This is a genomic window from Streptomyces sp. NPDC001153, from assembly GCF_053598315.1.
Genome location: NZ_JBSFJZ010000049.1, coordinates 1 through 57301, shown reverse-complemented (window position 1 = coordinate 57301; position 57301 = coordinate 1). Strand labels below are relative to the sequence as shown.

At 72.2% G+C, this 57301-nt stretch carries 49 protein-coding genes, 1 rRNA gene and 2 pseudogenes (1 of these 52 cut by a window edge); 14 read left to right on the top strand and 38 right to left on the bottom strand.

Annotated features, from left to right (window positions below; translation table 11 throughout):
* The 5 genes from ACWDEN_RS39555 to ACWDEN_RS39535 all read right to left on the bottom strand — a co-directional run.
* A protein-coding gene (locus ACWDEN_RS39555) for a DNA polymerase III subunit alpha (protein WP_450862765.1) crosses the window boundary here: on the bottom strand, nt 1–115 show its 5' portion. The gene continues 3329 nt to the left of window position 1, outside the view; only the first 115 of its 3444 coding nucleotides appear in the window; its start codon is at nt 113–115; the stop codon falls past the left edge of the window.
* 218 nt (nt 116–333) lie between these two features.
* The gene (locus ACWDEN_RS39550) at nt 334–1416 is read right to left on the bottom strand and encodes a S1 family peptidase (RefSeq protein WP_351610669.1); all 1083 of its coding nucleotides are present in this window, start codon (nt 1414–1416) and stop codon (nt 334–336) included.
* Between the two features lie 307 nt (nt 1417–1723).
* Complete coding sequence (locus ACWDEN_RS39545) at nt 1724–2623, bottom strand: S1 family peptidase (RefSeq protein WP_351610672.1); 900 nt, start codon at nt 2621–2623, stop codon at nt 1724–1726.
* Between the two features lie 322 nt (nt 2624–2945).
* Nucleotides 2946–4718 (bottom strand): FAD/NAD(P)-binding protein, encoded by a 1773-nt coding sequence (locus ACWDEN_RS39540; protein ID WP_351610674.1) that lies wholly within the window; start codon nt 4716–4718, stop codon nt 2946–2948.
* A gap of 508 nt (nt 4719–5226) precedes the next feature.
* Nucleotides 5227–6408 carry a DUF5685 family protein gene (locus ACWDEN_RS39535; protein WP_351610677.1) on the bottom strand — a complete coding sequence of 394 codons (1182 nt, stop codon included), beginning with the start codon at nt 6406–6408 and terminating at the stop codon, nt 5227–5229.
* A 268-nt stretch (nt 6409–6676) separates the two neighbouring features.
* Between ACWDEN_RS39535 and ACWDEN_RS39530 the strand changes: the two genes are divergently transcribed.
* Nucleotides 6677–7114: a cell division protein SepF gene (locus ACWDEN_RS39530; protein WP_351610679.1), complete on the top strand. Its 438-nt coding sequence runs from the start codon at nt 6677–6679 to the stop codon at nt 7112–7114.
* Between the two features lie 37 nt (nt 7115–7151).
* Here ACWDEN_RS39530 and ACWDEN_RS39525 read toward each other — a convergent pair whose 3' ends face one another.
* Entirely contained in the window at nt 7152–8342 is a 1191-nt protein-coding gene (locus ACWDEN_RS39525; RefSeq protein ID WP_351610681.1) for an acyl-CoA dehydrogenase family protein, read from the bottom strand.
* A gap of 98 nt (nt 8343–8440) precedes the next feature.
* The gene (locus ACWDEN_RS39520) at nt 8441–10057 is read right to left on the bottom strand and encodes an MFS transporter (RefSeq protein WP_351610684.1); all 1617 of its coding nucleotides are present in this window, start codon (nt 10055–10057) and stop codon (nt 8441–8443) included.
* 259 nt (nt 10058–10316) lie between these two features.
* On the opposite strand from ACWDEN_RS39520, the gene ACWDEN_RS39515 reads away from it, so the two are divergent.
* Nucleotides 10317–11633, top strand: a complete 1317-nt coding sequence (locus ACWDEN_RS39515) for a mannosyltransferase family protein (protein WP_450862761.1) — start codon at nt 10317–10319, stop codon at nt 11631–11633.
* A 237-nt stretch (nt 11634–11870) separates the two neighbouring features.
* Complete coding sequence (locus ACWDEN_RS39510; protein WP_351610688.1) at nt 11871–12884, top strand: phosphatase PAP2 family protein; 1014 nt, start codon at nt 11871–11873, stop codon at nt 12882–12884.
* Nucleotides 12885–13001: 117 nt separating this feature from the next.
* Here ACWDEN_RS39510 and ACWDEN_RS39505 read toward each other — a convergent pair whose 3' ends face one another.
* Nucleotides 13002–13217 (bottom strand): I78 family peptidase inhibitor, encoded by a 216-nt coding sequence (locus tag ACWDEN_RS39505; protein ID WP_450862758.1) that lies wholly within the window; start codon nt 13215–13217, stop codon nt 13002–13004.
* A 411-nt stretch (nt 13218–13628) separates the two neighbouring features.
* Here ACWDEN_RS39505 and ctaD point away from each other — a divergent pair.
* Nucleotides 13629–15314, top strand: a pseudogene (ctaD, locus tag ACWDEN_RS39500) (aa3-type cytochrome oxidase subunit I); the annotation flags it as partial.
* On the opposite strand, the gene ACWDEN_RS39495 reads toward ctaD, so the two are convergent.
* Together ACWDEN_RS39495 and ACWDEN_RS39490 are read right to left on the bottom strand one after the other, a co-directional pair.
* Nucleotides 15202–16251 carry a helix-turn-helix transcriptional regulator gene (locus ACWDEN_RS39495; RefSeq protein WP_450862756.1) on the bottom strand — a complete coding sequence of 350 codons (1050 nt, stop codon included), beginning with the start codon at nt 16249–16251 and terminating at the stop codon, nt 15202–15204. The pseudogene ctaD and the gene ACWDEN_RS39495 overlap by 113 nt on opposite strands.
* A gap of 77 nt (nt 16252–16328) precedes the next feature.
* A complete protein-coding gene (locus tag ACWDEN_RS39490; protein ID WP_450862754.1) occupies nt 16329–17006 on the bottom strand; it encodes a LysM peptidoglycan-binding domain-containing protein in 678 nt (225 codons plus the stop codon).
* A 539-nt stretch (nt 17007–17545) separates the two neighbouring features.
* Between ACWDEN_RS39490 and ACWDEN_RS39485 the strand changes: the two genes are divergently transcribed.
* Together ACWDEN_RS39485 and ACWDEN_RS39480 are read left to right on the top strand one after the other, a co-directional pair.
* Entirely contained in the window at nt 17546–18331 is a 786-nt protein-coding gene (locus ACWDEN_RS39485; RefSeq protein ID WP_351610699.1) for a hypothetical protein, read from the top strand.
* 104 nt (nt 18332–18435) lie between these two features.
* Nucleotides 18436–18852: a hypothetical protein gene (locus tag ACWDEN_RS39480; RefSeq protein WP_351610702.1), complete on the top strand. Its 417-nt coding sequence runs from the start codon at nt 18436–18438 to the stop codon at nt 18850–18852.
* Between the two features lie 62 nt (nt 18853–18914).
* On the opposite strand, the gene der is transcribed toward ACWDEN_RS39480, so the two are convergent.
* From der to aroH, 5 genes are all read right to left on the bottom strand, one after another.
* The gene (gene der, locus ACWDEN_RS39475) at nt 18915–20399 is read right to left on the bottom strand and encodes a ribosome biogenesis GTPase Der (protein WP_351610705.1); all 1485 of its coding nucleotides are present in this window, start codon (nt 20397–20399) and stop codon (nt 18915–18917) included.
* A 77-nt stretch (nt 20400–20476) separates the two neighbouring features.
* Nucleotides 20477–21199 (bottom strand): lysophospholipid acyltransferase family protein, encoded by a 723-nt coding sequence (locus ACWDEN_RS39470; RefSeq protein ID WP_450862751.1) that lies wholly within the window; start codon nt 21197–21199, stop codon nt 20477–20479.
* Entirely contained in the window at nt 21157–21852 is a 696-nt protein-coding gene (cmk, locus tag ACWDEN_RS39465; protein ID WP_351610711.1) for a (d)CMP kinase, read from the bottom strand. The genes ACWDEN_RS39470 and cmk overlap by 43 nt, the downstream gene beginning before the upstream one ends.
* A 103-nt stretch (nt 21853–21955) precedes the next feature.
* A complete protein-coding gene (locus tag ACWDEN_RS39460; protein ID WP_450862748.1) occupies nt 21956–23041 on the bottom strand; it encodes a prephenate dehydrogenase in 1086 nt (361 codons plus the stop codon).
* Nucleotides 23038–23400 (bottom strand): chorismate mutase, encoded by a 363-nt coding sequence (gene aroH / locus ACWDEN_RS39455; RefSeq protein ID WP_351610752.1) that lies wholly within the window; start codon nt 23398–23400, stop codon nt 23038–23040. The genes ACWDEN_RS39460 and aroH overlap by 4 nt, the downstream gene beginning before the upstream one ends.
* Before the next feature lie 147 nt (nt 23401–23547).
* On the opposite strand from aroH, the gene ACWDEN_RS39450 reads away from it, so the two are divergent.
* Together ACWDEN_RS39450 and ACWDEN_RS39445 are read left to right on the top strand one after the other, a co-directional pair.
* A complete protein-coding gene (locus tag ACWDEN_RS39450) occupies nt 23548–23934 on the top strand; it encodes a Rieske (2Fe-2S) protein (RefSeq protein WP_351610716.1) in 387 nt (128 codons plus the stop codon).
* 22 nt (nt 23935–23956) lie between these two features.
* Nucleotides 23957–24670, top strand: a complete 714-nt coding sequence (locus ACWDEN_RS39445; protein ID WP_450862746.1) for a nucleotidyltransferase domain-containing protein — start codon at nt 23957–23959, stop codon at nt 24668–24670.
* Nucleotides 24671–24754: 84 nt separating this feature from the next.
* On the opposite strand, the gene ACWDEN_RS39440 is transcribed toward ACWDEN_RS39445, so the two are convergent.
* The 11 genes from ACWDEN_RS39440 to ACWDEN_RS39390 all read right to left on the bottom strand — a co-directional run bounded on the left by ACWDEN_RS39440 (nt 24755) and on the right by ACWDEN_RS39390 (nt 38306).
* Nucleotides 24755–25504 (bottom strand): nucleotidyltransferase domain-containing protein, encoded by a 750-nt coding sequence (locus ACWDEN_RS39440; protein ID WP_450862744.1) that lies wholly within the window; start codon nt 25502–25504, stop codon nt 24755–24757.
* 4 nt (nt 25505–25508) lie between these two features.
* Entirely contained in the window at nt 25509–26516 is a 1008-nt protein-coding gene (locus ACWDEN_RS39435) for an ADP-ribosylglycohydrolase family protein (RefSeq protein ID WP_450862742.1), read from the bottom strand.
* 101 nt (nt 26517–26617) lie between these two features.
* Nucleotides 26618–27691: a pseudouridine synthase gene (locus ACWDEN_RS39430; RefSeq protein WP_351610726.1), complete on the bottom strand. Its 1074-nt coding sequence runs from the start codon at nt 27689–27691 to the stop codon at nt 26618–26620.
* Between the two features lie 13 nt (nt 27692–27704).
* On the bottom strand, nt 27705–28352 hold the full coding sequence (scpB, locus tag ACWDEN_RS39425) for an SMC-Scp complex subunit ScpB (RefSeq protein ID WP_351610729.1): 648 nt from the start codon (nt 28350–28352) through the stop codon (nt 27705–27707).
* Nucleotides 28349–29392: a segregation and condensation protein A gene (locus tag ACWDEN_RS39420; RefSeq protein ID WP_450862784.1), complete on the bottom strand. Its 1044-nt coding sequence runs from the start codon at nt 29390–29392 to the stop codon at nt 28349–28351. The genes scpB and ACWDEN_RS39420 overlap by 4 nt, the downstream gene beginning before the upstream one ends.
* 990 nt (nt 29393–30382) lie before the next feature.
* Nucleotides 30383–30940, bottom strand: a complete 558-nt coding sequence (locus tag ACWDEN_RS39415) for a hypothetical protein (protein ID WP_351610734.1) — start codon at nt 30938–30940, stop codon at nt 30383–30385.
* Entirely contained in the window at nt 30925–32058 is a 1134-nt protein-coding gene (locus ACWDEN_RS39410; protein WP_351610737.1) for a ParA family protein, read from the bottom strand. Before ACWDEN_RS39410 ends, ACWDEN_RS39415 begins: the two co-directional genes overlap by 16 nt.
* Before the next feature lie 379 nt (nt 32059–32437).
* On the bottom strand, nt 32438–33553 hold the full coding sequence (gene ald / locus ACWDEN_RS39405) for an alanine dehydrogenase (RefSeq protein WP_351610755.1): 1116 nt from the start codon (nt 33551–33553) through the stop codon (nt 32438–32440).
* Between the two features lie 147 nt (nt 33554–33700).
* Complete coding sequence (locus ACWDEN_RS39400; protein WP_450862739.1) at nt 33701–35767, bottom strand: tetratricopeptide repeat protein; 2067 nt, start codon at nt 35765–35767, stop codon at nt 33701–33703.
* A gap of 181 nt (nt 35768–35948) precedes the next feature.
* Nucleotides 35949–36575 (bottom strand): NUDIX hydrolase, encoded by a 627-nt coding sequence (locus tag ACWDEN_RS39395; RefSeq protein WP_351610743.1) that lies wholly within the window; start codon nt 36573–36575, stop codon nt 35949–35951.
* Between the two features lie 81 nt (nt 36576–36656).
* A complete protein-coding gene (locus ACWDEN_RS39390) occupies nt 36657–38306 on the bottom strand; it encodes a CTP synthase (protein ID WP_351610745.1) in 1650 nt (549 codons plus the stop codon).
* A 593-nt stretch (nt 38307–38899) separates the two neighbouring features.
* Between ACWDEN_RS39390 and ACWDEN_RS39385 the strand changes: the two genes are divergently transcribed.
* The 3 genes from ACWDEN_RS39385 to ACWDEN_RS39375 are packed head-to-tail and all read left to right on the top strand — an operon-like array spanning nt 38900 to nt 43797.
* A complete protein-coding gene (locus ACWDEN_RS39385) occupies nt 38900–40702 on the top strand; it encodes a glycoside hydrolase family 15 protein (protein ID WP_351610758.1) in 1803 nt (600 codons plus the stop codon).
* Between the two features lie 45 nt (nt 40703–40747).
* Nucleotides 40748–42106: an FAD-binding oxidoreductase gene (locus ACWDEN_RS39380; RefSeq protein ID WP_450862736.1), complete on the top strand. Its 1359-nt coding sequence runs from the start codon at nt 40748–40750 to the stop codon at nt 42104–42106.
* Nucleotides 42107–42150: 44 nt separating this feature from the next.
* Nucleotides 42151–43797, top strand: a complete 1647-nt coding sequence (locus ACWDEN_RS39375) for a PucR family transcriptional regulator (protein ID WP_351610749.1) — start codon at nt 42151–42153, stop codon at nt 43795–43797.
* Here the strand turns inward: ACWDEN_RS39375 and ACWDEN_RS39370 are convergent.
* From ACWDEN_RS39370 to ACWDEN_RS39345, 6 genes and pseudogenes are all read right to left on the bottom strand, one after another.
* Nucleotides 43794–44930: a glycosyltransferase family 4 protein gene (locus ACWDEN_RS39370; RefSeq protein WP_450862734.1), complete on the bottom strand. Its 1137-nt coding sequence runs from the start codon at nt 44928–44930 to the stop codon at nt 43794–43796. The genes ACWDEN_RS39375 and ACWDEN_RS39370 overlap by 4 nt on opposite strands.
* A 268-nt stretch (nt 44931–45198) precedes the next feature.
* Nucleotides 45199–45543 (bottom strand): annotated as a pseudogene (locus tag ACWDEN_RS39365) (hypothetical protein); the annotation flags it as partial.
* 12 nt (nt 45544–45555) lie between these two features.
* The gene (gene recN, locus ACWDEN_RS39360) at nt 45556–47298 is read right to left on the bottom strand and encodes a DNA repair protein RecN (protein WP_351622660.1); all 1743 of its coding nucleotides are present in this window, start codon (nt 47296–47298) and stop codon (nt 45556–45558) included.
* Nucleotides 47299–47337: 39 nt separating this feature from the next.
* Nucleotides 47338–48255 carry an NAD kinase gene (locus ACWDEN_RS39355; protein ID WP_351622663.1) on the bottom strand — a complete coding sequence of 306 codons (918 nt, stop codon included), beginning with the start codon at nt 48253–48255 and terminating at the stop codon, nt 47338–47340.
* Entirely contained in the window at nt 48252–49067 is an 816-nt protein-coding gene (locus tag ACWDEN_RS39350; RefSeq protein ID WP_351622666.1) for a TlyA family RNA methyltransferase, read from the bottom strand. Before ACWDEN_RS39350 ends, ACWDEN_RS39355 begins: the two co-directional genes overlap by 4 nt.
* A gap of 7 nt (nt 49068–49074) precedes the next feature.
* Entirely contained in the window at nt 49075–49395 is a 321-nt protein-coding gene (locus ACWDEN_RS39345; protein WP_450862732.1) for a hypothetical protein, read from the bottom strand.
* Nucleotides 49396–49437: 42 nt separating this feature from the next.
* On the opposite strand from ACWDEN_RS39345, the gene ACWDEN_RS39340 reads away from it, so the two are divergent.
* Nucleotides 49438–49785, top strand: a complete 348-nt coding sequence (locus tag ACWDEN_RS39340) for a sterol-binding protein (protein ID WP_351622672.1) — start codon at nt 49438–49440, stop codon at nt 49783–49785.
* A 25-nt stretch (nt 49786–49810) separates the two neighbouring features.
* Here ACWDEN_RS39340 and ACWDEN_RS39335 read toward each other — a convergent pair whose 3' ends face one another.
* Genes ACWDEN_RS39335 through ACWDEN_RS39320 form a run of 4 tightly spaced genes read right to left on the bottom strand, consistent with a single transcriptional unit; the run spans nt 49811 to nt 53819 of the window.
* Nucleotides 49811–50653 carry an ABC transporter ATP-binding protein gene (locus ACWDEN_RS39335; RefSeq protein WP_450862730.1) on the bottom strand — a complete coding sequence of 281 codons (843 nt, stop codon included), beginning with the start codon at nt 50651–50653 and terminating at the stop codon, nt 49811–49813.
* On the bottom strand, nt 50650–51696 hold the full coding sequence (locus ACWDEN_RS39330) for a FecCD family ABC transporter permease (protein ID WP_351622677.1): 1047 nt from the start codon (nt 51694–51696) through the stop codon (nt 50650–50652). Before ACWDEN_RS39330 ends, ACWDEN_RS39335 begins: the two co-directional genes overlap by 4 nt.
* A complete protein-coding gene (locus ACWDEN_RS39325; protein WP_450862728.1) occupies nt 51693–52736 on the bottom strand; it encodes a FecCD family ABC transporter permease in 1044 nt (347 codons plus the stop codon). The genes ACWDEN_RS39330 and ACWDEN_RS39325 overlap by 4 nt, the downstream gene beginning before the upstream one ends.
* A gap of 54 nt (nt 52737–52790) precedes the next feature.
* Nucleotides 52791–53819: an HAD-IIA family hydrolase gene (locus ACWDEN_RS39320; RefSeq protein ID WP_351622682.1), complete on the bottom strand. Its 1029-nt coding sequence runs from the start codon at nt 53817–53819 to the stop codon at nt 52791–52793.
* A gap of 73 nt (nt 53820–53892) precedes the next feature.
* Between ACWDEN_RS39320 and ACWDEN_RS39315 the strand changes: the two genes are divergently transcribed.
* The gene (locus tag ACWDEN_RS39315) at nt 53893–55176 is read left to right on the top strand and encodes a DUF1015 domain-containing protein (RefSeq protein ID WP_450862726.1); all 1284 of its coding nucleotides are present in this window, start codon (nt 53893–53895) and stop codon (nt 55174–55176) included.
* A gap of 77 nt (nt 55177–55253) precedes the next feature.
* Here ACWDEN_RS39315 and ACWDEN_RS39310 read toward each other — a convergent pair whose 3' ends face one another.
* Nucleotides 55254–55997, bottom strand: coding sequence for a hypothetical protein (locus ACWDEN_RS39310; protein WP_450862782.1), 744 nt, complete (start codon nt 55995–55997; stop codon nt 55254–55256).
* Between the two features lie 294 nt (nt 55998–56291).
* On the opposite strand from ACWDEN_RS39310, the gene ACWDEN_RS39305 reads away from it, so the two are divergent.
* Nucleotides 56292–57179, top strand: coding sequence for a hypothetical protein (locus ACWDEN_RS39305; protein ID WP_450862789.1), 888 nt, complete (start codon nt 56292–56294; stop codon nt 57177–57179).
* A gap of 30 nt (nt 57180–57209) precedes the next feature.
* Here the strand turns inward: ACWDEN_RS39305 and rrf are convergent.
* A 5S ribosomal RNA gene (gene rrf, locus ACWDEN_RS39300) occupies nt 57210–57301 on the bottom strand; the annotation flags it as partial.

Below are 57301 nucleotides of genomic sequence, written 5' to 3'. Positions count from 1 at the left end.
GGGCGAGCGCGTCCATCCCCCGCTCCGAGGCGCGCCCGGCCAGCCGCTCCGGATGGGATGCCCCGTACCTCAGGGAGAACCCGGAGACGGTGTGCAGATGCGCGAAGCCCGGCACACCGCACCTCCCGCACTCGTGAGCCCCGAACGGCTCTCGAACATCAGTTCCCTACTTCCACCCCCACCATACCTCTATTCTCGAACGTGTGTACGACATCCGTGGAACCGTCCCTCACCTGCGCAAACACCCTGGCAGCGGTCACCCACGGCACCCAGCACGGAGCCCCGCCCCCACACACCGGGGGACGGGGCTCCACGGAACGCACGCCGGACGCGTCAGCCGATCTGCGCCCCCGTGGCGGACAGCGCGGCGGTGACCGGCTGGAAGAACGTCTCCCCACCGGAGGTGCAGTCACCGCTGCCGCCGGAGGTCAGCCCGATGGCGTTGCTCCCCGAGAACAGCGACCCGCCGCTGTCACCGGGCTCGGCGCACACGTTCGTCTGGATGAGACCGCTGACGGTGCCCTCCTGGTAGTTCACCGTGGCGTTCAGCCCGGTGACCGTGCCGTCGTGCACATGGGTCGTCGACCCGCTGCGCGTCACCTTCATCCCCACCGTCGCCTCGGCGGCACCGGTGATCTTCTGAGTGGACCCGTCGTACAGGTCGACCTCGCTCGGGTGGTCCACCTGTGACGTGTACTTGACCAGCCCGAAGTCGGTCCCCGGGAAGTGGGACTCCGCGTTCTGCCCGATCTCCTTGCCGCTGGAGTCCGACCAGCTGCTGATCGCCGCGGTGCAGTGTCCGGCGGTCAGGAAGTACGGCTGGCCGTCCTTGACCACGTTGAAGCCGAGCGAGCAGCGTCCGCCGGACCCGCTGATCGCGTCACCACCGGCGATGAAGGGCTTGAACTCCCCCTTCGACCGCTTCAGTTCGGCCTTGCCGCCCAGCCCGTCGACCACCCTGCTCAGCTTGGCCCACTGCGCGGCGGTGACCGTCCTGTCGGCGGTGACGACGACCTTGTTTCCGACCGGGTCGGTCGCCCATGACGTCCCCGGTATCGTCGCGTCCTTCTTCAGCGTCGTCCGCGCGCCGTCGAGCGCGGCCAGGGAGTTGGTGACGAGTCTCGCCTTGGCCCCGGCCGCCTCGACGGCGTTCGCCGCGGCCTGGTCGAGCACGTTGACGACGAGGCTCCTGGCCCGGGCGTCGTAGTAGCTGCCGGCGGCGTCGGAGCCGAGGCTCTTCAGCAGCGTCGAGGCGAGGTTTCCGGCCGCCGGGGCGGACAGAACCTTCGGTTCCGGAGCCGACTTCGCAGGCTCGCTGGCGTTCGCGTTCTGCAAGGTGACACCCGCGGCGACCAGTGCGGCGATTCCCGCACCGGCCACGGCGGTCCGCCGCCCGGTGATGCGTCGGTGCTTCAACTCACGTCCTCCTGTGGGGGGATGGTCCGTGAGTTGTGGGGACTTCACGGACCGGAAGGCTGGTTGACGAGCGCCCACTCTTCCGAATGGCACAGGGAGCACACAAGGTTGACTTCAGGACGCGCATGGAGAGGGCTTGCGCCCCCGGCCTCGGCTTGACCGTGCACAGTCACCCAGGGGGATTCGCACAGCAAACACGACATGCACGGAACCCACACCGGACGGTGACGACACCAACTGGCCGAAAAGAAACGCCCCCGCACACCACGTGGTGTGCGGGGGCTTCCCAAGGACCCGAGCCGGACCGTCAGGGCAGCGTGACCCCGTAGTAGCTCAACGCCTCGGTCACCGGCTGGAAGAACGTCGTACCACCGGAGGTGCAGTCACCGCTGCCCCCGGAGGTCAGCCCGTAGGCCACGGTCCCCCCGTACAGCGGGCCACCGCTGTCGCCGCCCTCGGCGCACACCGTGGTCTGGATCAGCCCGTAGACGATGTCACCGCTGCCGTAGTTGACGGTGGCGTTCAGCGCGGTGACCCGGCCGCTGTGCGTACCGGTGGTGGAACCGCGCCGGTACACGGTCGTGCCCACGGACGGCGTGGCCGCCCTGGTGATGGACTGACCGCCCACCGCACTCGGGTGCGAGATCGAGGAGTTGGTGTAGCGCACCAGAGCGAAGTCGTTGCCGGGGAAGCTGTAGCCGACGTTGGTGCCGAGCACCGTGCTGTGGCTGGAGTTGCTGTACCAGGTCGAGGCCACCTGACCGCAGTGTCCGGCGGTGAGGAAGTAGTACGTACCGCCGCTGTGCACGTTGAAGCCGAGCGAGCAGCGGTACTGGCCGCCGTAGATGGCGTCGCCGCCGCTGATCAGCTTGCTGAACCTGCCGGGGGTGTGCCTGATGGTGAGCGCGTCGGCGTCGGCGCCGGCCTGCCGCTTGATCTTGGCGATCTGGGCCTTGGACACGGTGCTGTCGACGGTGACGAGGACGCGGTCGGTCTTGCTGTCCACCGCCCAGGCCGTACCGGGTACGTCGGCCTTGAGGACGGCGTCGTTGGCCTTGCTGAGCTGCGCGGGGCTGAACGCGTGGTCGTCGCCGGCGTTCGCTGTGGGGGCGGCGAACGCCGCCGCGGCCAGGAGGCAGGTGGCCACGGCGATCAGCCGGGTCCGTCTCGCGGTGCCGTTGTGGGGAGTGTTGCGCTTGATCCTCACTTTTCGTTCCCTCCCAGGGGAAGTCGGGGGCCCATGTGGGGTCGGTGCCCGTGAGGCGCAGCCAGGGGGGCGACGCCGGGTTCCGGACATCCATGCCCCCTGACAAGCGCTGAGGGGGAGTATTCGGCCGAACGACTCATCGCCACAAGGGTTCCTTTCGGCCGTTGGCCTTTAAACCACCTTTACGCAGGAGCCCCTGACACCGGTTCGGCCCACACGCGCCGCGGGCCGTACGGGGTGGCCTCGATGCACTTGACGGCGCGGCGGGCCGCACCTCGGTGGGCCCTGTTCCGCGGGCCGGCGATCACCGCGCCCTGAGCCGTCAAGTCCCGTGTGACGCCGAGGACTTCGCCGACGGTGAGGTGCGCAGGAAGGCCAGCGCCGCGCGGGCGGTGGCGTCGTTCTGCCGGAACGCGGCCCCTCCGGTGCGCGGCCGGGTGAAGGCGCCGGGGGTACGGGCGTCGGTGTACGGGCCGAGCGCGAAGCGCCGGGGATGCGGCCGCCCGGCGCCGTCGAGGATCCGGCCGTCGCCGGGGTCGACCCGGAGCAGTCCCTCGGGGGTCTCGGCGGCGCCGTCGGCGTGCAGCGCGCGCAGCAGGCGGTCGCGGGCCCGGCCGACGGTGGGCTCGGGCAGCCGGGCCTCGACCAGCGCCCGGGCCTCGACGGAGAAGCCCGGCACGGTGGGACTCGTGGCCCGGAACACGCCGTCCTCGGCGGTGACGGTCATGTCGGCGCCGACGAAGCCGAGCAGGCCGGCCCGGGAGAGTGCGAGCATCTGCCGCAGCCGGGGTCCGGGCGGCCCGGACGCCAGGTAGCTGAAGAAGCCGTGCCACCAGGGGCCGGTGTTCCCGAGGCGGACGAGCTGCCCGTAGACGGAGAGAAGCCCGAGGAAGACACCGAGATCCGCACTGTACGAAGGATCGTGACGTCTGCTCAGGTCCGCCTCGACATATCCCCGCAGGCCCTCCTGGAAGTCCTCGTGGGAGGCGTACCGCACCCCGTCCAGCGGGTGGTCGAGTGCGGTGAGGTCGAGGCGGTCGGCCGGATCCGGCACGGCGGCGGCGACCAGCGCCTGCACCTCGGCGGAGTCGCTCGCGACGGCGTACTTCTCCTCGAAGTCGGCCCAGGCCATGGCCGTACGTTCGGCGTGGGCCGTGAAGAGGCGGTGGTAGTGGGCGAAGCCCAGCTCCTTCTCCACCAGCGGCCACACATCGCGCCGGAAGTCGAAGCCGCCGGGACGGGCCTGCAGGGCCTCGACCTCGGCCGGTCCCAGGAAACGGGGCAGCGGGGGCCGGTCGCCGGTCCAGTCGTAGCCGATCTTCGCGTGGTACGGCACGCCGCGCCGGGAGCCGACGTGGAGCACCGGCTCCCGGCCCGAGGGAACGTAGGTGCCGCCCTCGTACCGTCCGCCGCGCCCCTCGGTGAGCAGCACCATCAGGTCGACGAAGGCCAGCCCGAAGCCACGCACGAGCACGGGTTCGCCGGGCTTCAGCAGGGACAGATCGCTGTCGGCGGTGAAGTCGGGCGGCAGGTGCACCAGTCCGTGCTCGCGGGCGTACGCCGCCAACTCCGCCTGTTCTGCGTCGAGTTGGGCGTCCAGGTGGCCGATCGCGAGAATCACCAGGTCGGCCGGGAGGGGGCGCGGGTCGCCCTCCAGCCACACCTGCTGGCGGCCCTCGCGCGGACCCCTGATCCGCACGGCACGCCGGGGATGGTGGTGAACGGTGATGCCCTCGGGCAGCTCGGCCCGTGCGCGCTCGTACACCCAGCGCAGATAGCGGCCCTGGAGCTGCCGGTCGGCGAAGGTGCTGCCGTCGAGGCCCGACCACTCGTGCAGCGTGGGGCCCTCGCGTACCGGGCCGTCCATGAGCACCGTCTCGTCGGTGAACATGGTGACGTCCTCGGCGTGCGAGTTCATCCACAGCAGCGGTGACTGCGCCTGGCGCCAGATGCGGCCGCCGCCCGGCGGGTGCGGGTCGACCAGGTGGATGTCGAGGCCCTGACCGACGTACAGCTCGGGGGCGTTGGCGGCGAGGCGCTCCAGCAGTCCGGTCCCCCGCGGGCCGGCTCCCACGATCACCAGCTGCGGCCTCATCGGGCGTGCTCCGTCGGCGCGAGGACGACGGCGGCTGCCGCGGTGGGGACTTCGGCGAGGGTGTCGGATGGCATGCGAAGGCTCCGTGGCGTCGGGAGAACACGGGTGGTGCCTTCACACGGGCGCGCCGTGCGGCGCGGGTACGGCCGAGCCCCTCAGCAGGGCCGTCCACCGAGAGTACGCGGGCGTTTCGGTGCACTGTCAAGGCTGTCCGGACTGTGAGCCGTACGTCTCAGGGCAGTTGACGCGGAACCGGATGCCTGTTCCACTTGGCCCATGCATCCACAGCAGTGGCTGGTCACCCGCTCCCACATCGACTTCGGTCGCGTGTGGTCCTGTTCCTGTTGAGCTGACCCCCTGCGCGCGCCTGCCGTCCGGCGGGCGCCCTCCTCGCGCTCTCCCGCTTCTTCCGCCACGCCTTCACACGCGCCCCTCCCCTCGCGCTTCGCGTTCGCCCACCGTCACGTCTCGCATCAGCCCACCGGAACCAGGGAACCGAACGGCACTGTCACAGCCCGCAGTCACAGCACGAGCAGCACTCACAGCATTCACAGCACTGGCAGGCCTCGCAGCACGACAGGTCGCAGTCGCAGTCGCAGTCGGCGCAGCAGCCCTCGCGCTTCTTGCGCGACCAGGGGCCCTCGAACTCGTCGGCGCAGCACACCTTGCAGGTGCAGCACAGGCCGAGGGCGGCCGCGCAGCCGGCCCAGAAGCCCCGTTTGTCCGGGTGCGGCGGCTGCCCGCCGAAGGGGGTGCCGTACGGGTGGCCGGGCGCGTTCGGCGCGTGGTGACCGGGCGGCGGTCCGAACGAGGCCTCGGGCGCGTGGCCGCACGCGCGCGTGCCGAACGCGCGGTCCACGGAACGCTCCAGCTCGTGCACGAGCAGCAGGTGGACCAGCTTGCCGTCGGCGAACTCGGCCTCCCGCAGGGCGAGCCGGACGCCGTGCAGGGCGTCGTCGGCGAGCCGGCGGGCCTCGGTCCGGGAGGTGCCCGTGGCGGTGAGCGGATTCCAGGCGCCCGACGCGGCGTCGGCCTCCTGGTCCTCCACGGCGTCCAGCAGATGCGCGAGCCGGCCGAAGAGCCGTCCCGCCTCCGCGAGGGGCTGTGCGTTGCCCGGGCGCCCGGCCAGCACCGCGGTGTGGGCGAAGGCGGCGGCGGTCGCGCACTCGGTCGGCTCGGTGACCGTCAGGATCGGGGTGCCGTACCCGGCGAGGGCCTCCAGGCCCAGTTGCCGGTCCGTGGCCTCGACGAGGACGCCGGTGTCGAAGCCGACCGCGGCCCCGCTGTGGGCGCCGGCCCTGCCCCAGCCCGCGGCGACCCGGCGCGCGGCGGCGGCCATGGGCCGGCGGGCCAGCAGCCCGTCCCGGTCGGCGACATGGTCGCGCACCTTCGCCGCGGCGAGCACCAGCGAGACGGCGGCGGCGAGCCGGGCTCCCTCGCCCTGGGCGACGGACGCGGTGCGCAGCCCGCGCAGCGCGCACGGCCCGGCCGTACGGCGCCCGTCGGCGGTCCGTCCGGTCTGAGCCTCCGTCAGGACCGAGACGAGAAGGCCGTCGTAGTTCGTCACGACGCGCGCGAGCTGCCCGTGATCGCGGCGCAGCGCGAGGCAGAGTCCGCACAAGTGCGCCAGCCACTGGGCCTTGAGGCTTTCACCGAGTCGATGAGAGCACGGTCTGACGATTCCGAACACGACGATCCCCCGTGATGTGGTACGACGTTGACGTTCACCCGGACGCACCGATCATCACCCATCCGCCGCTGACAATCATATTTCACTCTCAGTCAGCAGCCGTACGTGTCGCGACCCTTGGGACACAAGGACTCTCGACGGATCGGCTGTGCACCAGTACCGTCACAAACCCCCCGCGCGGCGTCTATCCACTTGGCGCGCCGTCCGCATCATGGATGACCATAGGGACGCGGAAAGCAGAAAAAGACCGCTGTGAGAGGAGGCGTCCATGGGATCGGTACGCAAGGCGAGTGCGTGGCTCGGCCTCGTCGACGACAACGATGACGAGCGTTACTACGACGACGAGTACTCCGAGGGCACCGAATCCGAGGGCGCCTGGGTCACCGACCCCCGGGTGAAGGTGGCCTCGGACACGGCCGAGGAGAAGGGCCGCCGGATCGGCACGGTCAACCCGGACAGCTTCCGGGACGCCCGAGCGATCGGCGAGCTGTTCCGGGACGGGGTCCCGGTCATCATGAACCTCACCAACATGGAGCCCGGCGACGCCAAGCGGGTCGTGGACTTCGCGGCGGGGCTCATCTTCGGTCTGCGCGGCTCGATCGACCGCGTGTCGAACCGGGTGTTCCTGCTCACGCCGGCCGACACACAGATCATCAGCGGCGAGGCGTCCGCCCACCGCGAGGACGGCTTCTTCAACCAGAGCTGAGGCAGGGCCGCTCACCGGCCCTGCCTGCTGACGGGGATCAGCGGAAGGCGTCGAGCCCGGTGAGCGCCTTGCCCAGCACGAGCTGGTGCATCTCGACGGTGCCCTCGTAGGTGAGCACCGACTCGAGGTTGGTCGCGTGCCGCATGACGGGGTACTCGAGGGAGATCCCGTTGGCACCGAGGATCGTCCGCGCCGTACGGCAGATCTCGATGGCCTCGCGGACGTTGTTGAGCTTGCCGAAGCTGACCTGCTCGGGACGCAGGCGGCCGGCGTCCATCCGCCGCCCCAGATGGTGGGCGAGCAGGATCCCCTTGTGCAGTTCCACCGCCATGTCGGCGAGCTTGGCCTGGGTGAGCTGGAAGCCGCCGATGGGCCGCCCGAACTGCTCCCGCGTCCTCGCGTAGTCGACCGCCGCCTCGAAGCTGCTGCGCGCCGCGCCCATCGCGCCCCAGACGATGCCGTACCGGGCGTGCGACAGACAGCTGAGCGGTCCGCGCAGTCCGGTGGCCTCCGGGAGCACGGCGTCTGCGGGCAGTCGTACGTCGTCCATCACCAGTTCGCTGGTGACGGAGGCGCGCAGGGACCACTTGTGCTTGATCTCCGGCGCCGAGAAGCCGGGGGTGTCGGTGGGGACGGCGAAGCCGCGGATGCCGTCCTCGGTCTGCGCCCAGACGACGGCCACCCCGGCGACCGAGCCGTTGGTGATCCACATCTTGCGGCCGCTGAGCACCCAGTCGGTGCCGTCGCGCTTGGCGTGGGTGCGCATGGAGGCGGGGTCGGAGCCGTGGTCGGGCTCGGTCAGCCCGAAGCAGCCGATCACCTCGCCGGCCGCCATGCGGGGCAGCCACCGCTGCTTCTGCTCCTCGCTGCCGAACCGGTGGATCGCGTACATGGCGAGGGAGCCCTGCACGGAGACGAGGGACCGGATGCCGGAGTCGGCGGCCTCCAGTTCCAGGCAGGCGAGGCCGTACTGCACGGCGCTGGCCCCCGCGCACCCGTATCCGCTGAGCGACATCCCGAGCGCCCCGATCCCGCCGAGTTCCCTGGCGAGTTCACGGATGCCGGGCAGCTCCCCCTTCTCGTACCACTCGGCGACGTACGGCAGCACGCGGTCCGCCGCCCAGGCCCGCACGGTGTCCCGCACGGCCAGGTCTTCCGGTTCCAGCAGGTCGTCGATCCCGAGCGGGTCGGCGGGATCGAAGGGGGGCAACTTCGCGGACGCGGACATGGGACACCCTCCGGCACACAGAAAACTAGCACCGCTAGTCAGTTGTTTGCCGCCGACGTTACGGCGCGGTGTCCCGCACGTCCAGTACGTCGGACACCTCAGACCGAGACGCGGGACTCCGCCACTTCCCGCTGCGCGGGCAGCTCCAGCGCCTCCACCGCCGCCTCGGGTTCCGCGCACTGCATGACCCGTGGCAGCCGCAGCGCCATCACCGCGCCCAGCAGCAACAGCACCGCGCTCACCAGCAGCGTCACATGCAGCCCGTGCACGAAGGAGTCCCGAGCGGTCCGGCGCAGCGCCGCCCCGACGGGACCGCCGAGCCGCCCGGCGACCGCGTAGGCCTCCCCGAGCGAGTGGCCGGCCGCGTCCGAGGCGTGCCGCGGGACGCCCGGCACCGAGCGCAGATGCGGCGCGTAGGCCGCGTTCATCACGCTGCCGAGCAGCGCGATGCCGATGCCGGCGCCGAGCTGGTACGACGTCTCGCCGATCGCCGCCGCGCCGCCGGCCTGGTCGGCCGCGGCCTCGCTGAGCATCGACTCGTACGCGCCGAAGAGCGTGGTCTCCAGGCCGAAGCCCAGCAGCACGAAACCGGAGAGCAGCAGCGGCGCGTCGTCGGTGCCGCCCATCGCGGTGAGCGTCAGGACCGCGGCGGCGGTGAGGCAGAAGCCGAAGCAGACCATGCGGCGCGGTCCGAAGCGGCGCAGCATCCGCGCGCCCGCCAGGCCCGCCGCCATCGCCGCGACGGTCAGGGGCAGCAGCCTCAGGCCGGTCTGAAGCGGGGAGAGCCCGAGCACCAGTTGCAGGTACTGGGCGGCGATCAGCTCCAGGCCGACGAGCGCGAGCATCGCCAGCACGATGCAGCCCACCGAGGTGCTGAACGCGGGCCGGCGGAACATCCGCAGGTCCACCAGCGGATGCGCGAGTCCGCGCTGGCGCCGTACGAAGAGGACGAGGAGGGCCGCGCCGACCAGCAGCGGCAGCACGGTGAAGGGGCTCGCCGGTACCTCTCCCCCGCCCAGCCGCTTCACACCGAGGACGACACCGAAGAGACCGCCGGCCGCCATCAGGGCGCCGACGACATCCCAGGGGCCGCCCTGGTCCCCGCGCGACTCGGGCAGCAGGATCCGGCCCACCGGGAGACTGACCAGCATCAGCGGGATGTTGACGAGGAAGACCGCGCCCCACCAGAAGTGCTCCAGCAGGAAACCGCCGAGCAGCGGGCCGACGGCCGCGCCGACGGCGGCCACCGCGCTCCAGATGCCGATCGCGAGCGCGCGCTCGCGCCGGTCGGGGAAGACCTGACGCAGGATCGACAGGGTGGCCGGCATGATCATGGCGCCGCCGACGCCGAGCAGCGCGCGGGCGAGGATCAGCATCTCGGCCGTCTGCGCGAGGGCGGCCACGCCGGAGGCGATACCGAACAGGCCGTAGCCGAGCAGCAGGACGCGTCTGCGGCCGACCCGGTCGCCGAGGGTGCCGAAGAGGATCAGCAGCGAGGCGCAGACCAGCGGATAGACGTCGACGATCCAGAGCAGCTCTATCGCACTGGGCTTGAGGTCCTCGGTGACGGCGGGGACCGCCACGTGCAGCACGGTCGCGTCGAGGGCCACGAGCAGCAGGCTGACGCAGAGGACGACGAGGACGACCCAGCGGTTGGCACCGGCACCGGCCGCCCGACGGCGCGGCCGTACGGCAGCCGTGGTCGTCCCGGACATGTACGTACCTCCCAGATGTGCCACGCGCGGGGCGGACCGACGGGGTGGGGACTCCCTGTCGTACGGCCGGAGAGGAGCGGTGTCTCCGGCCCGCGCAAAGCCACGCGGGTGACTCGTCAGCGTACGCGAGTTCACCTCCAGGACACGTGGTGGACCTCTCACACGCAGGACGGAACCCGTGTGGCGTACGCCACGTCGTCCCCTCTTGACCACGCCCCGGGGGCCGATCCGGTTCCGCCGCCCGTCGATAATCGGGTCCGTGACCGATCGTGACACGCGCGTGGCCCCGCCCCACGCCCCGCTCCTGCGCCGGGCGCTGCCGGCCCTCCTGGGCTATGCCGCGGTGCGCGCCCTGGGGCTGGTCGTGCTCGCGCTGTGGAGCGCCGCGCGCGGCAAGAGCGCGTACACCCTGCTGACCGCACGCTGGGACTCCCTCTGGTACACGCGAGTGGCCGAGCTGGGGTACGGCTACGAGGTGCGGCTGCCGAACGGCGACGTGCACTCCAATCTGGCGTTCTTCCCGCTGCTGCCGTGGCTGGAGCGGTTGCTGCACGCGGTCACACCGCTGTCGTACGCGGACGCCGGTTTCGCCGTCGGCCTGCTCGCCTCGCTCGCCGCGGCCTGCGGGATCTTCGCCGTCGCCGACCGGGTGTACGGCCCCCGGGCCGGGGTCTGCGCGGTGCTGCTGTGGGCGGTGCTGCCGGTCGGGATCGTGCAGTCGATGGCGTACAGCGAGTCGCTGTTCACGGCGCTGGCGGCCTGGTCGCTGTACGCGCTGCTGACCGGCCGGTGGATCACCGCGGGCACGCTGGCGGCGCTGGCGGGGCTGACCCGGCCGGTGGGGGCGGCGGTGGTCGCGGCGGTGTGGGTGGCGGGCGTGCTCTCGTTCGTGCGGGACCGGAGCGCGATGCACATGCCCGGCGCGGACAACGGCGGACGCGCCCCGGCGCCCACGCCGGGCGCGACCGACGGCATGCAAGCCCCCGCTCGCGCACCCGGCGCACACGCCACTTCCCACAACCCACAGATCCCTGAAGCACCGGCAGACGCACAGGCCCCCAGCGCCCCACGCGCCCCCGCATGGCGCCGGGCGCTCGGCATGGCGATCGCTCCGCTCGGCGCCGCCGGTTACGTGCTCTGGGTCGGGCGGCGCACCGGAAAGGGGGTGCTCGGGTACCTGGACATCCAGGCCGGATGGCGCAACGGGTTCGACGGCGGCTTTGCGTTCGCCCGCTTCGTGGCCGACAAGTTCACGTCATTTCCGTCCGCGTTCGCCGGCGTCGGCCTGATCATCGGGGTGGCCCTGCTGCTGTGGCTGTACGCGACCGGCATCCGAAGGCGTCAGCCGGTCGCACTGCTGGTGTACACGGGGGTCGTCCTCGCCCTCGCCCTGTGCGCGTCGAGCTACTTCGGCTCCAAGCCGCGACTGCTGATGCCCGCCTTCCCCCTGCTGCTGCCGCTCGCCTGCGCCCTCGCCCGGCTGCGCACATCCCGATCCGTGCTGGTCACGGCGGGGTTGGCGGTCGCCACGTCGGCCTATGGGGCGTTCTGGCTGAACGGCTCCGGTCCTCCATGATCGACTTCGTCGGCCGATGACACGCCGGAAAATTCCGCGCCAGGACCGGGTTAACGTATTCATAAGCGCCATATAAACAACGCCCGGCATGATCAAAGGAATTGAAGAGAACGGCCTCACAGGATTGCGGAATGCCTGGAATTCGGACCGCGCTTGAGAGGTTTCCCACATCACATCGTCATCACAAACCCGCTGTTTCGACCGGGACCACAGCTCACCCGCTGTAACGTCGATTGGGTGCGTACCGAACGAAACCTCACCCGGCGTCTGGACCGGGTGTTCGCCAGACTCGACCGTGAGCCGGAACGACCGGCCCACATCGATGTGCCAAGGATGAGCCGGCACCGGGTCGTTCTGTTCACCGCGACCCTGGCTTTCTACCTGGCGATCGTGTGGGCCGTGGTCATCACGTCCTGGCTGGTCCGGCTCGACTGGCAGGTCATGTTCTTCCGGCCGTACCAGCAGTGGCCGCAGATCCACGCCTTCCTCGACTACTACGTGGTGCTCGGCCAGCGCGGCCCCACCGCGGTGATGGTCGCGGCCTGGCTCGGCTGGCGCTCCTGGCGGCAGCACACCCTGCGCCCGCTGCTCACCCTGGCCACCTCGTTGCTGCTGCTGAACATCACGGTCGGCGCCGCCAAGCTCGGCATGGGGCGCCTCGGTCCGCACTACGCGACCGTGATCGGCTCGAACGAGATGGGCCTGGGCGGCGATATATTCCCCAGCGGCCACACCGCCAACGCGGTGGTGACCTGGGGCATCCTGGCCTATCTGGCCTCCACCCCGAGAGCGCGCCGCTGGCTGTCGGCGCTGTCCGCGATCACGTCGCTGGGCGTCGGCCTCACCACCGTCTACCTCGGTACGCACTGGCTGAGCGACGTGCTGCTGGGCTGGGCCGCGGGCCTGCTGATCATGCTCGCCCTGCCGTGGTTCGAGCCGCTGATCGCCAAGGCCGAGACCGCGCTGTTCGATCTGCGCGACCGCTGGCGCGCCCGCCGCGGCAGGCCCCTGCCCGAACCGGCCGTGCCGGTCACACCGGTGGTGCTCAGGCCGCTCGGCGCACCGGCCGAGCAGCCGGCCCCGGCGCGCGAGCCGGTCGCCTCGACCCGTGCCTCCAGAGGACCGGCGCATCTGGCCCCGGGACCGCACACGACCCGTTCGGAACGCACTCCGGTCACCCCGGCGGGCAGCCGCCGCCCGCCGCACGCCGACCGCCTCCCGCGCGGCACGACCCAGCCGGCCCGGCCTTGACGCGCGGCTGACCCCCGGGCCCGGTACGCACAGCCGCCCCGCGGACACGACGAAGGCCCCGCTTCCCGACGGAGGGAAACGGGGCCTTCGTCCTGCATGTGTCCAAAAGCGCGGCCCTCAGCCTTTCCAGGCACGGGCCACCACGCCGTCCCGCACCTCGAAGTTCAGCCGGCCGGCCCGGTACTCCATCGTGATGATCGCGCCCGGCGGCAGCGACCGTACCGTCGACCACCCGCGCTGCCGGGCGAGCGCCTCGGCGTTCGCGGCATCGAGGCCGACGTACCCTTCGGGACTGTCCTGGGGCTCCGCTGGCGGAGTGGGAATCGGTGCCATGCCGCCACGCTACCGCGCAGGGCAAGGTAAGAGTCGTATCCGGCTATCGTCACACTTCTGTCACAGCCGTACCGCCGCGTTTCCTTCGAACTGAGTCACACGTACGGGCGTTTCCGCAAGAGCCACCGGGATAATCGAACAGAATTGGCGAGCCCCTGAGCAGTCCGTCGAATTACCCCGGCGGAAAGTTCCACCGCCGGGATCCGGACGGGTCCAGGGACGTGATTACCAGCGCAATCCGGCAGCGATGCCAGGGCATCTGACGCCGCATAGGAATTTTCACGGATTCAGCACATCAACGCCGTACGTCCCCTGTCGGAGCGGGGGGACCCCGAGCATCATGGCGCCGGTCCGCGGGTAGGCGTGCCGCGGCGGGCCCGGGCGCGACGATGCGAAGGGGCGGGCGGGACGATGGGGACGCAGACCACAGGGGCGACGGCGGGGCCGGTGCGCGGCAGGGGCCGGGCCGGCCGGGTGGTGGTCGACTGGCTCACCACCACCGACCACAAGAAGATCGGGCATCTGTACCTGATCACGGCGTTCGGCTTCTTCCTGGCCGGCGGGGTCATGGCACTGCTGATGCGTGCCGAACTGGCCCGCCCGGGACTGCAGATCATGAGCAACGAGGAGTACAACCAGCTGTTCACGCTGCACGGCACGATCATGCTGCTGCTGTTCGCGACCCCGAGCTTCGCGGGCTTCGCCAACGAGCTGATGCCGTTGCAGATCGGTGCCCCGGACGTGGCGTTCCCCCGGCTGAACATGCTGTCGTACTGGCTGTTCGCCTTCGGCGGGCTGATCGTGCTGGGCTCGCTGCTCACCCCGGACGGGCCGGCCGCGTTCGGCTGGTTCGCCTACGCGCCGCTCAACGACTCCCTGCACTCCCCGGGCGTCGGCCCCGACCTGTGGATCATGGGGCTGGCGCTGTCCGGCTTCGGGACGATCCTCGGGGCGGTCAACTTCATCACCACGATCGTCGGGATGCGCGCGCCGGGCATGACGATGTTCCGGATGCCGGTCTTCACCTGGAACACGCTGTTCACGTCGATTCTGATCCTGCTGGCGTTCCCGGTGCTGGCGGCGGCGCTGCTGGTGCTGGAGGCGGACCGGCGGTTCGGCTCGCAGGTGTTCGAGGCGGCGAACGGCGGGGCGCTGCTGTGGCAGCACCTGTTCTGGTTCTTCGGGCATCCCGAGGTGTACATCATCGCGCTGCCGTTCTTCGGGATCATCACGGAGATCATCCCGGTGTTCAGCCGCAAGCCGATCTTCGGCTATCTGACGCTGGTCGCCGCGACGATGGCGATCACCGGGCTGTCCGTCGTGGTGTGGGCGCACCACATGTTCGCCACGGGTGCGGTGTTGCTGCCGTTCTTCTCCTTCATGTCGTTCCTGATCGCGGTGCCGACGGGCGTGAAGTTCTTCAACTGGACCGGCACGATGCTGGGCGGCTCGCTGTCCTTCGAGACGCCCATGCTGTGGGCGACGGGCTTCCTGGTGACGTTCCTGTTCGGTGGCCTGACCGGGGTGATCCTGGCGTCCCCGCCGCTGGACTTCCACGTCACGGACTCGTACTTCGTCGTGGCGCACTTCCACTACGTCGTGTTCGGCACGGTCGTCTTCGCGGTCTTCGGCGGCTTCTACTTCTGGTGGCCGAAGTTCACCGGGAAGATGCTGGACGAGCGGCTCGGGAAGATCCAGTTCTGGACCTTGTTCACCGGCTTCCACACCACGTTCCTGGTGCAGCACTGGCTGGGCGCCGAGGGCATGCCGCGCCGGTACGCCGACTATCTGGCGGCCGACGGCTTCACCGCGCTCAACACCGTCTCGTCCATCGGCGCGTTCCTGCTGGGCCTGTCGACGCTGCCGTTCCTCTACAACGTCTGGAAGACCGCCCGGTACGGCGAGAAGGTCGAGACCGACGACCCCTGGGGCTACGGCCGCTCCCTGGAGTGGGCGACCTCCTGCCCACCGCCCCGGCACAACTTCAACGCGCTGCCCCGGATCCGTTCGGAGTCCCCGGCGTTCGAGCTGCATCACCCGGAGTACGCGGCGCGGGAGCAGGCGCCGCCGTCCGCGCCAGCGCCGCGTCGAGCCGGTCCCGGATCCTCCTGACCTCCTCGGTCAGCCCGGCGGGCTCGATCACCTCGAACGGGAAGCCGGTCATCATGAGGTGAATGACCATCACCTCCAGGTTCGGCGCTCCGCTGCGCAGGACGCACGCGTCCTCCCCGTCGGCCTCCAGTGTCCCGGCCGACGGCGAGATCCGCTCGGCGGCCTCGTCGAGCGGCACCAGCAGCCGGACGGCGGAGTGCGTGGCGTACGCGCGCGTGGAGACGCCTTTCGAGACGTAGGCGGCCAGGTCCTCGGCGGGCGGCTCGCGCGGGGTGAAGCGGGGCCCGTGCGGTGGTGCGGGGGTGATGCGGTCGACGCGGAAGGTGCGCCAGTCCGCCCGGTCGACGTCCCAGGCGACCAGGTACCAGCGCCGCTCGGTGCACACCAGCCGGTGCGGCTCGACGGTACGGCGGCTGTCCGCGCCGTCGTGCGTGCGGTACGCGAAGCGCAGCCGCTCGGCGTCCCGGCACAGGTGGGCGAGTTCGGTCAGCACCGCCGGGTCGACGTCCGCGGCCGGCGGGCCGCCGCGCAGCATCGGCACGGTGAAGGTGTTCAGGGCGCTCACCCGGCGGCGCAGCCGTCCCGGCAGCACCTGTTCGAGCTTGGCGAGGGCGCGTACGGAGGTCTCGCCGATGCCCTCGATGCCCTGTCCGGCGGCGGTGCGCAGGCCGACGGCCACGGCCACGGCCTCGTCGTCGTCCAGCAGCAGCGGCGGGAGTGCGGCGCCCGCGCCCAGCTGGTAGCCGCCGCCGGTGCCGGGGCTGGCGTTGACCGGGTAGCCGAGCTCGCGCAGCCGGTCCACGTCGCGGCGGACCGTGCGCGTCGTGACGCCCAGCCGGTCGGCGAGTTCGGCGCCGGACCACTCGCGGTGGGCCTGGAGCAGCGAGAGCAGCCGCAGCAGACGTGCCGAGGTCTCCAACATGGGACCGAGTCTGTCAGGGAACGCGGACAGCCGCTGTCCTCGACGGACAGCGGCTGTTCTGCGCGGCTGGTCGGTGTTCAGAGCGCGAGGCGCTGGCCGGGCACGATCAGGTTCGGGTCGTCGCCGACGACCTTCTTGTTGGCGGCGTAGATCCGCTGCCAGGTGGTGCCGTGCCGCTCGGCGATGGCGCTCAGGGTGTCGCCCTCGCGGACGGTGTAGTCACCCGTGCCGCGGGACTCGCTGCGGTTGGTGTGTTCCGCCGGGCGTTCCGGCGACTTCGCCGGGGCGGACTTCGCCGGGGCGGACTTCGCCGTCACGCTGCCCTTGTCGGCGCCGGTCCCGGTGGTCGCGGCCGCCGGGGCCGCGCCGTAGGCTCCGGCGCGGGCCGAGCAGACCGGCCAGGCGCCCCAGCCCTGGGCCTGCTGGACCTTGCCGGCGACGGCGATCTGGGCTTCCCTGGAGGCTTGGTCGGCCGTCGGGGCGTAGGCGGTGCCGCCGTACGCGCGCCAGGTGCCGGCGGAGAACTGGAGCCCGCCGTAGTAGCCGTTGCCGGTGTTGATGTGCCAGTTGCCGCCGCTCTCGCACTGGGCGATGCGGTCCCACACTCCGTTGTCCGCCGCGGCGGCGTTGCCGGTGGCTGCCAGCAGCCCCAGCGGGGCCAGCAGCGCGGCTCCGGCCAGCGCGGCCGTCGTACGGCCCTTGCGGGCGCCCTCGGGACGAGCGGTGTTGCGGGTGGTATCGGCACACTCGGACATGTAATTCCCTCTCCACGAACCCGGGTTCCCCCGGGCGGAGCACGCCTCGCCGCGCAGGACCGCGGTTGCTCGTGCCCGCCCCGTCCGCGTGCCCGGTGCCGGCGGTGGTGCTGTGCCGGTGCCGGGTGTCGGACGTACCCGAGCGGTGCTCGTTGCACACGGCGGAGGAATGTAGGGAGGACGAGCGGTCTGAATCAACCAACTCCCTGTCATTCCAGGCCAGTTGCCTGTTACCGAGGGTATCGGCGATTTTCGGCCACCCACTACATCCGCTGATTTCCTGATTTGTCGACCATCGACCGGCGCGATCTGTGACTCACTTCACCGCTCCAAGTTCCTTGACGAGACGACGAGTTGACCGTGAGTAGCACATTCCGGACCGGCGGTGACCGTATGCGCTGGTTGGTTCGAACCGGTCGCACCCGGGGCGTGACTCCCACCACAGGACGTCCGTTGTCTTCTTCATGAGCCCGGAACCCCGGAACTCAGCGGCCGGGAGCCACCCGGCCGACCCCAGCACGCATCCCGAGGGAGCCACCGTGCCGCGCATGCTCGACGTCAGTGACGCCGTACGCGCCGAGATCGGCGACGAAGAAGCCGACCGGCTGCTCGCCGGAGAGAACGCCCCGGGCAGTTACGACTGCACGTCCTGCCGCACCCCGGGCGACTCCGAGCAGGAGCGCACCAGCACCGTTCTGTTCGTCGGCGACGAGACCGCCGTCCTCGCCTTCGCCCACGCCAGCTGCCTGCCCTCGCAGGTCGTCCAGGTCACCGAGGAGCAGCTGCAGGGCGCCGTCCGGTCCATCGGCGGCGTCGGTGCCGCCGCGGGCGAGCCGCACCGGGCCGCGCCCGAGCAGGCCGTGCTCGGCGTGACCAGCGGACTCGTCCTGATCGAGGGCGAACTCCACCCCGCCCTCGTGGTCGAGCCGACCTCCCCGATCGTGCGCCCCGGCTCCACCGGGGCCGGCGACGACTTCCTCCCGCTCCTCATCGAACAGGGGTTCATGCCGCTGACCGAGCTGGCGTCCGTGCCGCCGGTGCTGCACGGCTGGTCGGTGCTGCTCGCCGTGGGCCAGCTGCACGCGGTGCTGCAGCCCTCGGCGCACGGCGGGCAGCCGGTCGCGTGGTGGCAGGCGCATCAGCCGCTGCAGGTCACCGACAGCTGGCGGGCCGCCGCGAACAAGCACCAGCAGGTTCTGCTGTTCGCGGCGCCGGTGGGGTCGATCGGGCGGCAGCCGCGGGAGGATCTGCTGCGGGAGTCTCTCGACAGGGCCGCGGCGAGCGGGAAGTTGGTCGCGGCGGCGCTGCCGCTCGCGGGGACCTGATTCCCCCCGCCCGAGGGACCAGGGTTGCGCGCCGCCCGGCGCCCCGCACCCCCCAGGGGGTTGCACAACCGCATCTCTTTGACGCCCCGGTCGTTTGGACACACGTGCACGCATACGACATTCCTCCCCCACGCCGGTCCGTCTTCGGCTCCGTTCCGTCCACTCGGACGACGCAGGACGGGGTCGGGGGCGCCTCGGCGACCCCGATCTACGACATGCTCTACGCGGAGTGGGTCAAGACCTTCCGCACGTTGCCCGGTGACCGCAGCGGGGAGGAGGGGCTGAGGTTCAGTCCCTTCGGTCTCCTGCAGGACCGTACGGGCACCTACGCCACCGGCCCCTACGGCGGTCACCGGCCGGGGTCGTTCAGCAGCTCGTACAGCGCCTACAGCGCCGGGGCCTACAGCGCGCGGCAGCAGTCGCAATGGCAGCGGGTCGGCGGGCTCGGGCGGCAGCAGCCGGACACCGGGATGCAGCATGTTCCGGCGGCGCTGCCTCCGGGGCCGCGCCGGGGCGTGTGACCCCCGCACGGTGAAGGGCGGCACCTGGATCTCCAGGAGCCGCCCTTGACGTCGTACCGCCGTTACTTCTTCTTCGCGCCGCGCTTCTCGCGCACCCGCACGGAGATGTGGATCGGGGTGCCCTCGAAGCCGAACTCCTCGCGCAGGCGGCGCTCGATGAAACGCCGGTAGCCCGCCTCGATGAAGCCGGAGGCGAAGAGGACGAAGCGCGGGGGCTTGGTGCCGGCCTGGGTGCCGAACAGGATGCGCGGCTGCTTGCCGCCCCGGATGGGGTGCGGGTGGGCGGAGACCAGCTCGCCGAGGAAGGCGTTCAGGCGTCCGGTGGGGACCCGGGTCTCCCAGCCGGCCAGCGCGGTCTCGATGGCCGGGACCAGCTTCTCCATGTGGCGGCCGGTGCGCGCCGAGACGTTCACGCGCGGGGCCCAGGCGACCTGGCCCAGCTCGGTCTCGATCTCCCGCTCCAGGTAGTAGCGGCGCTCCTCGTCGAGGGTGTCCCACTTGTTGTAGGCGACGACGATCGCGCGGCCCGCCTCGACGGCCATGGTGACGATCCGCTGGTCCTGCACGGAGATGTTCTCGGAGGCGTCGATCAGGATGACGGCGACCTCCGCCTTCTCCACGGCCGCCGCCGTGCGCAGGGAGGCGTAGTAGTCGGCGCCCTGCTGGAGGTGGACCCGCTTGCGGATGCCCGCCGTGTCGACGAACTTCCAGGTCACGCCGCCCAGTTCGATCAGCTCGTCGACCGGGTCGCGGGTGGTGCCCGCCAGCTCGTTGACGACGACGCGCTCCTCGCCCGCCACCTTGTTCAGCAGGGAGGACTTGCCGACGTTCGGGCGGCCGATCAGGGCGATCCGGCGCGGGCCGCCGATGCCGCCCCCGCCGAAGGTCTCGCGCGGCGCGTCCGGCAGCACCTCGAGCACGGCGTCCAGCATGTCGCCGGTGCCGCGGCCGTGCAGCGCCGAGACGGGGTGCGGCTCGCCGAGGCCGAGGCTCCACAGGTAGGCCGCGTCGGCTTCGCCGCTCGGGCCGTCGACCTTGTTGGCGCACAGCACGACCGGCTTGCCGGCCTTGCGCAGCAGCCGTACCACCGCCTCGTCGGTGTCGGTCGCGCCGACCTTGGCGTCCACGACGAAGACGACCGCGTCGGCCGCCTCGATCGCGTACTCGGCCTGGGCGGCCACGGAGGCGTCGATGCCGAGGACGTCCTGCTCCCAGCCGCCGGTGTCGACGACCTTGAAGCGGCGGCCGGCCCATTCGGCCTCGTAGGTGACGCGGTCGCGGGTGACGCCCGGCTTGTCCTCGACGACCGCCTCACGGCGGCCGATGATCCGGTTCACCAGGGTCGACTTGCCGACATTGGGCCGGCCGACGACGGCGAGCACGGGCAGCGGGCCGTGGCCCGCCGCCTCGATGGCGCCCTCGACGTCCTGGATGTCGAAGCCCTCTTCCGCGGCGAGCTCCATGAACTCCGCGTACTCGGCGTCGCCGAGAGCCCCGTGGTCGTACTCGTGCTCAGCCGAGTCGCCGGGCTGGATGTCGTCGTTCATGTAGTCCGTACCTCGTCGTTCATTGTGGTGATCGGTGGAACAGGCCCTGACGGGATGAACCCCGGTGGGCCGATCCACTACTCAAGTGTCGCCTGGCGCCCGGTCAGGCGCCTGGCGTTTTCCAGGTGGCTGGTGAGCTGCTTCTGGATGCGCTCGGTCGCCTCGTCCAGCGCCGTGCGCGTACGCCGGCCGCTGCCGTCGCCCGCGTCGAAGGGCTCGCCGAAGACGACGTCGATGCGGGAACGCAGCGGGGGCAGCCCCTTTATCAGCCGTCCCCGCTTCTCGGAGCTTCCCAGTACGGCGACGGGCACGATCGGCGCCCCGCTGCGTACGGCGAAGTAGGCGAGCCCGGCGCGCAGCGAGGCGAAGTCGCCCTCGCCCCGGGTGCCCTCCGGGAAGATGCCCAGCACTCCCCCGGCCTCCAGCACGCCCAGGGCACGGGTGATCGCGGTGCGGTCGGCGGCGGCGCGGTCCACCTTCACCTGGCCGATGCCGGTCAGGAAGGGGTCCAGCGGGCCGACGAACGCCTCCTTCTTGATCAGGAAGTGCGTCGGGCGAGGTGCCACGCCCATCACCATCGGGCCGTCGACGTTGTGGGAGTGGTTCACGGCGAAGATCACCGGGCCGCTCGTGGGCACCTTCCAGGCGCCGAGCACGCGCGGCCTGAACAGCCCGTGCATCAGGCCCACGCCGATGCGCCGCCCGACCTCGGCGCCCCGCCGCGAGGGCAGCTTCTCCGAAGGGGCCGCGGGGAGGCTCACTTCCCGGCCCGCTTCTCCTCGACCAGGGTGACGACGCACTCGATGACCTGGGCGAGGGTGAGCTCGGTGGTGTCCACCTCGACCGCGTCGCCGGCCTTGGCGAGGGGCGAGGTCTTGCGGGAGGAGTCGGCCGCGTCCCGCTTGATCAGGGCCTCGCGGGTGGCGTGGATGTCGGCGCCCTTCAGCTCGCCGCTGCGGCGGGCCGCGCGGGCCTCCGGGGAGGCGGTGAGGAAGATCTTCAGGTCGGCGTCCGGCAGGACGGTCGTACCGATGTCACGGCCCTCCACCACGATGCCGTTCTCGGCCCCGGCGGCGATCGAGCGCTGCAGCTCGGTGATCCGGGAGCGCACCTCGGGCACCGCGCTGACCGCGCTGACCTTGGAGGTGACCTCCTGGGTGCGGATCGGGCCGGACACGTCGACACCGTCGACCGTGATGGTCGGCTTGTCCGGGTCGGTGCCGGAGACGATCTCCGGCTTGCCCGCGACGGCGGCGATGGCGGTCGGGTCCTCCAGGTCGATGCCGCTGTTGACCATCCACCAGGTGATCGCCCGGTACTGGGCGCCGGTGTCCAGGTAGCTCAGGCCGAGCTGCGCGGCGACGGCCTTCGACGTGCTCGACTTGCCCGTGCCGGAGGGGCCGTCGATCGCGACGATCACGGGCTTGGCGGTCGGGGCGGCGCCGTTTTCCACGGAGGGACACCTTCCTGGTGCGGTGTGGGCGGGTGCGGGGGCAAGAGTGCCCTGCACAAGGTTACTGGGTGCGGGTCACTCGTCCGGACGCGTGCGGTCGCCCCTACTGCCGCAGCGCCCAGCCCCGCTCCCGCAGCGCCTCCTTCAGCACCGGCGCCGTCTTGGGTTCCACGCTCAGCTGCACCAGACCGGCCTGCTGCCCCGTCGCGTGCTCGATACGGACGTCCTCGATGTTGACCCCCGCCCGGCCCGCATCGGCGAAGATCCGGGCGAGCTGGCCGGGCTGGTCGTCGATGAGGACGGCGACGGTCTCGTAGACCCGCGGGGCGGACCCGTGCTTGCCGGGCACCCGCACCTGGCCGGCGTTCCCGCGGCGCAGCACGTCCTCGATGCCGGCGGTGCCCTCGCGCCGCTTGGCCTCGTCGGAGGACTGCAGGGCGCGCAGCGCCTCGACGGTCTCGCCCAGGTCGGCGGCGACGTCGGAGAGCAGGTCGGCGACCGGTCCCGGGTTCGCGGAGAGGATGTCGATCCACATCCGGGGGTCGGAGGCGGCGATCCGGGTCACGTCCCGGATGCCCTGCCCGCACAGCCGTACGGCGGCCTCCTCGGCGTGCTCCAGGCGCGCGGCGACCATGCTGGACACCAGGTGGGGCATGTGGGAGACGAGGGCGACGGCGCGGTCGTGGGCGTCGGCGTCCATGACGACCGGTACGGCCCGGCAGTGCGAGACCAGCTCCAGGGCGAGGTTCAGCACCTCGGTGTCGGTGTCCCGGGTGGGGGTGAGCACCCAGGGGCGGCCCTCGAAGAGGTCGGCGGTCGCGGCGAGCGGGCCGGACTTCTCCCGGCCGGACATGGGGTGGGTGCCGATGTACGCCGACAGGTCCAGGCCGAGCGCCTGGAGCTCGCGGCGCGGGCCGCCCTTGACGCTGGCCACGTCGACATAGCCGCGGGCCACGCCCCGGCGCATGGCATCGGCGAGGACGCCGGCCACGTGGGCGGGCGGGGCCGCCACGATCGCCAGGTCGACCGGGCCCTCGGGGGCCTCGTCGGTGCCGGCGCCCAGCGCGGCGGCCGTACGGGCCTGCTCGGGGTCGTGGTCGGCGAGGTGGACCGTGACGCCGCGCCGGACCAGGGCCAGGGCGGCGGAGGTGCCGATGAGGCCGGTGCCGATGACGAGTGCGGTTCTCACTGGGCGATGTCCTTGCGCAGGGCGGCCGCGGCGCCGAGGTAGACGTGGTTGACGTCGGCGCGGGGCTTGTCCGACTCGATGTGCGCGAGCAGCCGTACGACCCGGGGCATGGCGCCCTCGATGTCCAGTTCCTGGGCGCAGATCAGGGGTACGTCGACGATGCCGAGCTTGCGGGCGGCGGCCGCCGGGAAGTCGCTGTGCAGGTCGGGGGTGGCCGTGAACCAGATGCTGATCAGGTCGTCGGCGGTCAGTCCGTTCCGCTCGAGGACCGCGGTGAGCAGGGCTCCGACCTGCTCGTCCATGTGCCCGGCCTCGTCCCGCTCCAGTTGGACGGCCCCCCGGACCGCTCGTACCGCCACGGCGCTGCTCCCTGCTGACATGCGGATCTCTTCTTGGTCCGTCCAGCGTAGTCAGGACGCGCGGAGGCGGCGCACGGCGCCCGATCGCTGAGACGATGCGATGCATCCGGTATTCACCGATTTCGACGTGTTGTACGGAGGAACGGCATGGCTGAGGGCGCGACGCGGCGCACGGTTCTGGCGACGGGCGCGGCGGCGGTCGTCGCACCCGTCGCGGCATGCGGCGGCAACGCCGACGGAAGCAGTGGCGGGGATCTGGGCAGGACCAGTGACATCCCGGAGGGCGGCGGCAAGATCTTCAAGGACCAGAAGGTGGTCGTCACCCAGCCGAAGAAGGGCGACTTCAAGGCCTTCTCGGCGATCTGCACGCACCTGGGCTGCACGGTGAGCAGGGTCGCGAACGGCACGATCGACTGCCCGTGTCACGGCAGCAAGTTCCACATCGCCGACGGCTCGGTGGCCCACGGCCCGGCGAAGAGGCCGCTGCCCCCGAAGTCGATCAAGGTGCAGGGAAATTCGATCAAACTGACGTGAGGGGGCGGCGTACGCTCCCGGCATGGAGCCCGAGACCCTGGTGCGCGAGCACACCATTTACGCCTGCGTCATGGGTTCCCGGGCCTTCGGTCTGGCGACGGACACGAGCGACACCGACCGGCGGGGTGTGTTCCTCGCCCCCACCCCCCTGTTCTGGCGGTTCGAGAAGCCGCCGACGCATGTGGAGGGGCCGGGCGAGGAGCAGTTCTCCTGGGAGCTGGAGCGGTTCTGCGAGCTGGCGCTGCGCGGCAACCCGAACATCCTGGAGTGCCTGCACTCGCCGCTGGTGGAGCGGGTCGACGACACCGGCCGGGAGCTGCTGTCCCTGCGCCGGGCCTTCCTGTCCCGCCGGGCCCACGACACCTTCACCCGCTACGCCCTCGGCCAGCGCAAGAAGCTGGATGCCGACGTCCGCACGCACGGCGCCCCGCGCTGGAAGCACGCCATGCACCTGCTGCGCCTGCTGACGAGCGCCCGTGACCTGCTGCGCACCGGCGAGCTGCGGATCGACGTCGGCGACCAGCGGGAGCCGCTGCTCGCGGTGAAGCGGGGCGAGGTCCCCTGGGCCGAGGTCGAGAGGTGGATGTCCCGGCTGGGCACGGAGACGGAACAGGCCCTGCACCACACCCCGCTCCCGCCCGGCCCGGACGAGGCACGGGTGGCCGACTTCCTCCACCGAACCCGCCGGGCCTCGGCGTACGGCGCACCCGCCGCCGCGGCACCGGACCTGCGATGACCCCGGCTTCCGCGCCCGGGCGTGCGAGGTGCGGCGCCGCCGTCCCGTTCCGGTGGGTGACGTCTCCTGGCCGCTGCCGCTCGCTCAGCCCGCCAGGCGGGCCCGGACCACGAAGTCGTGCAGGGCGTCGTACGCGGTGGGCGCGTCGGGCAGGGACGAGGTGGACTGGGCCTCGTCGAGTTCGGCGTGCAGCCGCTCCACGTCGGCCTCCACGCGCGCCTGCGGGACGGTGGCACTGGCGTGCTCCCGCTCCGCCTTGGCGGCCATCAGCTCGGGCAGATAGCCGGGGGCGTCGAGCTGCTCCAGGAGCGTGGGCAGGTGGGCCTGGACCTCGCCGCTGCGCATGAGGTGGATGCCGGTGAGCAGCACCCGGAACGTGTAGAGCAGCGGCTTGAGTTCGCCGGTCTTCTCGAACAGCCGCCACTGGGTCACCGCGAACCCCCGGTAGTGGTGGGCGTGGTGGCTGGTGAGGACGCCGGGGGCGAGCGCGGCCAGCTCCCGGTGCGCGTCCCCGGTGTGCACGACCAGCGGCGAGAGCAGCTGCTCCAGCACATAGCCGTTGCGGCGCAGCATCAGCCGTACGAACTTGCGCAGATCGTGGGTGACGAGGTCCAGCTCGACGCCGTAGCGCACCCAGGCCCGGGAGCGGGTCTCCTCCGGCTCGCGCAGTCCGACGAGGTCGGCCGCCGGGAGCAGATGGACGCCCCGCAGGTCCACGTCCGAGTCCTGCGAGGGGAAGCCGTACAGATGGGCTCCGGAGACGGTCGCGAACAGCAGGGGGTCGGGCTGCTCCGCGACCACGGGCTTCAGGTCGATGTCGAGGTCGTCGATCATGGGGCTAAGCGTCCCAGAGCGTACCCAGCGCCGACAGATCACCCCGGTACTCGATCCGCTCGGTCCACTCGGCCGGCCAGGCCCCCTCGCCCAGCCACGCGCCCGCGAAGGCGCCGGTGAGGCAGGCGATGGAGTCGGAGTCACCGGAGGAGCAGGCGGCCCGGCGCAGGGCGGTGACGGGCTCGTCGGGGAAGAGCAGGAAGCACAGCAGCCCGGTGGCGAGGGCCTCCTCGGCGATCCAGCCCGCGCCGGTGGCCAGGCACGGGTCGCTCTCCGGGGAGACGGTCCGCACGGCCTCCTGGAGCCGGTCGAGGACCGCCAGGCACTCGTCCCAGCCGCGCGCGATGAAGTGCTCGGGGGTGGGGTCCTGGGCGCGGGTCCACAGGTCGCCGAGCCAGGTGTGGTCGTAGTGGGTGCGGTGGTCGAGGGCGTACGAGCGCAGTCGGCCGACCAGTCCCGTCGGGTCGGCGCCCTGGGCGAGCAGGTGAACCGCCCGGGCGGTGAGGTCCGAGGCGGCGAGCGCGGTCGGGTGGCCGTGGGTGAGCGCGGACTGCAACTGGGCGGCGCCGGCGCGCTGTTCGTCGCTCAGGCCGGGGGCGAGCCCGACGGGGGCGACCCGCATGTTGGCCCCGCAGCCCTTGGAGCCGACCTGACTGGCGTCCTGCCAGGCGCGGCCCTCCTCCTTCAGCAGGGCGCACGCGGTCAGGCAGGTGCGGCCCGGGGCGCGGTTGTTCTCCGGCGAGTCGTACCAGTCCACGAACTCCTCGCGCAGCGGCCGCTCCAGCCGCTTGGGCGCGAGATACCCGCGCCCCATGGCCGTCCCGAGCGCGCGCCCGACGGCGAGGGTCATCTGGGTGTCGTCGGAGACGAAGGCGCGCCGCGGCAGCTCCATCTCCCGCCAGGGCCCGCACTTGGCGAGGATCGACGGTACGTCGTTGAACTCGGTCGGGAAGCCGAGGGCGTCCCCGAGGGCGAGGCCCAGGAGTGCCCCGGTGGCAGCGCGCTTGGACATAGGATCACCATCCCCCTTTATCGTCACCATGACAATAAAGGGGGATGGTGATCGCGGCAAGGCGTTTTGTACGTCGGCTAAGAGGTCGACTTGTACGTCGGCTAGAGGTCGACTTCCTTCATCAGCATCCCGACCTCGGTGTTGGACAGGCGCCGCAGCCAGCCCGACTTCTGGTCGCCGAGGGTGATCGGACCGAAGGCGGTGCGGACCAGCTTCTCGACCGGGAAACCGGCCTCCGCCAGCATGCGCCGCACGATGTGCTTGCGGCCCTCGTGCAGGGTCACCTCGACCAGGTAGTTCTTGCCGGTCTGCTCCACGACCCGGAAGTGGTCCGCGCGCGCGTAACCGTCCTCCAGCTGGATGCCGTCCTTCAGGCGCTTGCCCAGGTCGCGCGGGATCGGGCCGACGATCGCCGCGAGGTAGGTCTTCTTCACGCCGTACTTGGGGTGGGTCAGGCGGTGCGCCAGCTCACCGTGGTTGGTGAGGAGGATGACGCCCTCGGTCTCGGTGTCCAGCCGGCCCACGTGGAACAGCCGCGTCTCGCGGTTGGTGACGTAGTCCCCGAGGCACTGCCGCCCCTCGGGGTCCTCCATGGTGGACACCACGCCCGCGGGCTTGTTCAGCGAGAAGAACTGGTACGACTGCGTCGCGACCGTCAGGCCGTCGACCTTGACCTCGTCCTTCTCCGGGTCGACCCGGCGGCCCTGCTCCAGGACGATCTCGCCGTTGACCTCCACGCGCGCCTGCTCGATCAGCTCCTCGCAGGCCCGCCGCGAGCCGTAGCCGGCGCGCGCGAGGACCTTCTGCAGCCGCTCGCCCTCCTGCTCGGCGCCCGGGAAGGTCTTGGGCAGCTTGATGTCCTGCTTGCCCGCGTAGCGCTCCCGGTTGCGCTCCTCGGCGCGCGCCTCGTACTCACGCGAGCGTGCGGGGGCCGTACGGCCGCGCCCGCCGCCCTGCTGGGGCTGCTTGGGGCCGCCCTTGGCGCCACCGCGGGCCGCGCCGCCGCGCCCGGACTTGGGGCCCTCCTTCGAGGCGGCCGGGCCCACGTCGTAGCGGCGCTCCTCGGGGCGGGGCTTGCGGGGACGGCCCTGCCCCTGCCGCTCGTCCCGGTTGTTGCCGGCGCCGCGGTGGTTACCGCGCCCGCCGCTGTTCCTGCCGCTGCCGCTGCTTCGCATCAAGGTTTCCGTCTTAGTCGTCTGCGTCCTGAGCACCGGGCGCGTCGGGCGCGTCCGGGTCGAACGACGGGACTCCCTCCTGGGTCTCGGCCTCGATCGCCTCCGCCTCCGGGAGGAAGGGCGCGAGCTCCGGAAGCTCGTCCAGGCCACGCAGGCCCATCCGCTCCAGGAAGTAGTTCGTCGTCCTGTACAGGATCGCACCTGTTTCGGGTTCCGTGCCCGCCTCCTCGACCAGACCCCGTTGCAGCAGGGTGCGCATCACGCCGTCGCAGTTGACCCCGCGTACGGCGGAGACGCGGCTGCGGCTGACCGGCTGGCGGTAGGCGACGACCGCGAGGGTCTCCAGCGCGGCCTGGGTGAGCCGGGCGGTCTGGCCGTCCAGGACCAGCCGCTCGACGGCGGGCGCGTACTCGGCCCGGGTGTAGAAGCGCCAGCCGCCCGCGACGAACCGCAGCTCGAAGCCGCGGCGCTGCACGGTGTACTCGTCGGCCAGCTCCCGCAGCGCGTCCGCGACCTGCCGTTTCGGCCGCTCCAGCAGCTTGGCCAGGTGCTCCTCGGTCGCGGGCTCGTCCACGACCATGAGCATCGCCTCCAGGGCGGGCTTGAGGTCGAGGTCGGCGGCGCCGCGCAGCCCCGGGGGGAGCTCTGTGGTCTCGCTCATGCCTTCTTCTCCTCCTTGGGCTGCTCGGGCGGCCGGTCGAACTCGTCGGTGACCATCGGTGCGGTGTCGGTGTCCCCGCCGGTCCAGCGCACGAGCAGCTCCCCGAGCGCGGTTTCCTGCTCCAGGGCGACGGCCTTCTCGCGGTACAGCTCCAGCAGGGCGAGGAACCGGGCCACGACGGTGAGGGTGTCGTCGGTGTCCTCCACCAGCGCCCGGAAGCTGGCCTCGCCCAGCTCCTTCAGCCGCGCGACCACGATTCCGGCCTGTTCCTGCACGCTGACCAGCGGGGCGTGGATGTGGTCGACGTAGACCTGCGGCTTGGGCCTGGGCTGCATCGCCTTGACCGCGAGCCTGGCGAACCCCTCGGGTCCGATGCTGATGACGACCTCGGGCAGCAGCTCGGCGTGGTGCGGTTCCAGGCCGACGGTACGGGGCCAACGCCGGGCTTCCTCGTCGAGCCGCCGGTTGAAGATGTCCGCGATCTGCTTGTACGCGCGGTACTGCAGCAGCCGGGCGAACAGCAGGTCGCGCGCCTCCAGCAGCGCCAGGTCGGCCTCGTCCTCGACCTCGGCGGTGGGCAGCAGCCGGGCCGCCTTCAGGTCGAGCAGCGTGGCCGCGACGACAAGGAACTCCGTGGTCTGATCCAGGTCCCAGTCGGGCCCCATGGCCCGGATGTGCGCCATGAACTCGTCGGTGACCTTGGAGAGGGCGACCTCCGTGACGTCCAGCTTGTGCTTGGAGATCAGCTGGAGGAGCAGATCGAAGGGCCCCTCGAAGTTGGCGAGCCGCACCTTGAAGACCCCGTCGGCGGAGCCTTGGGACTCCCCGCTCCCTCCGGGTCCAACGGCCGCGGGCGCTGCGGAGCCGACGGCCACGGGCGCTACCGGCTCGTCGACTACGGGAGCTTCGGCCTCGGCGACTGCGGGAGCTTCCGGCTCGGCGACCGCGAATGCCTCCGGCTCGGGGGCCGCCAGCGCGTGTGGCCCGGCGGGCGCGGATCCTTTGAAGTCGGCAGCCGCGGGCGTTACCGGCTTGCCGATTGCGGGAGCTACGGGCTCGGCGACCGCGAAAGCTTCCGGCTCGGGGCCCGCCGGCGCTTCCGGCCCGGCGGGCGCGGGCCCTTCCGAGTCGACAGCTGCGGGCGCTTGCGGTTCGCCGACTGCGGGAGCTTTGGGCCCGGCGGGCGCGGACCCTTCGGTGTCGGCAGCCACGGGCCCTTCCGGCTCGCCTGCTGCGGGAGCTTCGGGCTCGGCGACCGCCCATGCCTCCGGCACGGGGGCCGCCGGCGCGTCTGGCCCGGCGGGCACGGACCCTTCGAAGTCGGCAGCTGCGGGCGTTACCGGCTTGCCGATTGCGGGAGCTACGGGCTCGGCGACCGCGAAAGCTTCCGGCACGGGGGCCGCCGGCGCTTCCGGCCCGGCGGGCACGGACCCTTCGAAGTCGGCAGCCGCGGGCGTTACCGGCTTGCCGATTGCGGGAGCTACGGGCTCGGCGACCGCGAAAGCTTCCGGCTCGGGGCCCGCCGGCGCTTCCAATCCGGCGGGCGCGGGCCCTTCCGAGTCGACAGCTGCGGGCGCTTGCGGTTCGCCGACTGCGGGAGCTTCGGGCCCGGCGGGCGCGGACCCTTCGGTGTCGGCAGCCACGGGCCCTTCCGGCTCGCCTGCTGCGGGAGCCTCGGGCTCGGCGACCGCCCATGCCTCCGGCTCGGGGGCCGCCAGCGCGTCTGGCCCGGCGGGCGCGGACCCTTCGGAGTCGGCAGCCGCGGGCGCTTCCGGCTCGGCGGCTGTCGGTTCTTCGGACGGCGCGGGCGCCGGTTCCTCGGGTGGGGTGGCCACGGGTGTCTCTGCCCGCAGGTCGTCGTGCCCGTCGGCCTGCGCCGGAACCCCGGCCTCAGGCACCGGCTCGCTCTGCGACTCAACCGGCGCAGCCACCGGCGGGACCCCCGGACCCCGCCCCAGCGCACGCCGGCGGCCGGCGCCGGTGCCGGGGAGGGGAACGTCGTTCGAGGTCATAGCCCCCGCAGGCTACCCCTACCGCCCCCGCAGACGGCGTACGAGGATGCTCGCGTCCCCGCGGGACTCCAGGTCGGCCAGGACCACGGCCACCGCCTCGCGGACGATGCGCCCGCGGTCGACCGCCAGTCCGTGCTCGCCGCGGAGCACCAGACGGGCGTGCTCGAGGTCCATCAGCTCCTCGGCCGACACATACACCGTGATCTTCTCGTCGTGCCGCTCGCGGCCGCTGGGCCGCCGCGACGCCGCCCGCCCCCGCTTCCGCGGCGCCGCGCCGGAGGATGCGCCAGAACCTTCCTGCGCCGCCTGCCGGCGCGCCGGGCGGGTGCGGGACTCGCCGGCCCCGTCCTGCTCGGCCTCCGCCGCGACATGCTCCGCGCCCTCGCCGTCACCGCCCTGGACCGGCACCGACTGCGGTGCGTCCTCGGCGGCGGCCACGTCGTCGCTCTCCCCCGCGGGAGCCGGCACCCGGGCCTCACCACCCGCCGCACGCCGAGGAGTCGACGGCTGAAGCGCCATCCCCCCTGTCGTACGGAAGAGTTCGTCGGCCCCGGGCAGACTCACTCGGCGTGACACCGGGCGAGCACCTCCCTGGCGAGCTGGCGATAGGCGGCCGCACCGACGGAGTTGGAGGCGTAGGTGGTGATCGGCTCACCGGCGACCGTGGTCTCCGGGAAGCGGACCGTGCGGCCGATGACCGTGTGGTAGACGTGGTCGTCGAACGCCTCGACCACACGGGCCAGGACCTCACGGCTGTGGACCGTGCGCGAGTCGTACATCGTCGCGAGGATGCCGTCCAGTTCGAGCTCGGGGTTGAGCCGCTCCTGGACCTTCTCGATGGTCTCGGTCAGCAGAGCCACACCGCGCAGGGCGAAGAACTCGCACTCCAGCGGCACGATCACCTTGTGAGCGGCCGTCAGGGCGTTGACGGTGAGCAGGCCGAGCGAGGGCTGGCAGTCGATCACGATGTAGTCGTAGTCGGGCATCAGCGGCTTCAGGGCGCGCTGCAGCGTCGACTCGCGGGCGACCTCGGAGACCAGCTGGACCTCGGCGGCCGACAGGTCGATGTTGGAGGGCAGCAGGTCCATGTTGGGGACCGCCGTCTTCAGCAGGACCTCGTCCGCGGACATGCCCCGCTCCATGAGCAGGTTGTAGACCGTCAGGTCGAGTTCCATCGGGTTGACACCGAGTCCCACCGACAGCGCGCCCTGCGGGTCGAAGTCCACGAGCAGCACGCGTCGGCCGTACTCCGCGAGCGCGGCACCCAGGTTGATGGTCGACGTCGTCTTGCCGACGCCGCCCTTCTGGTTGCACATCGCGATGATCTTCGCGGGGCCGTGGTCGGTCAGCGGGCCCGGGATCGGGAAGTACGGCAGCGGGCGTCCGGTCGGACCGACGCGCTCACGGCGCTGACGGGCAGCGTCGGGCGCGAGCGTGGCCGCGTACTCCGGGTCCGGCTCGTATTCGGCGTCGGGGTCGTAGAAGTGCCCCTCGGGCAGTTCGTCGTAGTCGGCGAAGTGGTTGTGGGGCGCGCCACTTCCGTCGCCGGCCATGGCGTTCACGTGATGGCCATCCATGCTCTGGTGTGCTGTCCCGGTCACCTGCGGACCGGAACTCTGGTGGGCTGCGAAGGTGCGCACAGCTACGGAGCCGACAGCCTCGAATCCCGCGGGGCCCTGGCCCCGGACCGGCATTCCTGGTTGACCACCCCCGGGAGAAAATGTCGACTCATTCACAAGTCGTCTTACCTCCTTGGTGACCAGGAAACTTCTAGACAAGGTCAGCGTGGCACCATGCCGACGGTTGGCGACTCTATGGCGTGTCGGCGGTCCGCAGCAACACAATCCGCCGGACCCGGCAGGATGTGTCGGCAATGAAACATCTCGCTGTCAAGGGCGTACGGCCGTCGCACAGCAGGTTTCACCGGTGTACGAATCGGTCGAAGGGTTGCGTTCGAGGCGAGTTGACCAAGAGTCGCCAAGTGACCATACACACATCCGGCCGGACCTTGTCGGGCAAGGTCCGGCCGGGTGCGCACCGTTGACGAGTCGTGTTGACGAATCGCCTTTTACATCAGCCGAGCAGGGTCTCCAGCTCCACGTGCTCCAGGCCGTGGGCCTCGGCGACCTCCTTGTAAACGACCTTGCCCTCATGGGTGTTGAGACCCTTGGCGAGCGCGGCGTCGCGGCGCAGCGCCTCGACCCAGCCGTTGTTGGCGAGGGAGACGATGTAGGGCAGCGTCGCGTTGGTGAGGGCGTTGGTGGAGGTGTTGGGCACCGCGCCGGGCATGTTGGCGACGCAGTAGAAGACCGAGTTGTGTACCTGGAAGGTCGGCTCGGCGTGCGTGGTGGGGTGGGAGTCCTCGAAGCAGCCGCCCTGGTCGATCGCGATGTCGACAAGGACACTTCCGGGCTTCATGCGGGCCACCAGCTCGTTGGTGACCAGCTTCGGGGCCTTGGCGCCCGGGATGAGGACCGCGCCGATGACGAGGTCGGCGTCGAGGACGGCCTTCTCCAGCTCGAAGGAGTTGGACATGATCGCCTTGACCTTCGTACCGAAGATCTTGTCGGCCTCGCGCAGCTTGTTGATGTCGCGGTCGAGCAGGGTCACGTCGAAGCCCATGCCGACGGCGACCTGGGTGGCGTTCCAGCCGGAGACGCCGCCGCCGATGACGACGCACTTGGCCGGGGTCACGCCCGGGACGCCACCCGGCAGCACGCCACGGCCGCCGGCCGCGCGCATCAGGTGGTAGGCGCCGACCTGCGGGGCCAGGCGGCCCGCGACCTCGGACATCGGGGCGAGCAGCGGCAGCGCGCGGTTCGGCAGCTCGACGGTCTCGTAGGCGATGGCCGTGGTGCCGGACTCGATGAGCGCGTCCGTGCACTCCTTGGAGGCGGCCAGGTGCAGGTAGGTGAAGAGGATCTGGTCCTTGCGGAGACGGTGGTACTCCTCCGCGATGGGCTCCTTGACCTTCAGCAGCAGGTCGGCGGTGGCCCACACCTCGTCGGCGGTGTCGAGGATCGCGGCACCGGCGGAGACGTACTCCTCGTCCGTGATGGAGGAGCCGAGGCCGGCGCCCCGCTCGATGACGACCTGGTGCCCGTTGCGCACCAGCTCGTGCACACCGGCGGGGGTGATGGCCACCCGGAACTCGTTGTTCTTGACCTCGCGGGGGATGCCGACCTTCACGTCGATCACGGTCCTTGGCTCAGAGGGTATGGGGGGTGCGTTACATGACATACCCAGGCATGCGGGGCACACCGGGAGACACCGCAGGAGAACGTGCGGCAGAGCCAGTTTAATGAAGGCGTTCCGCGTGTCTAGCCTTTCATTGCATCAATCTTCGCTGGATGCACTACGGATTTCGCAGGCTTCAACGTCCTGTTTGGGGCTTGTCCCGTCGTCCGGGGTCTCCTCGTCCAGCATGCGCCCGGCCGCCGCGCGGTGCAGACGGGCCGCGGTCGGGTCACCCAGGTGCTCCAGCGTGTCGGCGAGCCGGAGCTGCAGCGCGGCCTGCAACCGGACGTCGTCGGCGCGCCGTGCCCACTCCACCGCCTCCTGGCAGGTGCGCAGGGACTCCTCGAAGCGTCCCGCGTACTCCTGCACCCGGGCCAGCTCGCTCAACGCCCGCGCGTGGGCGGCCACATCGCCGCTCCGGCGGTAGCCGGCGACGGCGGCCCGCCAGTTCCGCAGGGCCTCGCCGTAGCGGCCCGCATACGTGTGGGCCGTGGCGATCCGGCCGTACAGCCGAGCGGCCTGTTCGCGCTCCCCGCGGGCCAGCCGTTCGGCCAGGGCCCGGCCGAACCAGTCCGCGGCCCGGTCGTGATCCGCGAGCTCCTGGTAGGCACCACCTACGGATTCCATCGCGCGACCGATCGCGTACGGGTCATTTGCTCTGCGCCCGGCGTCCAGAGCCGACCGATACCGTGCCAGCGCGTCCTGGGTACGGCCGGTCTGTGCGTCCACGTCGCCCAGGTTCAGCAGGGCCGCGGCCTGCTCCCGGGCCAGCCCGCGCCGCTCGGCGACATCGAGGACCAGGCTGTGCACCTCGTACAGGTCGTGCGCGGCGGACTGCGTGCCGACGTGCGCCACCATGGCCCTGACCAGCTGGGACATCAGCCGCCGGGCGAGGGTGTCCAGCTCGCCGTCGGCCACCGCCAGACGTGCGGACGCCAGCAGGGCGGGACGCCGGATGCGCAGCCAGTCGGCGGCCGCCCTGGGGGTGGGGAAGCGCACCTCGTGGGGCATCGCGTTCAGCTTCTCCCGGGCCTGCGGGCTGTCCGTCTCGGTGATCGCCCGGCAGGCCTGCAGCAGCCGTACGGTCCGCTCCAGCATCCGGGCCCGGGCCAGCTGCAGCTCCGCGGGGCGCTCCTGGGCCTGGGCGTAGGCGCGCAGCAGCGGGTGCAGGCAGCCGGGGACGTCGTACTGGGGCAGCGGCGAGTGCACCGCGCGCAGCAGGCCGAGGGCGACGAGGTCGTCCAGGACGGCGCGGGCGGCGCTGACCGAGCAGCCGGCGAGGGATGAGGCGGTGTGCGGGTCGATCAGGCCGGCCGGGGCGAGGGAGAGCAGCGGCAGCAGCCGGGCGGCCGGGCCGGGCAGCTCGCTGTGGACGTGCCGGAGGACGCGGGCCAGCGGGCTGCCGTCCGGGCCGTCCTCGGCGGCCGTGTGCAGCCGTTTGGCGAGGTCGGAGACGGCGGCCTTGGGGCGGGCGGCGAGCCAGCCGCCGGCCAGGACGAGCGCGGCGGGATGACCCTGGCAGGCCTCCACCAGGCTCTCGGCGGAGCGCGGGTCGACCGTGATGCGGACGGTGCCGGTGTAGCGGGTGAGGAGTTCCACCGCCGACTTGGTGTCCAGGCCGCCGAGCGTGCAGGGGCGGACGTCCGCGATGCCGGTGAGCGGGCCCGAGGAGACGGCCACCACCAGGCAGTCCGGGGCCTCCGGGAGCAGCGCGTCGACCTGCTCGGCGCCGGCCGCGTCGTCCAGGAGCAGCAGGGTGCGGCGGTCGGCGAGGGCGGTGCGCAGCGCCTGGGTGAGGTCGTCCTCGGCGGCGCCGGCCGGGGCGGGCAGCTCCAGCGCGCCGAGCAGTTCGCGGGCGGCGCGCCCGATGGGGACGGGGGTGCCGTCGGGCTCGCTGAGCCGGGCCCGCAGCACCCCGTCCGGGTAACGGTCTGCGACCTGTCGTACGAGTTCCTCGGCCAGGGCGGTCCGGCCGGAGCCGGGGCGTCCCGCGATCAGCAGCACGCGCGCGCGTGGCGCCTTGCGGCCGGAGAGGGTGTCCAGGCCGGCGCGCTCGATGTCGGCGCGCAGCTCCTTCAACTCCCTTGTACGGCCCAGGAAATGGTCTTGTGCGCCCTCGTGCGCCGCCAGTCGCACGCCGCCTGTGTGCACCACCTGATCCGTCACGGGCCACACTCCCGTCCCACCGCACGCGCAAGCCCGCCGGATCTTCCGCTGCGGGCGTGCAAGAGCCTAGTTCACGCTCCGCGAGGCGCCGTGACGAGCGCGACGGACAGATCCCCTGATCGGATCAGGCGATCGTCACACCAGTACGCCGACCGGGTGCGGTTCGGGGCGGCGCGTGCGCTCAGGACCGGAAGGGCCGGGCGGGCCAGGGCGCGTCGGCCGGGCGGAGTGCGTCGAGGCCGTCGCCACCGCGCGCGGCCACCAGGGAGAGGACACCGACGACCAGGCAGTTGTTGTGCACATCACCGGCCAGGACCCGGCGCACCAGCTCCTCGACCGGCACGCGCGCGTGCTCCATGTCGGTCTCCTCGTGCTCCGCCTCGAAGCGCTCGCCCTCGGCCTCGGACAGATCGCGGGCGAGGAAGATCCGTACGGCCTCGTCGCAGCCGCCGGGCGTGGTGTAGACGTCGGTCAGCACCCGCCAGTCCTCGGCCTTGACGTGCGCCTCCTCGTACAGCTCGCGCTGGGCGGCGTGCAGCGGGTTCTCGCCGGGCACGTCGAGCAGGCCGGCCGGGATCTCCCACAGCTTGTGCCGCACCGGGTGGCGGTACTGGTTGATCAGCAGCACCCGGTCCTCCTCGTCCAGGGCGAGGACGGCGACCGAGCCGGGGTGGACCTGGTAGTCGCGGCGGGCCACCGAGCCGTCGGGCATGACCACGTCGTCCGTGCGGACGGAGGTCTTGTTGCCCGTGAAGGGGGTCTGCGTCGCCCGGATCTCCCACTCCTCGGGAGTGTCCTTGATCGTCATGCTGTCCTTCCCCACGTGCGCCAGCGGCCGGGACGCGGTCCTCTTGAACGAGCGCGCCCCGGCCACCGTACAACCCTTGTGTTACTTCGCGATCTTCCGCTCGACCGCGGCCTTCACCAGGCCCGCGAACAGCGGGTGCGGGCGCGTCGGCCGCGAGCGCAGCTCCGGGTGGGCCTGCGTGGCGACGAGGTAGGGGTGGACGTCACGCGGGTACTCCACGTACTCCACGAGCTTGCCGTCCGGCGAGGTGCCCGAGAAGAGGATGCCGGCCTTCTTCTCCAGCTCCGCACGGTAGGCGTTGTTGACCTCGTAGCGGTGGCGGTGCCGCTCCTCGACGTACTCCTTGCCGTCGTACACCTCGCGCACGATCGAGCCCTCGGCGAGCTTCGCCGGGTACATGCCGAGGCGCATGGTGCCGCCCATGTCGCCCTCGCCGGCGACGATGTCCAGCTGCTCGGCCATGGTGGAGATGACCGGGTGGCCGGTGGCCGGGTCGAACTCGGTGGAGTTGGCGTCCGGGATGTCGGCCAGGTTGCGCGCGGCCTCGATCACGATGCACTGCAGGCCCAGGCAGAGGCCCAGCAGCGGGATCCTGTTCTCGCGGGCGTAGCGGATCGCGCCGACCTTGCCCTGCACACCGCGGTCGCCGAAGCCGCCCGGGATGCAGATGCCGTCGACGTCGCCGAGCTGGGCCTTGGCGCCGGCCGGGGTCTTGCAGTCGTCCGAGGTGACCCACTTGATCTTCACACGGGCGCGGTTGGCGAAGCCGCCGGCGCGCAGCGCCTCGGTGACCGACAGGTAGGCGTCCGGCAGGTCGATGTACTTGCCGACCAGCGCGAGGGTGATCTCGTGGTCGGGGTTGTGGACGCGGTCCAGCAGGTCGTCCCAGGTCGTCCAGTCGACGTCACGGAACGGCAGGTCGAGCTTGCGCACGACGTAGGCGTCCAGGCCCTCGGAGTGCACGACCTTCGGGATGTCGTAGATCGAGCGGGCGTCGGGGCAGGCGACCACGGCGGCCTCGTCGACGTCGCACATCAGCGAGATCTTCCGCTTGATCGCGGTCGGGACCTCGCGGTCGCAGCGCAGCACGATCGCGTCGGGCTGGATACCGATGTTGCGCAGCGCGGCGACGGAGTGCTGGGTGGGCTTGGTCTTCAGCTCGCCGGAGGGGCCGATGTACGGCAGCAGCGAGATGTGCACGACGAAGACGTTGTCCCGGCCGACCTCGTGGCGGACCTGGCGTACCGTCTCAAGGAAGGGGAGCGACTCGATGTCGCCGACCGTGCCGCCGACCTCGGTGATGACGACGTCCACCTCGTCGGTGGCCATGCGCCGGATGCGGTGCTTGATCTCGTTCGTGATGTGCGGGATGACCTGCACCGTGTCGCCCAGGTACTCGCCGCGCCGCTCCTTGGCGATCACCGTCGAGTAGACCTGGCCTGTAGTGACATTGGCGGTGCCGTCCAGGTCACGGTCGAGGAAGCGCTCGTAGTGTCCGATGTCCAGGTCGGTCTCGGCGCCGTCGTTGGTGACGAACACCTCACCATGCTGGAAGGGGTTCATCGTGCCCGGGTCCACGTTCAGGTACGGGTCGAGCTTCTGCATCACGACGCGCAGGCCGCGAGCCTTGAGCAGCATGCCCAGGCTGGAGGCGGTGAGGCCCTTGCCGAGCGAGGAGGCGACACCCCCGGTGACGAAGATGTGCTTGGTCGTCGTAGATTTCGGCGGCATGGCCAAGAGGGGGCTCCCGTGGTCGCGGTCTGTCGTGCGGTACGGCGTCCGGCCCGGAAGCCGTGGTGCTTCCCGGCGGGGGGTGCCGTCGCTGCGGTTCGGGGGTTTCGGGCCCACCGGTCCACGGGCTACCAGGGTATCAGCGCCTGGAGCAGATGGCTTCCGGCCACGCTCCGCGCTCGCCCGGGTACGGGGTGGCCCCGTCACGCCGGAAGCAGGCCGGCCCGCTCGGCCGGGGACAGCCCGGTCGCCACAGCTGTCAGCACAGGCACGCGCAGGTCACATGGTTATCACCCGCTGCTCACCCGTTCGGCCCACACGGGTTGCCCCGAGGGACACGCAGATCATCTACGTGCGTCGTATCCTGCTCGGACACTCGCTGCCGAGCCCGGCCGGAACGACGGCACACCCCCGCCACCATCACCCGGAACAACGTGAGCGCGGCAGTTCGTTGAGCAAAGACTGTCGTATTGCCTCAGGGCTCGGCGGGCTGCTTTGCTTCACAGCTCAACGACGCATAACAACGACCCCTTGACCGCACTAGCGACAGCCCCCTGCGCGGGGGCGACGTGGCCGTTCGACTGGAGTTGCACGTGGCCGGGCGCATCGAAGACTACGCACTCATCGGAGACATGCAGACCGCAGCCCTGGTCTGCCGGGATGGCACGGTGGACTGGCTGTGCCTGCCCCGCTTCGACTCACATGCCATCTTCGCCGGCCTGCTGGGCACCGAGGAGCACGGCTTCTGGCGGCTCGGCCCGGCCTACGCGGCCGACTGCCAGCCGCCCACGGCCGCACGGCGGAGCTACCGCGGCGACTCGCTGATCCTGGAGTCGGAGTGGGACACCCCGCGCGGCACGGTCCGCGTGACCGATTTCATGCCCCCGCGTGAGGGCGCGCCCCAGCTGATCCGGATCGTGGAGGGCGTCACCGGCCGGGTGCCGATGCGCTCGGCGCTGCGGATGCGGTTCTCCTACGGACGTGTCGTGCCCTGGGTGCACAAGCACGAGGGCCGTACGGTGGCGGTCGCCGGGCCCGACTCGGTGTGGTTCGACACCGAGGCCGAGACCTACGGGAAGTCGCTGACGACGTACGCCGACTTCACGGTCGCCCCGGGTGACCGGATCGCGTTCACCATCTCGTGGCAGCCCTCGCACAAGGAGCCCCCGGCGCTGCCGGAGCCGGAGGCCTCGCTGGAGGCGACGGAGGAGTTCTGGCGCGAGTGGGTCGAGCACTGTACGTACCACGGGCCGTACCGCGAGGCGGTGGTCCGCTCCCTGATCACCCTGAAGGCCCTGACGTACGCCCCCACGGGCGGCATCGTCGCGGCCCCGACGACCTCTCTCCCGGAGGACATCGGCGGGGTCCGCAACTGGGACTACCGCTACACCTGGCTGCGCGACGCCGCGATCACCCTGTCCTCCCTCCTGCGCACCGGCTACCGCGAGGAGGCCCGTGCCTGGCGCGAGTGGCTGCTGCGCGCGGTGGCCGGTGACCCGGACAACCTGCAGATCATGTACGGCATCGCCGGCGAGCGCGAGCTGGGCGAGGCCGAGCTGGACTGGCTGCCGGGCTACGAGAACTCGGCCCCGGTCCGGGTGGGCAACGGCGCCGCGCACCAGCTCCAGCTGGACGTGTACGGCGAGGTCACCGAGGCCCTGCACCTGGCGCACATGACGGGCCTGGCCCGCAACGACTACGCGGCCCTGCTCCAGCTGAAGCTGATCCGCTACCTGGAGGACCACTGGCAGGAGCCGGACGAGGGCATCTGGGAGGTGCGCGGCCCGCGCCGGCACTTCGTGCACTCCAAGGTGATGGCCTGGGTCGCGGTGGACCGCACCATCAAGCTGATCGAGTCCGGGGACGCGGACGGCCCGCTGGAGCGCTGGAAGGAACTGCGCGACGACATCCACCGGGACGTCTGCGAGAAGGGCTACGACAAGGAGCGCAACACCTTCACCCAGTCCTACGGCTCCCAGGAGCTGGACGCCTCGCTGCTGCTGATCCCGCAGATGGGCTTCCTGCCGCCGGACGACAAGCGGGTGATCGGCACGATCGAGGCGATCCAGCGCGAGCTGTCCACCCCGGACGGATTCATCCTGCGGTACCCGACGGAGGGCGCCCACGCGGGCGTCGACGGCCTGCCCGGCGACGAGGGCGCCTTCCTGGCCTGCTCGTTCTGGATGGCGGACGACCTGGCGATGATCGGCCGCGTCGACGAGGCCCGCAAGCTGTTCGAGCGGCTCCTCGCGCTGCGCAACGACCTCGGCCTGCTCGCCGAGGAGTGGGACCCGCGCCTGCAGCGCCAGGTCGGCAACTTCCCGCAGGCGTTCAGCCACGTGCCGCTGATCGACACGGCGCTGCGGCTGACGGCTTCGGGGGCGTACGGCGGCTGAGTAGGCTGTAACCGGACGGAACCCCTTTCCGGAAAGGGGGCGGCCATGGCTCCCCCTTCGAAGGCGCGCACGGCTCTCGCCGGGCTGCGGGAGGATCTGGCCGGGGAGGTGTTCGCCCCGGGGGACGCGGGCTACGACGACGCCCGTACGGTCTTCAACGCGATGATCGACCCACGCCCGGCGGTGATCGCCCAGTGCGCGGGCGTGACCGATGTCGTCCGGGCGGTGCGCTTCGCGCGGGAGCTGGATCTGAAGATCGCGGTGCGCGGCGGCGGGCAGAGCATGGCGGGGGCCCGGGTCGACGGCGCGCTGGCCGTGGATCTGCGCCGGATGCGCGGGGTGACCGTCGATCCGGCGGGCGAGGCGGTCCGGGTCGAGGGCGGGGCCACGACGAGCGACCTGGACTCGGCCACCCTGCCGTACGGCCTCGCGACCACCGGCTCCCGGGCCTCGGCCACCGGGGTCGCCGGGTACGTCCTGGGCGGCGGCACCGGCTGGCTGGACCGCGCGTTCGGTCTCGCCGTCGACAACCTCATCGGCGTCGAGCTGGTGACCGCCGACGCCGAGCAGGTGCACGCCAACGCCGACGAGAACCCCGAGCTGTTCTGGGCGCTGCACGGCGGGGACGGCAACTTCGGCGTGGCCACCGCGCTCACCCTGGAACTGCACGAGCTGCCGGAGTTCTCGGTGGCACTGCTGCTGTGCCTGCCCGAGTTCGGCCCGGTCGTGGTCCGCACCTTCCGCGAGCTCGTCCGGACCGGTCCGGACGAGCTGGGCGGCGCCGTGCTGTACCTGGCCGGTCCGCCCGCGGAGTTCCCGCTCCTGTGCGGTGCCCTGCTGACGTACGTGGGCGGCGAGACCGCCCTGCGCAAGCTCGCCGAGCCGCTGCTGGCGCTGCCGCACGAGACGGAGGTCGTCGGCGCGCTGCCGTACGCGGACGTGCAGTGCCTGCTGGACCCCCCGTCCGGACTGCGGGGCGACTGGTCGGCCGAGTGCCTGACGGACCTGCCCGACGAGCTGGTGGGCGTCTTCCGCGCCCGCGCGGAGCGCATGCCCGTGGCGAACGGCAGCCGGCATGTGATCTTCCCGCTGGGCGGCGCGATCGCCGCCGGCCCCCGTGACCACCCGGTGCCGTACCGGGACGCGTCCTGGCTGGTGCACCCCTTCGCCTGCTGGGCGGACCCGGCCGACGACGGGCGGGCGACGGCCTGGGTGCGGGACGCGTGCGCCGACGTGCGGCCCTGGAGCACCGGTGACGTCTGCCTGGGCCTCGTCGGCGACGAGGGCCCCGAACGGGTGCGGGCGGGCCTCGGCGCCGGGAACCTGCTGCGGCTGGAGAAGGTGAAGCGCCGCTACGACCCCGACAACGTCTTCCGCTTCAACCACAACATCAAGCCCATCTGACCGGGAGCTGTCCCGAGGGCGTTTACGCAGGTAGCGTCCGCTGCATGGACAGCCGTACGGACCACCGATCCGACACCCAGGGCGCCGGGATCACCGTTCAGCGGGCGCTGGAACTGCCGGGGTTGCGCAGCGGGCTGCCGGAGATCCTGGCGGGTGCCGACCGGCTGGGTCGCACGGTGCGCTGGGTGCACGCGGGCGAGGTGCCCAACATCGCCTCGCTGCTCAAGGGCGGCGAACTGCTGCTCACCACCGGCTACGGCCTCGGCACCCGCCCGGCCGAGCAGCGGGCGTTCGTGCGCACCCTCGCCGAGCGCGGGATCGCCGCCCTGGTGGTGGAGCTGGGCCCCCGTTTCAGCCGGCTGCCCGCGGCCCTGGTGGACACCGCCCGCGCCGCCGGGCTGCCGCTGGTCCAGCTGCACCGCGAGGTGCCGTTCGTGACGGTGACCGAGGAGATCCACACCGAGATCGTCAACGGCCACTACGCCCTGCTGCAGCGGGCCGAGGAGGTGCACCGGCGCTGCACCGAGGCGCTGCTGGGCGGCGGCGGGGTGCCGCAGGTGCTGGGCATCCTGGCGGACTTCGGCGGCAACCCGGTGTTCCTGGAGACGGCCGACGGCCGCCTGCTGTACGCCGCCGGGGAGGGGCCCGAGGGCGCGGACCCGCTGCAGGTGTGGGAGGGGCTGCGCGGCCCGCACAAGGGCGCGCCGCCGCCCGCCGGTTCGGTGCTGGTGGACGTGCCCGGCGGCGGCCCCGGTACGGCGGGTTCGGTGCGCGCCCGCCTGGTCCTGCTGCCGGTCCGCGCGCCGCTGGCCCCGGTGCACCGGATCGCCGCCGAGCGGGCCGCGGGCATCCTGGCGGTGGTGCTGATGCAGGCCCGGCAGGAGGAGGAGCTGGCCGCCCGCGGCCGCGGTGACTTCCTCACCGATCTCGCCGAGGGCCGGATCACCGCGGAGGACGCCCCGGCGCAGGCCCGGGTCCTGGGCTTCAAGCCCGGCGAGAGCCCGCTGCTGCCGGTGGTGATGCGCATCGGGGACTCCCTGTCCCCCGGCGGGGGTTGGGCGGTGCTGGCGAGGGCGGTCTCCGAGGAGCTGGCCGCGGTGGGTGTGCCGGTGCTGCTGGGCGTACGGCCGGTGGAGGGCCGGGTGCTGGTGCTGCTCGGGCTGCGCTCTGAGTCGGAGCGCTCGGCGGTCGCGGACCGGGTGGCGGCGGCGCTGCGGGCGGGCGTGGAGCGGGCCGGGATGCGCCGGCCGGGCTCGCCGCCGCCGGTCGTGGTGGTCGGCGTGGCGGGTGGCTGGGCGGCCGCGTCGGCGGGGCTCAGGCACGCGGCGGAGACCGCGACCGCGGCCCAGGGCCTGACCGACCGGCCCTGGTACGACGCCCGCCGCCTCGACATCGACCTGCTGCTGTGGCGGCTGCGCGACCACCCGGACCTCGCCGCGTTCGTGGACCGGGCGATCGGCCCGCTGCGCGAGCACGACAACCGGTCCAAGCCGCCGCTGCTGCCGACCCTGCAGACCTATCTGGCGCACGCCGGCCGCAAGGCGGAGACGGCGCGCGAGCTGCACCTCAACCGGCAGACCCTCTACAACCGGCTCGCCCGCATCGGGGAGTTGCTGGGCACCGACCTCGACGACCCGCAGACGGTCCTGGCGTTGAGCCTGGCGCTCCGGGCCCGCAGGCACGTGCCCTAGGCCAGCGGCCGGGGCTGCGTCAACTCGTCGTAGACGCTGAGCACTTGGGCGACCGTCTCGTCCTCGGTCGGCCAGCTGGCGGCCTGCCGCACCCCGCGTTCCCGCAGCTCCTCCCGGCGCTCCGGGTCCGCGAGGAGCCGTACGACGCTGGACGCGAGCGCCTCCGGGTCGCCGTACGGGACGAGTTCGGCCGCGTCGCCGACGAGGTCGGGGATGCCGCCGACCCGGGTCGCGACGAGCGGCACGCGCGCGTAGAGGGCCTCCTGGGCGAGGACGGACCTCGACTCCCAACTGCTCGTCACCAGGGCCAGATCGGCGGCGGCGAGCAGCTCGGGCACGTCCTCCCGGGTCCCGATGAGCCGCACCGGCAGTTCCTCGTCCTCGATCCGCCGCTGCAGCGCCGCCCGCAGCGGCCCCTCCCCGGCGATGACGACCAGCGGCAGCGGGTCGAGGTGCCGCCAGGCGCGGGCCGCGTCCAGCAGGACCTCGTAGCCGCGGTGCCGGTCCAGGGAGCCGACCGCGATGAGCAACGGGCGGCCGGTGGCGCCGAGTTCGGCGCGTACCTTGGGGCGCAGCCGGTCGGGGTCGTCCAGGACGACGGGCCGCCGCTGCCCCGGCAGGCCGACGGCGGCGAGCCGGGCGTCCCGCGCGCCCGTGCGCCGAGCCCGGTCCACCAGGTCGGAGCTGGTGCCGAGGACCACGGCCGCCGTCCGCACCACCCGCCGCTCCAGCAGCCGCAGCAGATGCGCCCGCGGGCCCTCCGCCTGTGCCCGGTTGTGCCAGGTGACGACCAGCGGGGTGGGCCGGCCGCCGAGCGCGAGGACGGCCCGGAAGGAGGCGTGCAGCCCGTGCGCGTGCACCAGGTCGGCGTGGGCGCACGCCGTCCGCAGCGCGGCCACGGAGACGGGATCGCTGCTGCGCGGCACGTGCACGTGCTCGGCTCCGGCGCCGGTGAAGTCGTAGGCGCGGTCGGCCTCGACGGGGGCGCACACCGTGACCCGTACGCCCCTCGCCACGAGTCCCTCGGCCAGCGAACGCACGTGCGCGCTGCTGCCGGCGTTGCCTCCGCCCAGCACCTGCACGGTGCGCAGCGGCGACTGGCCGTGCGGTGCGTTGCTGCTCAGGGGGCTCACGGGGCCGGGGCTCCTGGTTCGGCGTGGGCGGTCACGAGGAAACGTACAGAAGGTAGCGGGCTCAGAGGGGCGGAAGGACGTACCCCGCGCGCCTCCCGCGCGGACCGTGTGCCCTCAAGCATGCCAGGGGGAACGGCGGTTACGGGAAATCGGGAGGGCGCACTCGGCGGCGGGCCGGGGCAATGCGCCGGAGCATGTCACCCACACGGGTGAAGAAGACCCTGGCGCGGGCGAACGCCGTGCGACCGCGTCCGGCGAGGTCGGACACTCACAGCGGCCGCGCCCACGCGCTGACCCGGTCCCCGTGGACGGCGGCGGCCACGACCGCGACGGCGTGCGCGAGCAGTCCCGCGCGCCGGTTGCCCGCCACCACGGCCGCCCCCAGCGCGGCGCCGAGCGCGTGCGCCCCCGTGTGCCCGATCATCACACGCTCCCCGAGGTCGTCGGGCAGCACGGCCGCGGCGGCACCCATCGCGGCTGCCGCCGGCCCGGCCCCCGGCCCCTTCCGCACCAACCCCGGCGCCCCGAGCGCGAGCACCCGCTCCCTGATCAGCGGCCCCGCGACCAGTCCCGCGGCCGAAATCCCGAACGACTTCACGGCCCCGCTGGTGACTCCAGAACCCGGCTACAGGTCCGCCCGGGCCGTCGCCAGGAGTTCCTCGGCGTGGGCCCGGGCCGTCTCGGAGTCCTCCTGGCCGGCCAGCATGCGGGAGAGTTCGCGGATGCGCTCCTCGCCCTCGAGGACCTTGACGCCGGAGCGGGTGACCGAGCCGTCGTTGGTCTTCTCGACCAGCAGCTGCCGGTCGGCGAAGGCGGCCACCTGGGGCAGGTGGGTGACGACGACGACCTGGGCGGTCCTGGCGAGCTTGGCCAGGCGGCGGCCGATCTCGACCGCGGCCTTGCCGCCGACACCGGCGTCGACCTCGTCGAAGAGGTACGTCGGCACGGGGTCGGTGCCCGCGAACACGACCTCCACGGCGAGCATCACACGGGACAGCTCACCGCCGGAGGCGCCCTTGGCGATGGGCCGCGGCGGGGCGCCGGGGTGCGGGGCGAGCAGCAGCTCGACCTCGTCCACGCCCGACGGCCCGTAGGCGACCGTACGCCCGCCGACCTCGACGCCCTCCGGGTCCTCGGTCTGCCGGATCGCGAAGGACACGCGCGCGTGGGGCATCGCCAGCGAGGCCAGCTCGGCCGTCACGGCGGCGGCGAACCGCTCGGCGGCCTCCGTCCGCGCATCGGTCAACGCCTGTGCCAGACCGCCCAGTTCGCTGCGGAGCGCGTCCCGCTCCGCGGTCAGCTCCTCGGTCCGCTCGTCGTCGCCGTCCAGCTCGGTCAGGCGCGCGGCGCTCTGCTCGGCCCAGGCGAGGACGGCGTTCACGTTCTCGCCGTACTTGCGTGTCAGCGCGGTCAGCGCGGCCCGCCGCTCCTCGACGGCCGCCAGCCGCAGCGGATCGGCGTCCAGGTCGTCGGCGTACCCCGCCAGCTCCCCGGCGACATCGCCGAGCAGGATCCCGATCTCCCCGATCCGGTCGGCGAGCGAGGCCAGCGCCGGGTCGTGCGAGCGCACGGACTCCAGGGCCCGGTGGGCGCCCGCGACGAGGGTGGAGGCGTCGATCCCCTCGGGGTCCTCGGGATTGCCCGCGAGAGCGGCGTGCGCGGCCGTCGCGGCGGACGACAGCGCCTCGGCGTGCCCCAGCCGCTCCGCCTCCTCGGCCAGCTCCACGTCCTCCCCGGCGCGCGGCTCGACGGCGGCGATCTCCTCGAGCCCGTACCGCAGCATGTCGGCTTCCTGCGCCCGCTCACGCGCGCGTGTGGTGATCTCCTCCAGCTCGACGGAGACGGCCCGCAGCCGCCGGTAGGCCTCGGTGTACTTGGCGAGCGGCACGGCGACCGCGTCCCCGGCGTACCGGTCCAGTGCCTGCCGCTGCCGGGACAGCTTCAGCAACCCCTGCTGGTCGGTCTGCCCGTGCACGGCCACCAGGTCGTCGGCCAGCTCGGCGAGCAGCCCGACCGGCACCGAGCGCCCGCCCAGGTGCGCCCGCGAGCGCCCCTCGGCGGAAACGGTACGGCTGATCAGCAGGGCCCCGTCGTCCAGCTCGGCCCCGGCCTCCTCGGCGCGTACGACGGCGGCGGCGTCCGCGGGCACGGTGAGCCGCCCCTCCACGACCGCCTTCTCGGCGCCGATCCGCACGAGCGCCGGGTCCGCCCGCCCACCGAGCAGCAGCCCGAGGCTGGTGACCACCATGGTCTTGCCCGCACCCGTCTCACCGGTGACGGCGGTGAACCCCGGCGACAGCTCGACGACGGCATCGTCGATGACCCCGAGCGACCGTATCCGCATCTCCTCCAACACGGAACAGACCATACGAGGTCCGGGGTGCGGAGTGCACACGGCCCGCCTTTGTCACTCCGCCGAGTGGTGCGGCGCGCCCCGCCATCCGGTCGTCGGCAACGCAAACTTCGCAACCAGCCGATCCGTGAACGAAGAGTGATGGAGCCGGGCAAGCCGCACCGGCACGGCCCCCCGCCGCACCTCCACCCGCGCCCCCGGCGGCAGCTCGACGGTCCGCCGCCCGTCACACCACAGAACCCCCGGCGGGATGTGCGGCAGAACCTCCACCGCGAGCACCGAATCCGGCGAGGTGACCAGCGGCTTGGCGAACAGCGCGTGCGCGCTGATCGGCACCATCAGCAGCGCCTCCACCTCGGGCCACACCACGGGCCCGCCCGCGGAGAACGCGTACGCGGTGGACCCGGTGGGCGTCGACAGGACGACCCCGTCGCACCCGAACCCCGTGACCGGGCGCCCGTCGATCTCCAGCACGACTTCCAGCAGCTTCTCGGCGCCGGCCTTCTGCACGGCCGCCTCGTTCAGCGCCCAGTCGGTGTGCACGATGTCCCCGTTGCGGTGCACGACGACGTCGACGGTCATCCGCTCCTCGACCTCGTACGACCGTGCCACCACCCGGTCGACCACCCGATCGAGGTCGTCCCGTTCGGCCTCCGCGAGGAACCCGACGCGCCCCAGGTTGACGCCGAGCATCGGCACCCCGGACGCCCGGGCGAACTCCGCCCCGCGCAGCAGCGTGCCGTCGCCGCCGAGCACGATCAGCAGCTCGCACCCGTCGAGGCACTGCGGAGTCGCCTCCTTGACCAGCTGCACCTCGTCAGGGAGCGGCAGGTCGCACGCCTCTTCCTCCAGCACCCGCACCCCGATGCCATGCCGCAGCAGGCCCTTGACGACGAGTTCCGCACTGCGGATCGCCGCGGGCCGCCCGGTGTGGGCGAGCAGGAAAACAGTACGCGCCAGGTTCTGTGTCAACGCGGCCCCTCCGCCACTGCACGGTCTACGTCGGCCGGGTCCACCTGGGGTGCCCCCGCCCGCAGCCAGAGAAAGTACTCGACGTTCCCCGAGGGGCCGGGCAGCGGACTGGCGGTGACTCCCTGCACCCCGAGTCCCAGCTCCCAGGCCTTCTCGGCCACTTTCCGCACGGCCTCCGCCCGCAGTTGCGGACTCCGTACGACACCCCCGCTGCCGAGTCGCTCCTTGCCGACCTCGAACTGCGGTTTGACCATCATCACCAGGTCGGCGTCCGGCTTCACGCACCGCTTCAGGGCCGGCAGCACCAGCCCGAGCGGAATGAAGGACAGATCGCCCACGACAAGATCCACAGGTTCCCCATCGATCGCCTCGAGCGTCAACTCGCGTACGTTCGTACGGTCCTTGACGGTGACGCGTTCATCGTTCTGGAGAGACCAGGCGAGCTGTCCGTATCCGACGTCCACCGCGACGACGTGCGCGGCGCCCGCGCGCAGCAGGACGTCGGTGAAGCCACCGGTGGACGCGCCGGCGTCCAGGGCACGCCGGCCCTCGACCACGAGCCCCTGCGGGACGAACACCCCGAGCGCGCCGGCGAGCTTGTGCCCGCCGCGGGAGACGTAGTCCGGGTCGCTGTCGTCGGCCTGGACGACGATCGCCGCGGCCGTCTCCACCTGGGTGGCCGGCTTGGTCGCCACGGTCCTGCCGACGGTGACCCGCCCGGCGACGATCAGCTGGCTGGCGTGCTCGCGCGAGCGCGCGAGCTTCCGGCGGACCAGCTCCGCGTCCAGACGACGGCGTGCGACTCCTGCCACGTTCGGTTCAGCTCCTGTGTCGGTACGCCGGTGAAGGCGCCTTCGGGTACGACGGTGAGGGCGCCGGAGGTCCCGGGCGGGCGTCGAGCGCGGTGAGCGCCTCGCGCAGCCCCCGGTGTACATCCTCGTACACCTCGATGTGTCCGTCGGTGGCGAGGTGGTCGGCATCGGCCAGCCGCTCCAGCTGGGCGTCGACCTCGGCGTTGCCGGTGAGGGTGCGCGGGATGTTCAGGGGGGCGGGCGCGGCGGGGTCGTACGCCTGAAGTGCCTCCACCGCCTCCTGCACCGAATCCTGCGGGATCTCCGTCTCCGGAACCGAGTCGCTCATGCCCCGACGCTACCGCGAACCGCTGGGGTACCGTCGTGGGCGATGGCCACGATCGAGGAGTGCCGCGCCGCACTGGGAAAGCTTTCGGACAACATGCAGGGCGCCGAGGGCGACGTGCGCGCGGCCGCCGCCCTGGACCGCTCGGTGAGCTGTCACATCACCGACCTGGACGTCACCTTCGCCGGCCGGATGACCGGCGGGCGGATCGAGGTGGACGAGACCCACCCCGGCCCGCCGCGCGAGAGGGCCCAGATCAGGCTCGCCATGGCCGGGGACGACCTGGTGGCCCTGGTGGACGGCGAGCTGAACTTCGCCACCGCCTGGGGCAGGGGCCGGGTGCGGCTGGAGGCGAGCCTGCTGGATCTGTTCCGGCTCAGGAAGCTGCTGTGACGCTCCGGGAAGCCGCTGTGACGCTTCAGGAAGCTGCTGTGACCCTCGCCTTTCGGGCTGCCGGTACCACGAGCGGGGTCCCGGTCTCCGGGTCGTCGATGACCTGACAGCGCAGCCCGAACACCTGCTCCACCAGTTCGGCGGTGACGATGTCGTTCGGGGCGCCCTCGGCGATCACCCGGCCGCCGCGCAGCGCGATGAGGTGGGTGGCGTAGCGGGCGGCGTGGTTGAGGTCGTGCAGGACGGCGACCAGGGTGCGGCCCTGGGTCTCGTGCAGCTCGGCGCACAGGTCGAGGACGTCGATCTGGTGCTGGATGTCCAGGTAGGTGGTGGGCTCGTCCAGGAGCAGCAGCGGGGTCTGCTGGGCGAGCGCCATGGCGATCCACACCCGCTGCCGCTGCCCGCCGGACAGCTCGTCGACGTACCGGTCGGCCAGCTCGGCGACCCCCGTCTGCCGCATCGACTCACTCACGACCCGCTCGTCCTCCGCCGACCACTGGCGCAGCAGACCCTGGTGCGGGTAGCGGCCCCGGCCGACGAGGTCGGCCACGGAGATGCCGTCGGGCGCGACGGACGACTGCGGCAGCAGGCCGAGCGTCCGGGCGACCTTCTTGGCGGGCATCGACTGGATGACCTGCCCGTCGAGCAGCACCCGGCCCTCGCTCGGCTTCAGCATCCGCGACAGTGCCCGCAGCAGCGTCGACTTGCCGCACGCGTTCGGGCCGACGATCACCGTGAAGGAGTTGTCGGGGATCTCCACCGACAGCTGCTCGGCGATGACACGCTGGTCGTAGGCGAGGGTGACGTTCTCGGCGGACAGGCGGTTCACGGTGCTCCTCTTGCTGTCTGACTCGGGGACGGCGCTCATATCCGGCCCGCCCTGCGCTCGGTGACCAGCAGCCACAGCAGATAGGCGCCGCCGAGGACGCCGGTGACCACGCCGACGGGCAGCTGGTCGGCGCCGAAGGCCCGCTGCGAGGCCCAGTCGGCGGCGACCAGCAGGGCGGCGCCCATGCAGAGGGAGGGCACGAGGTTCGGGCCCGGCGAGCGGGTCAGGCGCCGGGCCAGTTGGGGCGCGGTGAGGGCGACGAAGCCGACGGGTCCGGCGGCGGCCGTGGCGGCGGCGGTGAGCAGCACGGCGGAGACCATCAGCACCAGCCGGACCCGCTGCACGCGCACCCCGAGGGCGTTCGCGACGTCGTCGCCCATCTCCAGCATCCTCAGGCCGCGCGCGTGGACGAGGACCAGCGGGACGAGGACCGCACACAGGGCGAGCAGCGGCCAGACCTGGTCCCAGTCACGGCCGCCCAGGGAGCCGGTCATCCACACGACCGCGCGGGCCGCGTCGACCAGGTCGGCCTTGGTCAGCAGATAGCCGTTGACGGCCGTGGCGATCGCGGAGACGCCGATGCCGACCAGGACCAGCCGGTATCCGTGCACGCCCTGCTTCCAGGCGAGCAGATAGATGGCGAGTCCGGTCACCAGGCCGCCGATCAGCGCGCCGACGGTGACCTGGGCGGTGCTGCCGGACAGCAGCACGATGACGACCAGGGCGCCGGCCGTCGAGCCCTGGGAGAGGCCCAGCACGTCCGGGCTGCCGAGCGGGTTGCGGGAGACGGACTGGAACAGCGCGCCGCCGAGGCCCAGCGAGGCGCCGACCAGCAGGCCGACCAGCACCCGCGGCAGCCGCAGCTCGTTCACGATGAAGTCCTGGTAGGCGTTGCCGTCCCCGGCGAGGGTCCTGAGCACGTCGGCCGCGGGGATCTTCGCGTCGCCGGTGCCGATCAGCGCGACGCCCGCGGCACAGGCGGCGGCCAGCAGCAGGACGACGACGAGCAGGGCCCGCAGGTCCAGGCGCAGGGAGAGCCCGCCGGGGGTGCGTACGGCCCGGTTCACGGATCGGGTCTTCACAGCTGGGCCGTCCTCCGCCGTCGTACGAGAAAGATGAAGACCGGGCCGCCGATGATCGCGGTGACGATGCCGACCTGGAGTTCCGAGGGGCGGGCCACGACCCGGCCGACGACATCCGCGCCGAGCAGCAGCACGGGCGACAGGACCGTGGCGTACGGCAGGATCCAGCGCAGGTCGGGGCCGGTGAAGGAGCGCACGACGTGCGGCACCATCAGGCCGACGAACACGATCGGGCCGCAGGCGGCCGTGGCCGCGCCGCACAGGACGGTGGCGGCCAGCATGGCCAGGGCGCGGGTGCGGCCCAGGTGGGCGCCCAGGGCGCGGGCGGTGTCGTCACCCATCGCGACCGCGTTCAGCGGCCGGGCCAGCGCGAGCGCCAGGACCATGCCGGCCGCGAGGAACGGCAGCACCTGCAGGATGGTCGAGTCGGTGGCCGAGGCCAGCGAACCCACCGTCCAGAAGCGCATCCTGCCCAGCGCCACGTCGTCCAGGATCATCGCGGCCTGGAGATAGCCGTACAGGGCGGCGCTGATCGCCGTACCGGCGAGCGCGAGCCGCACCGGGGTGGCGCCCCGGCTGCCGCCGAGGAACCACACCAGCGCGCCGACCGCGGCCGCCCCGAAGAAGGCGAACCACACATAGCCGGTGAGGCTGGTGACGCCGAAATAGGTGATGGCCGTGACGACGGCGGCCGAGGCGCCCGCGTTGATGCCGAGCAGTCCGGGGTCGGCCAGCGGGTTGCGGGTGAGCGCCTGCAGCACCGCGCCCGCGAGGCCGAGCGCGGCACCGGCGAGCAGGCCCAGGACCGTGCGCGCGATCCGCTCGTCCACGACGACGTCGCCGTAGGTCCCGGTGTCGTGGAACAGGCCGTGCCAGACCTGGTCCGGCGACAGTGCTTTCGCCCCGATCGCGATGCTCGCCAGGGCGACGAGCACCAGGATCAGGGCGGAGAACAGGAGCCCAAGGGCCCGCGCCGCCCGGCGGGTCGGGGGCGCGGGGGCGGTCTCCGCGCGCTGTTCCGGAGGACTGTCGACCAACACGAGGTTAGGTTAGCCTACCCTCGCTTCGGATCTCGATTCCCGGGTGCCTGTCCGTCACAGTCCCAGCCGCGCCAGCGCCTTCCCCCCGTCCAGGCCGCAGGAGCCGTCCCCGGCCGCCGTCCAGGCCGCCGCGCACAGCGCCCGCAGCCCGTCCAGCGGCTCCCCGTCACCCTCCAACTCCAGCCGGTCCGCCCCGGCCGTCGCCGTCCAGCCACCGCACCGGAAGCCCTCCGCGAGGACACCGACCTCCGGCTGCCCGGTGAGCAGCCCGCGCAGATCGGCGTCCACATACGTCGGCCGGTGCTGCGGCGGCGCAGCCAGCAGCAGGGCGCCGTCGGTGACACCGGTCAGCACCAGCAGCGAGTCCACCCCGCCGTTGAACGCGCCCTCGATGTCCGTGTCCAGCCGGTCCCCGACCACCAACGGGCGCTCGGCGCCGGTCCGGATGATCGTCTCCCGGTGCATCGGCGGCAGCGGCTTGCCCGCCACCTGCGGCTCCTTGCCCGTCGCGATCCGTACGACCTCCACGGCCGCGCCGTTGCCCGGCGCGATGCCCCGCCCGCTCGGAATCGTCAGGTCGGTGTTGGATGCGAACCACGGCACCCCACGCGCCACCGCGTACGACGCCTCCGCGAACCGCCCCCAGGTCAGATCCGGCCCGCCGTACCCCTGCACCACCGCCGCCGGATCGTCGTCCGCCGACTCCACGGGCACGAGGCCGCGCTCGCGCAGCGCCACCCGCAGCCCCTCCCCGCCGATCACCAGCACCCGCGCCCCGGCCGGCACCTGCTCGCTGATCAGCCGCGCGACCGCCTGCGCGGAGGTGATGACGTCATCGGCGCCCGTCGGTATCCCCAGCTCCGTCAGGTGCTCGGCCACGGTGTCCGGGGTCCGCAGCGCGTTGTTGGTGACGTAGGCCAGATGCATCCCGCCGGAGCGCGCCACCGCCAGCGAGTCGACCGCGTGCCGAATCGCGCTCCCGCCCGCGTACACCACCCCGTCCAGATCGAGCAGCGCCGTGTCGTACGCCTCGCTCAGGGGCTGCCCACTGCCCTCGGGGCTCGTCCTGACCGCCTGGCTCATTCCACATCGCTCCTCGTTCGAAGGCCTTTCCCCCGATCATCCCGCACGCCACTGACACACGTACGATGCCGGGATGAACACTGCAGGTCACTCGGAAGCAATGGCGCGCCGGGGCCTGGAACTCACCCCGTTCCGCGGCCTTCGCTACGACCCCGACCGGGTCGGCAGCCTCGCCTCCGTCACCTCACCGCCGTACGACGTCGTCGTACGCCCCGACGGGGTGCACCACCTCCAGTCCGCGGACCCGTACAACATCGTCCGGCTGATCCTGCCCCAGGCCGGCACCCCGAGCGCCCGCACCGAGCAGGCGGCCGACACCCTGCACCGCTGGCTGGACGAGGGCGTCCTCACCGCGGACCCGGAGCCCGGCCTGTACGTGTACGAGCAGCGGGACGAGAGCGGCATGCTCCAGCGCGGCGTCATCGGCGCGCTGCGGGTCTCGGAGCCGGCCGAGGGCGTGGTGCTGCCGCACGAGGACGTCATGCCGCCCGTCGTCGCCGACCGCGCGGCCCTGATGCGCGCCACGCGCGCGAACCTGGAGCCGCTGCTGCTGACCTACCGCGGCGACGGCACGGCGGCCGAGGTCGTCGAGCGCACGGCGGAGAAGCCCCCGCTGCTGGACACGACCACCGAGGACGGCTTCCACCACCGCCTCTGGTCCGTCACCGACCCCGCCGACCTGGCCCGCATCCAGTCCGACCTCGCCCACCAGCAGGCCCTGATCGCCGACGGCCACCACCGATGGGCCACCTACCTGCGGCTGCGCGCCGAGCACCCCTCCCCCAGCCCCTGGGACCACGGCCTGGTCCTGCTCGTCGACACCGCCCGCTACCCCTTGCGCGTCCGCGCCATCCACCGCCTGCTGCACGGCCTTGCGGTCCCGGACGCACTCGCGGCGGTGGAGGGCCTGTTCCGGGTACGACACCTCGACACGCCGCTCGCCGAGGCGCTGGAGGCCCTCGCGGACGCGTCCTGCGCGGGTAACGCCTTCCTGCTGGCCGGCGACGGCTCCTTCCACCTCCTCGACCACCCCGATCCGGACCTGCTGGCCCGGACGATCCCGGCCGACCGCCCGGCAGCCTGGCGCTCCCTGGACGCCACGGTCCTGCACGCCACGCTCCTCGACCACGTCTGGCACATCCCCGAGGACTCCCCGGCCCACATCGCGTACATCCACGACACGGCCGCGACGGTCGCCAAGGCGGAACGCGACGGCGGTACGGCCGTCCTGATGCACCCGGTCCGCGAGGAGGTCGTACGGGACCTGGCCCGCCAGGGGGTGACGATGCCCCGCAAGTCGACGTCGTTCGGCCCGAAGCCGGCGTCGGGGCTGGTGCTGCGGGCGCTGGAGATCTGAGCGCCCGGAACGCAGAAAAGGGGCAGGTTCCATCGGGAACCCGCCCCTTTCGGTGACTGCCTTTTCCGTGGCTGCCGTCAGTCCTCGTCGCCGTCCTCCTGCGACGGCTTCTCCGGCTCGCCCTCGCTCTCGCTCTCGCTCTCGTCCAGGGCGTCGACGAACTCCACGCCGTCCAGCTCGGCAAGCCGGTCGGAGGCGTCCGTGCTGCCGTCCCGGTCGGCCTCCACGGCCTTCGCGAACCACTCGCGCGCCTCGCCCTCCCGGCCGGCGGCCAGCAGGGCGTCGGCGTAGGCGTACCGCAGGCGCGCGGTCCACGGCTGGACCGCGTTGGAGGCGAGCTCCGGGCTCTGCAGGGTGACGATGGCCGCGTCCAGCTGGCCCATGTCACGCCGGGCACCGGCCGCGACGAGCCGCATCTCGACCTGACCGGCCTTGTCCAGCTTGTGCACCTCCGGGGCACCGGCCATGTCCAGCGCCTTCTCCGGCCGCCCGAGCCCGCGCTCGCAGTCGGCCATCACCGGCCACAGGTCCACGGTGCCGGTCATCCGCCGCGCGGCCCGGAACTCGGCGAGGGCCTCGCTGTACTTCTGGTTGGCGTACGCCGCGAACCCGGCGGCCTCGCGCACGGCGGCCACGCGGGACGCCAGACGCAGGGCCACCTTGGAGTAGGCGTAGGCGCCCTCGGGGTCCTCGTCGATGAGCCGGGCCACCATCACCAGGTTCCTGGCGACGTCGTCCGCGAGCGTCTTGGGCAGGCTCTGGAGCTCCTGCCGGACATCCTTGTCGATCTCTTCACCGGTGACGTCCTCCGGGATCGGCAGCCGCTTGATCGGCTCGCGATCCCGGTCGCGGTCACGGTCGCGCTCGTCGCGGAAGCGCCCACCGCCCCGGCGGTCGTCGCGCCGGTCGTCACGTCCCCGGAAGCCACCGGGCCGCCCACCACGGTCGTCCCTGCGGGGCCCACGGCCACCGCGGTCGTCGCGGCCACGGAAGCCACCGCGCTCGCCCCGGTCGTCACGACGGTCCTCACGGCGATCGTCACGCCGGTCATCGCGCCGGTCGTCGCGGCGGTCGTCGCGGCGGAACCCACCCCGGTCGTCACGGCGGTCGCCGCGGTGGTCGCCGCGGTGGTCGTCGCGCCGCCCGTAGCCGCCGCGGTCGTCGTCGCGGCGGAAGGACGGGCGGTCGCCACCCCGGTCGTCCCGGCGGAAGCCACCACGGTCGTCACGCCGGTCGTCCCGACGCGGCCCACGGTCCCGGTCATCCCGCTGGAACGCCGGACGCGAACCCCGGTCACCCTCACGACGATCGTCCCTACGGCCATAACCACCGCGGTCGTCGCGGCCACGGAAGCCACCGCGCTCGCCACGGTCGTCACGACGGTCCTCACGGCGATCGTCACGCCGGTCATCGCGCCGGTCGTCGCGGCGGAACCCACCCCGGTCGTCACGGCGGTCGCCGCGGTGGTCGCCGCGGTGGTCGTCGCGCCGCCCGTAGCCGCCGCGGTCGTCGTCGCGGCGGAAGGACGGGCGGTCGCCACCCCGGTCGTCCCGGCGGAAGCCACCACGGTCGTCACGCCGGTCGTCCCGACGCGGCCCACGGTCCCGGTCATCCCGCTGGAACGCCGGACGCGAACCCCGGTCACCCTCACGACGATCGTCCCTACGACCATAACCACCACGGTCGTCACGCCTGTCGTCGCGGCGGAACCCACCCCGATCGTCACGACGGTCATCACGCCTGTCATCACGACGGTCGTCCCGACGGAAACCACCACGGTCACTACGGTGGTCATCACGCCGACCGCCGTAGCCGCCACGGTCGTTGTCGCGGCGGAAGCCGCCACGGTCGCCTCGGTAGCCGCCGCGGTCACCACGGTCACCACTGTCCCGTCGCCGCTGGTCGCGCTCCGGTCGCTCGTCGGGAGAGTTGGTGGACATGATGACTCCTGTCTTCGGTACCGCAAGCATTGTAAAAACAAAAGGACCCCTGGTCCCAGCTGAACGCTGGGACCAGGGGTCCTTCCAAAGATTGTTCGGCGGTGTCCTACTCTCCCACAGGGTCCCCCCTGCAGTACCATCGGCGCTGTGAGGCTTAGCTTCCGGGTTCGGAATGTAACCGGGCG

What these genes read in the sequence shown, in the direction of transcription:
- ACWDEN_RS39495 (WP_450862756.1), bottom strand. Translation starts at nt 16,251, where the DNA reads ATGTTGGAGACCTCGGCACGTCTGCTGCGGCTGCTCTCGCTGCTCCAG.
- ACWDEN_RS39395 (WP_351610743.1), bottom strand. Translation starts at nt 36,575, where the DNA reads ATGACGATCAAGGACACTCCCGAGGAGTGGGAGATCCGGGCGACGCAG.
- ACWDEN_RS39540 (WP_351610674.1), bottom strand. Translation starts at nt 4,718, where the DNA reads ATGAGGCCGCAGCTGGTGATCGTGGGAGCCGGCCCGCGGGGGACCGGA.
- ACWDEN_RS39410 (WP_351610737.1), bottom strand. Translation starts at nt 32,058, where the DNA reads ATGCCGGTCCGGGGCCAGGGCCCCGCGGGATTCGAGGCTGTCGGCTCC.
- ACWDEN_RS39530 (WP_351610679.1), top strand. Translation starts at nt 6,677, where the DNA reads ATGGGATCGGTACGCAAGGCGAGTGCGTGGCTCGGCCTCGTCGACGAC.
- ACWDEN_RS39525 (WP_351610681.1), bottom strand. Translation starts at nt 8,342, where the DNA reads ATGTCCGCGTCCGCGAAGTTGCCCCCCTTCGATCCCGCCGACCCGCTC.
- der (WP_351610705.1), bottom strand. Translation starts at nt 20,399, where the DNA reads ATGAACGACGACATCCAGCCCGGCGACTCGGCTGAGCACGAGTACGAC.
- ACWDEN_RS39440 (WP_450862744.1), bottom strand. Translation starts at nt 25,504, where the DNA reads ATGATCGACGACCTCGACATCGACCTGAAGCCCGTGGTCGCGGAGCAG.
- ACWDEN_RS39435 (WP_450862742.1), bottom strand. Translation starts at nt 26,516, where the DNA reads ATGTCCAAGCGCGCTGCCACCGGGGCACTCCTGGGCCTCGCCCTCGGG.
- ACWDEN_RS39375 (WP_351610749.1), top strand. Translation starts at nt 42,151, where the DNA reads ATGGACAGCCGTACGGACCACCGATCCGACACCCAGGGCGCCGGGATC.
- ACWDEN_RS39450 (WP_351610716.1), top strand. Translation starts at nt 23,548, where the DNA reads ATGGCTGAGGGCGCGACGCGGCGCACGGTTCTGGCGACGGGCGCGGCG.
- ACWDEN_RS39520 (WP_351610684.1), bottom strand. Translation starts at nt 10,057, where the DNA reads ATGTCCGGGACGACCACGGCTGCCGTACGGCCGCGCCGTCGGGCGGCC.
- ACWDEN_RS39445 (WP_450862746.1), top strand. Translation starts at nt 23,957, where the DNA reads ATGGAGCCCGAGACCCTGGTGCGCGAGCACACCATTTACGCCTGCGTC.
- ACWDEN_RS39335 (WP_450862730.1), bottom strand. Translation starts at nt 50,653, where the DNA reads ATGAGCGCCGTCCCCGAGTCAGACAGCAAGAGGAGCACCGTGAACCGC.
- ACWDEN_RS39490 (WP_450862754.1), bottom strand. Translation starts at nt 17,006, where the DNA reads ATGTCCGAGTGTGCCGATACCACCCGCAACACCGCTCGTCCCGAGGGC.
- ACWDEN_RS39340 (WP_351622672.1), top strand. Translation starts at nt 49,438, where the DNA reads ATGGCCACGATCGAGGAGTGCCGCGCCGCACTGGGAAAGCTTTCGGAC.
- ACWDEN_RS39320 (WP_351622682.1), bottom strand. Translation starts at nt 53,819, where the DNA reads ATGAGCCAGGCGGTCAGGACGAGCCCCGAGGGCAGTGGGCAGCCCCTG.
- scpB (WP_351610729.1), bottom strand. Translation starts at nt 28,352, where the DNA reads ATGAGCGAGACCACAGAGCTCCCCCCGGGGCTGCGCGGCGCCGCCGAC.
- recN (WP_351622660.1), bottom strand. Translation starts at nt 47,298, where the DNA reads ATGGTCTGTTCCGTGTTGGAGGAGATGCGGATACGGTCGCTCGGGGTC.
- ACWDEN_RS39380 (WP_450862736.1), top strand. Translation starts at nt 40,748, where the DNA reads ATGGCTCCCCCTTCGAAGGCGCGCACGGCTCTCGCCGGGCTGCGGGAG.
- ACWDEN_RS39345 (WP_450862732.1), bottom strand. Translation starts at nt 49,395, where the DNA reads ATGAGCGACTCGGTTCCGGAGACGGAGATCCCGCAGGATTCGGTGCAG.
- ACWDEN_RS39505 (WP_450862758.1), bottom strand. Translation starts at nt 13,217, where the DNA reads ATGGCACCGATTCCCACTCCGCCAGCGGAGCCCCAGGACAGTCCCGAA.
- ACWDEN_RS39430 (WP_351610726.1), bottom strand. Translation starts at nt 27,691, where the DNA reads ATGCGAAGCAGCGGCAGCGGCAGGAACAGCGGCGGGCGCGGTAACCAC.
- ACWDEN_RS39390 (WP_351610745.1), bottom strand. Translation starts at nt 38,306, where the DNA reads ATGCCGCCGAAATCTACGACGACCAAGCACATCTTCGTCACCGGGGGT.
- ACWDEN_RS39315 (WP_450862726.1), top strand. Translation starts at nt 53,893, where the DNA reads ATGAACACTGCAGGTCACTCGGAAGCAATGGCGCGCCGGGGCCTGGAA.